This window comes from Paenibacillus sp. J31R98 (assembly GCF_056269245.1).
Map to the genome: position 1 here is coordinate 1 of NZ_JBWDNO010000001.1, position 57,671 is coordinate 57,671.

Below are 57,671 nucleotides of genomic sequence, written 5' to 3' on the forward strand. Positions count from 1 at the left end.
CTGTTTTGCACGTAATAACGTCTCTGTGATCCGTTAGAGTTTGAAAACGTTCGTTTTCGGCCGAATAGCGCCTCTGTGATCCGTTAGAACTGGGCGACGAGGGAGGGAGGGGGCTTCAAGGTGGCTATGAGGAGAAGGTGAGAGGACACCGCACCCAACAGCGCATCCAAGAACGTACACACAACACATCGCCTGCAGCCAACACACTACGCATTCTTCTGCACACTCGTTTCAATCCGCTAACGGATCGTAGCAACCTTATTACTCCAAAAATCGCCCTCTGGGAATTCTAACGGATCCTACAAACGTTATTTGCTTCATTTACTGCCCGAAGCAGCTGTTTTGCACGTAATAACGTCTCTGTGATCCGTTAGAGTTTGAAAACGTTCGTTTTCGGCCGAATAGCGCCTCTGTGATCCGTTAGAACTGGGCGACGAGGGAGGGAGGGAGCTTCAAGGTGGCTATGAGGAGAAGGTGAGAGGACACCGCGCCCAACAGCGCATCCAAGAACGCACACACAACACATCGCACGCGGCCAACATACTACTCATTCTTCTTCACACTCGTTACATCATGCTAACGGATCGTAGAAGCCTTATTACCCCAAAAATCGCCTTCTGGGAATTCTAACGGATCCTACAAACGTTATTTGCTTCATTTACTGCCCGAAGCAGCTGTTTTGCACGTAATAACGTCTCTGTGATCCGTTAGAGTTCGGAAAAGTTCGTTTTCGGCCGAATAGCGCCTCTGTGACCCGTTAGAACTGAGCGACGAGGGAGGGAGGGAGGGGCTTCAAGGTGGCTATGAGGAGAAGGTGAGAGGACATCACAACCAATACGCGCACCCGCACACTTCTTCCATCCTGCTAACGAATCGTATACACCCTATTGGTTAGAATTTTGTCTTCTAGAAATTCTAACGAACTCCACAAACGTTATTGGTCTTATATGCTGCCGGATGAGGCCGTTTTGACCGAAATAACGTTTCTGAGATTCGTTAGATTCTGAAATCGTCAGAATTTAGTCGAATAACGATACTAGGGTTCGTTAGAGCTATATTCAACGAGAGGAGGAGGTTGCTACTGCTAGCAACCGAGGGTGCGGGTCTCCTGGCTGCCACCCTTGCGTGGCTAGAGATGCCAGCAAGAGCAGCAAGGTAATCAAACGAGTGTGAAGTCGAGTGTTAGCCATAAAGCTAGTGTAAAGCCAAACTGACCAAACAGCGGGCTGACCCTGATTTTCGCTGGCTCTATAAGGCAAATATAGCAAATCTATCGAATCGTTTCGAAATCCTCCTTTTTTATCGAAAAAATATTTCTCATTTTATTTATGAAAACAGCCTATTTTCATACGTGTAAGCCTTTTCATTTCCAAAATAGTATGCTACTATGTGTTTGTGAAACGTTTCTATTAACTAGTTTCGACATTGCTAGAATAGTCAACAATTCTGAGCTAAATGATCAGAATTGAAGCGCTAGAGAGTTATGTATGCGCTTTATATGGGGTAAATTTACATCTTAATTACTGAAACGTTTCAATTATCGGATAGAAAGTGGATGGTTCTTTATGGCTGCTACGATAAAAGATGTTGCAAAACTCGCCGGCGTTGCCGTATCGACTGTCTCATATGCGATGAATAACTCGCCGAAGATCAGCGAGGAGACGCGGCGTAAAGTGTTTCGGGCTGCGAAGGAATTGAGCTTCCGGCCAAGCGGTGCCGCCCGCAATTTGAAGAAGAGGAAGACGCAAACGATCGGATTGTTCCTGTACGATCTCGGTGGACCGTTCTACAGCCAAGTCATTGAAGGCGTACAAGAGGTCGTTGCTTCACACGGGTTCAACCTGGTTGTGTGCAGTACATATGGCGGAGAGAACAGCTCCGCGCACCGGTTTATGGTGGAGCAGTTCGTGGATGGCGCGATCATCATGGGTTCCTCGATTAGCGATGAATTAATTCTCCAAGTCGCATCGGAGTCCTTCCCGATTGTCGTGCTGGACCGGGAGCTCAAGGGCGAGTATGTGCACAACGTGCTTATCACGTATGAGCAGGGCGCTTATGACGCTGTCACGCATCTCATTAAGCTTGGCAGGCGGAATATCGAGTTTCTGAGCGGGCCGCTCACTTCTTTTGATAATTCGCTTCGCTATAACGGCTATAAGAGAGCACTTGAAGAGCATGGCTTGCCAGTGCCGAAGAAGATCAGCATGTTCGGACGATGCTTGGAAGTCGGAGGCTATCAAGCGGCGAAGGTTATGCTGGCCGGAAGTCAGCTGCCGGACGCGATATTCTCAGCGAATGATGAGATGGCGATCGGGTCGATTCGCGCGATGTCCGAGATTGGCCTCCGTGTGCCGGAAGACATTGCAGTCGTCGGCTTCGACAATATTAACATCGGGCCTTACGTCAACCCGCCGCTTACCACGATTGGGCACTCCAAATACGAAGTCGGCGCTATAGCGACGCAATTAATGTTCAGCGCGCAGCGCGAAGGCAACTCGATTCTGCTGCCAACGCAGCTTATCGTCCGCGATTCTTGCGGGTATAAAGAAAGCCTCAATGATTAACGATTAGCGAAGCGATTCTAGCAACTTATGCAAGCGATTCTAGCAACTTATGCAGCCATACTCTATGAAGGGAGGCGTTGCTCGAGAGAAGTATTTTCGCAGGGAAGCAAGGTAGTCGATTGTTGATGATTCAAGTTCAAGTGTGCGAAATAATTTCAGACTATGATCTGGGGGAGAACTAAGATGAAAAAGTCACTTTTAATGGTCTTGGCTTTATCGTTTACACTCGCGGGTTGCGGTGGTGGCAACTCGAATTCAAACACAACAAATACAAGTACGGATAATGCTTCGACAAATTCAACAGCAACGAATGCAAATGCAAGCACGAACACAAGCACGGATGCAACAACGAACGCGAATACAAGCAACGATGCTGCAACTAATCAGCCTGCGGCAACGGATGAAGTGGTAACGATCAAGTACGCAACATGGGGCGATAAAGCGGATAACGGCGCAGAGATGAAACGGATCAAAGCGTTTGAAGCGACACACCCGAATATTAAAGTTGAAATTGATAAAGCAATGGATTGGCCATGGGATGAGAAGTTGGCGGCAGCAGCTGCAGCGGACAAGCTTCCTGACGTAACTTGGCTGTTCAATGTACCGCTTGCAGTAGGCAGCGGCTGGCTTGAAGATTTGACACCTTACTTGGAACAAGATCCTGATTTCAGCCCGGACAAGATTTACGGCAGTCTGGCAGACACAGGCAAATATAACGGCAAGCAATACGCCCTGCCACATGGTCTCTACTCATGGGCGATCTACATCAACAAAGATTTGCTGGCAAAAGCGAATATTCCCGAGCCGAAAGCAGATTGGAAACTGTCCGACCTGGAAGACATCTCGAAGAAGCTGACGAACTACAATGAGCATCAATTCGGAATCGACGGCGCTGCGAGCATGGGCGATGTGCTCATTCCAAACTTTAATCCTGCACTCGGCGCATCGACCTGGGATAGCAAGCAATACAACTACACAGATCCGGCTTGGGCGGAAGCGACGAACTGGGCGAACAACTTCGGCTACAAAGACAAATCTTCACTTCAAAGCTACAAGAAAGAAGAAAGAGACAAGTGGTACGGCAAGGATATCAGCGGCTTCAACATCGGTAAAGTCGGCATGGTATTCGACGCTACTTGGAGCCTGACTTGGTACAAGCAGAACTTGAAATTTAACTGGGATATCCTTCCTGTGCCAGGCGTTAACGGTCAAAAAGCTGGCCTTGTTACGGACTATGCAGGTGTAACGAAGAGCTCGAAGCATAAGAAGGAAGCTGTTGAGTTCCTCAAATGGATGACGTATTCCAAAGACGGCTGGCTCGCTCGTATTAAAGACGAATCGCCACTGGCAACAATGCCGCTTGTTAACGATCCGGACGTATGGAATGCATGGCTCAACCAAGACTTCGTAACGCCAGGCATCAAAGAAATCGTGAAATCGATTCCGAATGGCGTACTGGAAACGTTCAAGTATCAACCGGGCTTTGCTGACTTCACTTCCAAAGTAAAAGACAAGTACAACGAGAAGTTCCAGAAGGGTGAAGCAAGACCGGAAGACGTAGCTGCGGAACTCCAAGAGAAATCGATGGAGTACTACAACAACGCAATGAAGAAGATCGACGAAGCTACAAAATAAAGAACGTAATCACAATTTTTCCTCCTCTGCGAAGAGGAGGAAAAATTGTTCTACTGGGGTGAAATCATGAAATTCAAACCATTGTTGGCCATACTGATGCTTCTCTCTCTCGTGACAGCCGCTATTACGCCGGTATCATTCGAGGGTCGTTCGGTTACAGCGGCTGCCGAGGGAACAGCGCCTGATAATAAGAAGAACGATAATGACGACGTACTTGGCAACTTGTTCGGAGGCGATGGAGGCACGAGCGGCAATATTTCGTCTGGTGGAGACACAGAGAAAGATAACGCGAATGCTGATGCTGACGACGAGGAAGAAGATACTCCGGTTAAGAAGGTAACGGAAGATTCTTACCGTGACGTCTTGAAGGCTTGGAATGACAAAGGTATCAAAGACGCTCAGTCCAGCGATATCGTCATTCACCCGAATCAATTCGCCGCAGTAGGCGGTAAAGCGGAACTGGCAACGGATTCGAAAGGCTATGACGAGCCAGCATTCGTATGGAACGATGACCTGCAAGCGATTGATCTGAAGATCAACGTGCCGCAAGACGCTTTGTACCAAATCAAGTTCGATTATTATTCGACGTCGGATAAGATCATTTCGATCGAACGCGCAATAGAAGTAAACGGCATTTATCCTTTTTTTGAAGCAAGACGATTCGTGCTCTCGAAGCTATGGGCTGACGAGAACGACAAGTTCGATCAAGATGCCCTGGGCAATGACTTGCCTGCAAGCCAGAAGCAGATCAGGCAGTGGCAGACGGCCCCGATTACGGATGCAAGTAATTTCAACGCGGAACCGCTGCGGTTCCATCTGAAGCAAGGAATGAACACGATTAGAATCAATAATCTGCGGGAAGCTGCCCTTATCGGCCGCATCGTCATCACCGCGCCTGAAGTTCTGCCGAAGTATGAGCAGTACAAACAGGAGCACAACTTGCCGAAGGTGGGCAAGACGCTGATTACGGTGGAAGCTGAGCATCCAGAGACGAAGTCTCAGCCATCTATTCGCTCGATTGCTAGCGGCGATGCGACGGTTGTACCTCATCGGAACGGGAAAGTAACCCTGAATACCCTCGGCGGCGAGACAGTTGCAACGAGCGGTAACCCGGATGAGAATGAGCAAGCATGGCAAGTGGGCGGTCAACGCGCGACATGGAAAGTGAAAGTCGATAAAGCAGGATCCTACCAATTGGCATTTAAGTATTTGCAAACAGGGAAGACGAGCATGCCTGTTTATCGGTCTTTGATGATAGATGGTAAAGTGCCATTCCAGGAAGTAAACGAATACGCGTTCCAATATACGGAAGACTGGCGCAACGAGGTGCTGTCGGACAAGTCAGGCAAGCCGTACCAGTTCGAGCTTACAGAGGGCGAGCACGAGATTTCGCTCACTGCTGACGCTGCTCCATATGGACCGGTCGTCGAAGAGATTCGCAAGGTAATGTGGGATATCAATACGCTCGCGCTGGAAATCAAGATGGCGACGGGCAACACGATGGACACGAACCGTGACTGGGATATTTCGAAGCAAATGCCAGATGTGGCGACTAGGTTGCAGAGCTTCGCGGCTACGCTGCGCAAGCAATACGATGCGTTGAAGGTTCTCGCGGGCGGCAACCCGGACCAAGCGAGCAATTTGCTCGTTGCTGCGGAAACATTAGAGCGGCTGGCCAAAGACCCAGACAAGATTCCATACCAATTCAACCGACTGTCGGAAGGCTCCGGATCCGTTCTGCAGACGCTCGGCGTCATCAATACGAAGCTGCCGGATCAGCCGCTTCAGCTAGACCGCTTCTATATTTACGAAGACAGCAAGCTGCCAAACGAGAAAGTCGGTTTCTTCAAATCGTTGTGGAATAGCATCTCTGCGTTCTTCAAATCGTTCACGACCGATTATTCGCAAGTGTCGGCTGATGACAAAGGTTCGTTGCAGATCTGGGTGAACCGTTCGCGGCAAAATGTCATGCAGATGCAGCAGCTCGTCAACCAAGAGTTTACGAAGAAGACGGGCATCAAAGTAACCTTGTCGATTATGCCTGATGAAGGCAAGCTCGTTCTGGCAAGTGCTGCTGGCAATGCGCCTGATGCCGCGCTTGGCGTCAGCAACTATATCCCGTTCCGTCTTGCGGCGCGTGGAGCGCTGGCAGACATGAATCAATTCCAAGGCTTCGACGAAGTGAAGAATCGGTTCTCCCAAGGCGCACTCGTGCCGGTGACATTCAACAAGAAGTTGTATGCGTTGCCGGAAACACAGAGCTTCTGGGTGCTGTTCTATCGCAAAGATATTCTCGATGCGCTGAACATCCCGGTTCCCGATACGATGGATGAGGTCAAACAGATATTGCCGGAGCTGCAGCGCTACGGGATGAACTTCTATCTCCCGCTATCGCAAACTGGTGGCTTTAAGCCATACAACAATACGGTTCCGTTCATTTATCAACACGGCGGCACGCTCTATACGGACGATGGCCTCAAGACGGCAATCGACCAGGATGCAGCGCTTGATGGCCTGAAGGAAATGACCGACATGTTTACGGTCTACAGCGTTCCGCTGCAGGTTCCGAGCTTCTATAACCAGTTCCGCGACGGCAGCTTGCCGATCGGTATCGCGGATGCAACGACTTATATCCAATTGACTGCCGCTGCGCCGGAAATCGCCGGCTGGTGGAAGATCGCGCCTTATCCGGGCGTGAAGGGCAAGGATGGCGTCGTGAACCGGACAGCTCCGGGAACAGGTGCTACCGCAATTATGTTCAACAGCAGCAAGAAGAAAGATCAAACTTGGCAGTTCTTGCAATGGTGGACGTCGGAACAGACGCAGGTTCGCTTCGGTAACGATCTCGAGGCGATTTACGGACCGACGTACAAGTGGAATACAGCCAATGTTGAAGCATTCAGCCAGCTATCCTGGCCGAAGGAAGATATTGAAGTCATTCAAGAGCAGTGGAAATGGCTCTATGATATTCCGCGTTACTTCGGCGATTACATGGTCGAGCGGGAGATCAGCGATGCGTGGAATAAAGTCGTCTTCGACGGCTACAATGCGCGGCGGGCGATGGAAGACGCCGTCATTAACGGCAACCGCGAGATTAAGAAGCAGCTGACCGACTTCGGCTATCTGAAGAATGGGAAGTTTGTGAAGTCGCTGCAGGTGCCGATCATGCCGAACATGGAAGAATTGGCCAAAGAAGGTGAGCAGAAATGAAGCCGGCTACGGTAAAAGCGATCAAAAATGAGCTAAGCGCATATGCGTTTATCAGCCCTTTCCTTATTATCTTTACACTGCTTGTCGTCGTGCCGGTTGTATCGGCGATTTACTTGTCCTTTACCGATTTCAACTCGATTCAGACGCCGAAGTTTATCGGGTTAACCAACTTCGTCAATCTCATCACGCAAGATAACGCGTTTATGATGTACGTGCTCCCGAATACGCTGAAATTCGCGCTGCTTGTCGGCCCGGGAGGATACTTGCTATCCTTCTGGCTCGCGTGGCTGCTGGCGCAAATTCCGCGCAAATCGCGTACGGTAATCGCGCTGGCGATCTACTCGCCGTCGCTCACGGCGGCGGTAGCGATGGCGGTTGTGTGGCTTGTTATTTTCAGCGGTAACGCATCGGGCTATTTGAATCATTTTCTCATGAGCCTTGCAATCATTAATGAGCCGATTCAGTGGACGCAATCGCCGCATTATCTCATGCCGATCATGGTCATCGTATCGCTCTGGAACAGTATGGGCGTTGGCTTCCTCGCTATGCTCGCCGGCATTCTGAACATCAACGGCGAGATGTACGAAGCTGGCTATATCGACGGTATTCGCACACGTCTGCAAGAGGTGTGGTATATCACCATTCCGAGCATGAAGCCGCAAATGCTATTCGGCGCTGTTATGGCTGTCGTTGGTACCTTCCAAGCTGGCGCGATCGGCGTACAGCTGTCGGGGGCGAACCCAACACCGCAAAATGCCGGTCAGCTGATGATCAATCACATCGAGGATTACGGCTTCCTGCGTTACGATATGGGATACGCTTCGGCGGTTTCCGTCGTTCTGCTCATTATTGTTTACGGGTTTTCCAAGCTGTGCTGGCGATTGTTCGGCGATTCCGACTAGGCCGGCAGCGGATCAGATGAATGGGAGAAGGTGACCTGCACGAATGGCTTCATTTCATGGCAATAAAATCAATCCGGATCGGTTCAGCTTCGGACAATGGAAGTTTTTCGCATTCTTAATCACGCTCTCGGTATTTATGATTCTGCCGATTATATTTATTTTCTCACAAGCGCTCAAGCCGGTGGACGAGCTGTTCTTGTATCCGCCGAAGCTGTTTGTTCATCACCCGACCTGGGGGAACTTTGCTCAGCTGTTCAGCGTCAGCAACGTGGCGGCTGTGCCGAAGACGAAGTACCTGTTCAACAGCATCATTGTGACAGGTGCGGTTGTCTTCCTGTCGATCGTGCTCTGTTCCATGACAGGCTTTGCGCTCTCGAAGAAAGAGTTCAAGCTCAAGAAAGTTGTGTTCGAAGTCAACATTATTGCGCTCATGTTCGTACCGGCGGCGGTTACGATTCCGCGGTACTTGATTATCGAGAAGCTCGGACTGACTGACAACTTCCTCGGGCACATTCTGCCGATGCTGTCGCTGCCGGTTGGCGTATTCCTCGTCAAGCAGTTCGTCGACCAGATCCCGAATGCGCTCATCGAGGCAGCGCGATTAGACGGTGCGAACGATTACTACGTATTCCGCAAGCTTGTCATTCCGATGATTATGCCTGCGCTCGCGACGGTATCCATTCTGGCCTTCCAGCTGGCATGGAACAACTCGGAAACGTCGACCTTGTTCATGAGCAAGGAGACGCTGAAGACGTTCGCGTTCTACATGAGTACGTTAACGACGACGACCGCGATGGAGAATAACATTGCCGGTCAAGGGATGGCTGCTGCGGCGGCGCTCCTGATGTTTATACCGAACTTGCTCATCTTCATCTTCATGCAAAGCAAAGTGATGGATACGATGGCGCATTCCGGATTGAAGTGAGGGGGAGAACGATGTTTAGATTCAAGCGAATCATCATACTTCTCGCCGCGATTGCGCTGCTTCTTAGCTGTTCAACTGCTTATGCGGACGTTCCGTACAACACGTTCACAATTGATGGCGACAAAGGCATCATGATGCAGAACGCCTACACGCCTGTAGGCGCAATCGATGGATACAGCATCTTTGGCGAGAATGAAGCGGCAAGCAAAGGGAAGGTCGAGCTTAGAAATCCGCAAGACATCTATGTAGATAACGAAGACAACGTCTATATCGCGGATACAGATAATGGACGTATTGTGATGCTGGATTCCTGGGGGAATTTCATCCGTATCATCGGCGATGGTCAGCTGAAGCAGCCGAAGGGCGTATTCGTCACGGAATCGCATGACATCTACGTCGCGGACTATGGCAAGCAAAGCGTTGTTGTCTTCGATAAAGACGGCAAATTGAAATCTACGATCGGCAAGCCGAAATCGAAGCTATACGGCAAGGATACGCCGTTCAAGCCGCAGAAGGTCATTGTCGATAAACGCGGCAGCATCTACATTATCGGCGAAGGTCTCGTTCAAGGTCTTGTCCGGCTAAGTCCGGAAGGCAAGTTCCTTGGCTACTTCGGCGGTAACCGCGCGGGCTTCAACCTGCTCAAGACCTTGCAGCGTATCTTCTATACGAAGCAGCAGTTGAGCAAGATGACGCGCGAGATGCCGATCTCGCCGACGAACATTGCCGTTGATACGGAAGGACTTATCTATACAAGCACGACCGGCATTAACGGCGGCGCGATCAAGAAGCTGAACGTAGCCGGCAAGGACTTGCTTGGCGGGACATGGTCGTTCAATCAAATAGCGGACGTTACGGTCGATGGCATGGGTAATATTTTTGCAGTGGATAACGTGTTAGGCCGCATCCTGGAGTACAATCGGGACGGCAATCTGATGTTCATCTTCAGCGGCAGCGATACGGGCGAACAACGACTCGGTCTGCTGCGTGCGCCAACAGGCATCGCGGTCACATCCGACGGCAGACTGCTCGTATTGAGCGGTGAGCGCGGCAACGTGCAGGTGTTTAAACAAACGGCTTTCACGGCGCTGGTGCATCAAGCCCTCGGACTATATCTGGACGGCAAATACGTGCAGAGCCGCGAGCCGTGGAATGAAGTGCTGCGTCAGAACAGCTTGTTCTCGCTCGCGCATACCGGTATTGGTCTTGCTTATTTCAAGGAAGGCAATTACAAGGAAGCTTTCGCTGAGTTCGAGTTCTCCAAGAACAAAGCGGAATATTCCAATGCGTATTGGGAGCTGCGCCGCATCTGGATTATGAATCATGCGGTCGATGTCGCTCTGGTATTCGCTGGCGTCATCGTGCTGTACGCCGCAGTGCGCTTCTCCAATCGCCGATTCAGCTTCGGCGCGCCGGTCGTTCGCGGCTGGACAGCTGTGAAAGGGCAGAGCTTCGCTGCTCAGCTGCTTCATCCATTCCGTATGCTGCGTCATCCAATTGACGGCTATTACGAGCTGGAGCATAACGGCAAAGCTTCGGTCGCATCTGCAACCTTGCTGCTTGTCCTGATGTACGCTGTACGCTTGTTCAGCTTATACACGACAAACTTCCTGTTTGCCTCGATGGAGCCGCTGCAGATCAATCTCGTCACAGAGCTGATGAAGTTAATAATTCCGCTGTTCGCATGGGTCATCTCCAACTACCTCGTCAGCGTCATCAATGACGGAGAGGGCAGCTTCAAGAACATTTATAAAGGGACGGTCTACGCTCTGTCCCCGTACATCATCTTCGCGATCCCGCTGGCGATTCTGTCACGAGGGCTTACGCTGATGGAAGGCGTTATCTATAACTATTCGTATGATTTCGTCATTATATGGAGCGCAATTCTCATCTTCATTATGGTGAAAGAGATCCATGGCTACGAAATTAAAGAAACCGTTCGGAACATCGTTCTCACACTGATCGGAATGCTCATTATGGCGTTCGTTGCGTTCATTCTGTTCGGCTTGTCGAACCAGGTATGGGAATTTGTTTACTCGTTATTCCAAGAGGTGAATTTGCGTGTCCACTAACAAGAAACGTATTGTATGGGTCGCAGCTAGTGCAGTGGCGGCGTTCGGGTTATATCAATTCGCGTATGGAGCGACAGTTGAGCCGCAGGCTACTCTTGGTCAGAGCAAAATCGTTCTCAATAAGAAGGAAGGCGTATTCCCTTATCGTTCGAACAATTACACGATGCCGGAGCAGGCGACTGCCGCAATTGCGAGCCGCACAATCTCGGCTGACTATAAGAAGATCGGCGAGTCGGATGGGCTGGAGCTCTACATGGCTAGCAAGTCGCTTGCGATTATGGTGAAGAACAAAGCGACCGGGTATGTCTGGTCGTCCATGCCGGCGGATGCCGATTTGGCGAATGCCAATTTGAATGATGAGTGGCAAACGGCGATCAAGTCGCCGCTGCTGCTCGAGTATTATACGGCGGATGAAATGCTGAGCAACGGCAGCTACCTGTCTCTCGGCGGCAAAGTCGACAAGGTCGAGCCGATTGAGCAAGGAATGCGCGTCGATATTTCGTTCGGCGCCATTAACGCAGGCTTGTCGCTTGAGGTGAAGCTGGATAACAATTCGCTCGTCGTCAAGATTCCACAGAGCTCGATGTGGGAGAAGGGAGCAGAGAAGCTGGCTTCTGTCCAGCCGTATCCGTTCATTGGCGCCGTGCATAAGGCGGACATTCCGGGCTACATCTTCATCCCGGACCGGAGCGGAGCACTGATCCGCTTCTCCAAAGCGCATATCCAGTTTGACGAGCCCTATGTAGCGAAGATCTATGGCACGGACTATTCGTCCGACAGCATGGATTCGGCAACAGGCCGATCATCGGTTCCAGTGTTTGGCGTCGTGCATGGCACGAAGCAGAATGGCGTGCTCGGCATTGTCGAGGACGGCCGGTACAATGCGAAGATCGTCGCGTACCCTAGCGGTTTAAGCACCGATTTCTACTGGGTGTCGCCGAAGTTCGAGATCCGTTACGGCTACTTCCAGCCGACGAGCAAATCGATGGGCGGCTACAATACCTTCCAGAAGGATCCGCTGAAGACGGATCGTCAAGTTCGGTACGAGTTCCTCGGCGGCCAAGATGCGGATTATATCGGAATGGCGAAGACGTACCGCAGCTATCTGCAGGACCGAGGCGAGCTGTCGAAGGAGATTAAAGCGAAGAGCAAAGAGGACATCCCTCTGCAGCTCCGTCTGCTCGGCGGGGAAACGGAAGCGAGCACGTTCGGCGCGCAAGTTGTTCCGATGACGACCTTCAAGCAGTCGAAGACGATTGTAGATAAGCTGATGAAGGACGGCATTACGAACATGAAGACCGTTCTGGACGGCTGGAATAAAGGCGGCTGGAATGGCAAGCGACCGGCAGAATTCCCGGTAGAGTCGAGTCTAGGGGGCGCTTCTGGTCTGAAAGAGTTCCAGAAGTATCTGGCTGGCAAAGGCATTCCGCTCTATCTGACTAACAATTACTCGATCGCTTTCGAGAATTCGGATCTGCTTAATTTCCGTTCAGATGCCGTGCGCGCGCTGAACAACGAGATCAATGAATTCCCATACTTCGGCTGGGGTTCGGATAGCTTCTTCGATGATATTGTCGCGAGGAACATTAACCCTGGCAAATCGTTGGAGCTGGCGAAGAAAGATTCGGCTTCGATGAAGAAGCTTGGCGTAGATGGGATAGCGCTTGACTGGACGGGTACCGTGCTTAACTCGGATTACAACAAGAAGCATCCATTTACTCGCGAACAGACGGCGAATGTCTATCGGCAGCTTGCCGAGAACTTCAAGAAAAGCGTGAATGAGCTGGCCATTTATCAAGCGAATGATTACCTGTGGAAGTATGCAGATACCATGTTCGGTGTAGAGAACGGTTCTTCGCAGTACATGTATGAGACTGACACCGTTCCATTCGTGCAGACGGTGCTCCATGGATATATCGATTACTTTGCTAACCCGTCTAATTCATCCTCCAGCCCGCGCGAGGATACGCTGCGCATGATCGACTACGGACAATATCCGTCGTATCTGCTCACGTATGAGCCGTATTGGAAGCTGAGAGACACGCCTTCCGTAGACTTGCTCACAACGCAATATACGGATCTCGAACAGCCGCTGACCGAAATGTACAAAGCGATGAATCAAGCGCTGCGCCATGTGCAGGATGCGACGATTGAAGCTCGCGAAGTGCCGGATTACGGCATCTCGGCGGTCACGTATTCGAACGGCGTGAAGATCGTTGTGAACTATACATCGAATGATTACAGTTATAACGGAGTCAACGTCAAGGCGAAGAGCTTCGTCATCATCGGAGGTGAGTAAGCTTGAAAATGACCAAAAAGATGAGAGAAGCGCTCACTGGTTACGCGCTGGTGTCGCCTTGGATAATCGGCTTCATCTTATTCATGGCATATCCGATTTACTATTCGACTTACCTTAGCTTCCACAGGGTTACGATTAGTGCGGATGGCATTGTGACGGAGTACATCAAGGGCGATAACTACAAATACGCTTTCCTGTCCGACCCGGAGTTTGTCGAGAAGCTGCTGCTCTTCATTAAGACGGCGATCGGCATGATTCCGATCATTATCGTCTTCTCGATGCTTGTCGCGCTGCTTATTAACCAGCCGATCCGGATGAAGGGCTTGTTCCGCGCCATCTTCTTCCTGCCGGTCGTCATTACGAGCGGCGAGGTTGTCAATGAGCTGTTCAGCCAAGGCGCGACAGCGATACCGCTCGTCGAGAAGTACGGCATTATTGAGATTATTAAAGACAATTTGAGCCCGGCATGGTCGTCACCAATCATCAGCCTGATTCAACAGCTCATTCTTATTCTGTGGTTCTCCGGGGTGCAAATTCTAATCTTCCTCGCGGGTCTGCAGAAGGTTAACCGGCAAGTGTATGAGGCTGCTTCCATCGACGGCGCGTCGCCGTGGGTCAGCTTCTGGAAAGTGACGCTGCCGGCAATCAAGCCGTTCATCGCGGTCAACATGATATATACGACAGTGGATCTATTCACGAACTCGTTCAGCGATGTCATTACAATGATTAAGGACAACATGTTCAATCTGACAACAGGCTTCGGTTATGCAACAGCGCTCGCATGGATTTACTTCGGCGTCATCTTCGTCTTCCTGTTGCTCATCTTGCTGTTGTTCCGCAATAACGACGACGTTAATGTGAGACCGAGAAGGAGGCGGGCGTAATGGAACCAACAGCTAAGCTGGAAAAGGTGAAGTTTCAGCAGATGAAGCTGCAGAAGACGGCATTGTTTGCGATCTACAACCGCATTAAGCGGATTGCGTTCGGCAGACAGGGCAATGACGGACTCGTATTCAAGCTATTCGTATACGCGCTGCTCATCAGTGTCGGCTTCGTCTATTTATATCCGATACTCTATCTCGTGTCCCAGAGCTTTAAGAGCTTGAACGACTTGCTCGACCCGACAGTGCTCTGGATTCCGCAGAAGCTGTACTTCGAGAACTTCGTCCAGGCATGGCATGTTCTGAACTATATGGATACGTTCTGGAATTCGGTGCTCAACTCCGTCGTGCCTGCGATCGGACAGACGGTATCTTGCGCGATTGTCGGTTACGGCCTCGCGAAGTTCCGGTTCCCGGGCAAGTCGATCATATTCGGACTGATGATGATTACGTTCATCGTACCGGCGCAAGTCGTTATGATTCCGCTCTATCTGATGTTCAACGACTACCATATGCTCGGCTCGCCGCTGCCTTTCATCATACCGACGATCTTCGGTCAGGGCATCAAAGGGGTATTGTTCATCCTCATCTACATGCAGTTCTTCCGGACGATTCCGACATCGCTGGAGGAAGCGGCGCAGATGGATGGAGCGGGCTTTATCCGTACCTTCTTCACGGTCATTCTGCCGATCTCGACACCGGCGATCGTTGTCGTTATGCTCTTCTCGACGGTATGGCACTGGAATGAGACGTACTTGACTTCCCTGTACTTGGGAGATAGCATGACGACTCTTCCGCTGATGCTCAAAACGTTCAACGATTCGTTCTCGAAGCTGTATGGCGGAGGAGCGGCGGTTGGCGGCAAGCATCAGAACATTAACGAGTCCATTCGTATGGCGGGTACATTGCTTATCGTACTGCCGCTGTTAGTTCTCTACCTGTTCGCTCAGAAGCGATTCGTTGAGGTCGTGGACAAGACCGGTATTACCGGGGAATAAGGAAATTTGGTTGGAGAGTAAATGCGTGGATATGACCCGCAAAAGAAACTATCAAAGAATCCATGCAGCCATGCCGGTGTTTCGGAGTTGTCCTCTTGGGGGCAATTCCGGGCTCTGGCATATGCAGCAAGGGTTCTTTTTTAATATAAGGAGGCATACAACTATGACGTTAACGGATGACCAACTGCTTGACTTAGAGAGCAAGCGTTGCTTCTACTTCTTCTGGGAAGAGGCTAACACGGACAAGGATAGCCCCGGCTATGGACTCATTGTGGACAGGGCTCCGGGCGATTCGGAGATGTGCAGCGTCGCATCTGTCGGCTTCGGCTTGACTGCGATGATGATCGGCGTAGAGAGAGGCTGGGTTTCCCGCGCGGAAGGCTACGAGAGAGCGCTTGGCACACTGAACACGCTGCTTGAGCATGCGGAGCAAGTGAACGGATTCTTCTATCATTTTCTGAACATGAAGACAGCGCGTCGCCATGATAACTGTGAAGTATCCGTCATCGACACCGCCATCGCAGTGTGCGGCGCTATCGCGGCAGGCGAGTATTTTGGCTGCCATGTTAAACAGCAAGCACAGCAACTCTATGAACGGGTCAATTGGGAATGGTATCGCAACCCGGAATACAACCAGTTCTACATGGGATATGCGCCGGAGCGCGGTTTCTTCGCTCGCTGGGATTTGTATGCGGAACAGTTCATGATGTACTTCCTGGCTGCTGCTTCACCCACGCATCCGGTCGATCCGAGCATGTTCTACGATTTCGGCCGCCAGTACGGCACGTTTGGGGACAACCCTCCATTCATCTACACGTGGCTAGGCTCGCTGTTCACGTTCCAATTCTCCCATGCCTGGTTCGATCTGCGAGGGAAAGTAGACCGCGACAATGTGGACTGGTGGCACAATTCGGTCATCGCAACGAAGGCGAATCGGGATTATTGCATGGCACATTCTTCCGAGTTCGGAACCTTCGGTCCGGATGCGTGGGGGTTAACGGCCTGCGATGGTCCGGGCGGCTACAGCGGAAGATATGGCACTGCGCCATCAGGGCTGAACAGCGCTAACGACATGCATTTGCCGGACGGCACGGTTCCGCCGGCGGGCGCGGCAGGCTCGATCGTGTTCATGCCGGAGGAAGTGATGAGCGCGCTTCGCAATTATTACGAGAATTTCCCGCAGCTGTGGGGGCGGTACGGCTTCAAGGACAGCTACAATCTCGACGTGATGCCGCCGTATTTTGCCGAGGATGTTATTGGAATTGACAAGGGTATTACGCTGCTCATGATCGAGAATTACCGAAGCGGGCTCGTTTGGAACTATTTTATGAGGAACCCTGATGTCCAGCGCGGTATGGCATTATGCGAGATTCGCGAGAAAGAGCAGCAACTATAGAACGATAAAACGGGAGGCTATTGTACAATGAAATATTCCATTCCATCTTATTCGTTTCACGGTTTGCACAGCGAAGGCAAGATCGACCTCTTTGGCTATTTCGAAACGGTCAAGTACCGGTATCATCTGGATTCGGCAGATATTTGGAACATGATGTTTAAGAGCTTTGAAGACGACTACTTGCGCAAGCTGCGTGAAGCGCTGGATGAGAGGGAAATGTACGTCGCCAACCTGTGTGTGGATGCAGCCGAAGTGTGGGATGTAGACCCGGAGAAGCGCGAGCAGTTCTATCGGAACGGGCTGGACAACCTGCGTGCAGCGGCCATCCTTGGTGCGCAGACCGTTCGGATTGATATGGGCGGTCGCACGCTGGATATGCCGGACGAGCAGTTCGAATATACGGTGAAGCGTTACAAGGAATATTGCGTTATTGCCGAAGAGCATGGATTCAAGGTTGGGCCGGAGAATCATTGGGGCACATCGCGCGATCCGGAGAACATCCGCAAGCTGGTAGAAGCGGTCGATCATCCGAATTTTGGCATCCTGCTGCACTTCGAGAACTGGGATTCGGACAAGCAGAATGGCGACCGACTCTGTGCGAAGTATGCGTTCCATACGCATCTGGCGGCATGGGTCATTCCGAATTGTGAGGAGAAGATCGCGCTTCTGGAGGAAGTCGGCTACAAAGGCCATCTCGGTATCGAGCATCACTCGTCGAAGAACGAATATTCGCAAGTGGCGTGGCAATACGCGACAGCGCGCAATACGTACAATCTTATGCAAGCAAAAAAGCTGGGGGTGTAGCGGACGATGACGGCGCAAAAAATTAGAATCGGTATTATTGGCGCGGGGATAATCGGCAAGGATCATTTGGAGAAATACGAGCAAATCGAAGGCGCGGAAGTCGTAGCGCTCTGTGATACCAATGAAACGCAGCTGAAGAAGATGGCGGAGCAATTCGGCGTGCCGCATACCTATACTAATTATCGCGAGCTGCTGCAGCGTGACGATCTCGACGCCGTTGACGTCTGCGTGCATAACAATCTGCACGCGCCGATTACGATTGCCGCACTGGAAGCGGGCAAGCATGTGTACTGCGAGAAGCCGATTGCCGGCTCCTATGCAGACGGGAAGGCGATGCTCGATGCTGCGGAGCGATACGGCAAGAAGCTGCACATCCAGCTGGCCTTCATCTATCAGATTGAAACGGTGGCAGCGAAAATGCTGATCGAAGAAGGCAAGCTCGGCAAGCTGTATCACGCGCGTTCCACAGGTCACCGCAGACGCGGCCGTCCATATGTCGATGGCTATGCAACGAAGGAATTTAATCGCAAAGCTACTGCTTCGGGCGGCGCTTTGTTCGATATGGGCGTTTATCGCATCTCGCAATTGCTCTACTTGATGGATTTGCCGAAGGTGAAGACGATCACCGGCAAGACGTATCAGGAAGTAGAGATGGACGAGAAGCGCAGAGAAATCAGCGGCTTCGACGTGGAAGAGCTCGGCGTTGGCTTCGTTCGTTTCGAAGGCGGGCTGACGCTCGATATTATCGAAGCTTGGGCGATTCATTTGAACGGCTTTGAAGGAAGCAGCATCGTTGGGAATGTTGGCGGTGTACGGTTCCCGGGGCATACCAGTCAGGGCAAAGTGCCTTTTAGCTATCATACGCAAGTAGCGGACATGGATATGGATGCGACGTTCGATCTCGGCTATGCGAATTACCGCTGGCATCAATTGCGCGACAATACCGATGCGTACGATTCGTCGCAAGAGCACTGGATTGCGGCTCTTCAAGGCCGCGTCGAGCTTCTGCCAACCGCAGAGATTGCGCTGCAGACGATACTAGTAAGCGAAGGCATCTATCTCTCCGATCGGTTGGAGCGGGAAGTTACAGCAGAAGAAGTCATCGAAGCTTCCGTATCATCAGCAATCAAACTATAGATACAGCTTGAGCCAACTAGCCGGCTAATAGGTTGTCTAAAAAGGAACAGGACGGCTATTGGATTGGCTAGTTGGCTAGCGTCAGTCAGGAGAATATAAACAGATGATAGAAATTCGAGATAAGCAAATTATTATTGACGGAACGCCTACGCTCATCATGTGCGGCGAGGTTCATTATTACCGGCTGCAGCGGAGCGAGTGGCAGGATCGCATTGATAAGCTGATGGATGCGGGCTGTAACGCGGTTGCTTCCTATGTGCCATGGTTGTGCCATGAGCCACTGGAAGGACAGTTCGATCTGGACGGGCATACGCGTCCGGAGCTTGATCTTGGCGGCTTCATTGATCTATGCCGCGAGAACGGACTGTACTTCTTCGTTCGTCCGGGTCCATTCATTATGGCGGAGATGAAGAACGAAGGCATCCCGTTCTGGGTGTACGAGAAGCATCCGGAAGTGATCCCGCATGGCTGGGACGGAGCTGCGGCAACGACGCGCACGCTCGATTATTTGGCGCCGGGCTTCTTGGCAGCCTCGCGCAATTGGTATGCAGCCGTGATGGCGGTTGTGGCGCCGCGCTTGCATGGTTCGGCTGGCGGGAACATTATCGGCGTGCAGCTCGATAATGAGATCGGGATGCTCTCGTGGGTCAGCAACTGTCCTGACTTGACGGAGCATGTTGCTGCCGACTTCGCGGTATGGCTCGGCCGCAAGTATGATAGCTCTGTAATGGAGCAGCGTTATCCGTTCCAGCTGGATGATGATGAGGTGCGGCTTGGCGCATTGCGTTCTCCGCAGGAGAGCTACTCGGCCGAGCTGCTGCTTGATCTCGGCTACTACATGCGAGATCGATTCGCCCGCTATGTCGCTGAGCTTCGCGGTTACGCGGAGGAATTCGGCGTTCGCGACGTGCCATTCTTCGTGAACATTCACGGCACGGGCGGCGGCCGCGGATTCACGTATCCGATCGGCATTAGCCAGCTGTACGAATCGTATACGCAGGCGCCGGGCTATTTGTCAGGGTCTGATATCTATTTTGGCGACTTGACTGTGGGGAACTTCCAGGATCTCTATTTAATTAACGGCTTCATGGACGCCGTTCATTTGCCGGATCAGCCGCTCACTTCGCTAGAATTCGAATGCGGCGACGGCAATTATGGCAACAACTTCGGCGGACGGTACGATGTGTCGGCAGCGGATTTCAAGACCCGGATGTGCATTGCGCAGGGCAACCGGATGATCAACTACTATTTGCTCACTGGCGGCATCAACTACCGGATGGATCAGAAGCTCGGCGACGGCAATGACCGAGTCGCCTTTACGGGGGAGCGCCATGGCTTCGCAGCGCCGATCAGCCCCGAAGGCGAGCTCAATTATACGTATCCTCGCATGAAGCGCGCCATTCATACGATGATGGCGGTGAAGGAGAAGCTCGCAGCCATGAAGGAAGAGCGGGACGCTGTCTCGTTCGCGTTCATCCCGGACTACTACATGACCGAATACCGCTATCCGAAGAGCGAGCGTATGACGGACATTGTGCGGAATATCGAAGCGAATCGCAGCAGCGGCGGCTGGGAGATCATGGCCCGTTCGATGCTGCTCGCCGGCTACCGGTTCGGCTCCGTCGATATTCAGAACAAGCCGCTTCTGCCGGAGCAGACGCCGGTGCTGGCACTGCCATGCGCTCGTTACCTGAGCGCAGACATTCAGCGGAAGCTTGCCGACTATGTGACGGCAGGCGGCGGTTTGCTCTTGTACGGCGAGGTGCCTCAGTATGACATGGAAGGCAAGCCGTGTACGATCTTGAGCGACGCGCTCGGCATTCGCGTGTTCGGGTCAGTAGTGAACGGCCCGCATTCGTGGCCGTCCATCATGGCATGCGGCTGGGCAGCGGGTCGCGCTGAAGTGCATACGCATTTTGCACAGCAGCTGGAGCCGGGAACGCATGAGGTGATCATGCGTTTGTATGATTCCGGCGTGGTTTGCGGCGTAGACGCTCAAGTAGGCAAGGGGCGCGCAATCGTTGTTGCAGCTGCGTATAACAGCTGTGATGTGCAGCTGTTCCGGACTGCGCTTGAGCGATTGGGTGCGGAAGCCGGTCTGACGCATGATCATAAGGATATGGGCTTGTTTACGACATCTACCGTGAACGCTGATGGCGAGCGATTCCTGCATGTGCTGAACCTGGACGGCTTCGACAAGGAGTTTCACTTGTTCGAGCAAGGGGAGAAGCTGCTAGGCGGACAACGGCTGCATATCGCTAGCAAGGACGGCGTCATGCTTCCGCTTCATGTGAGCTACGGCGATGTGCAGATTGCGTACGCCACCGCGGAGATTGCGGAAGTGATGGAGGATGCGATCCGCTTCCGGCTCACGCAGCCGCAGGACGTTATTGCATTCGTGACAGAGCGGGAAATCGCGGCGAGCGACGATTATTCGGTGGAGGAGCAAGGCGGTGTGAAGCTCGTCCGATCGGGTAAGCATGCGAAGGTAGACGACTCTCTGGTCGTCCGATTCGCGGCGGTGAAATAAGAAGGGTAGAAACCGGCCTATGCGGCCGGTTTCTTTGTGTTCTATTCAAGAAATAGACAGTGCAAATGAAGAAGAAGGGTACTGATTATCCCTCTTGCATGAAATATCAGTTCAATCCCACGTTCGATTAATCCGACGAGTTGGTCAACGTAAATGGTTAGTTAGTTTGTTTGTGGAAGAAGAGGAACCTAGCAACGTAACGGTTGTCACTGTGCTTATTTGCTCCTTAATACCTCTTCGGAGAATCTAACGGTTGCCCGAGAGGTTATTTGGCTCAAATCGAGTCAATTCACTGCAGATATGACTGAATAACGTCGCTGACAATCGTTACAATTTCAATAGAGTGATTTGAGGCTGAATAGCGTTCGTGGCAACCGTTAGCGCAGTCGGCAGTTTGAACTTCTCGATTGTAGACAACTTAAAGAAATTAACTCTTGTCAAACGATCACCACAGGGTGTACAAGTAAGGAGATTGTAATTTATGGAAGGTGGTTAGCGATGCAATTTGGGGCGCAAGTGGAGCATTTGAGAACGCCTTACAAATGGGGACAACCGGTGCTTCAAGGCTCCGGAATGCCGGGACAATTCGATTCCTGGGCGGTCGATTGCCCATTCGTATTCTACCATCATGATCAATTTCATATGATGTATATCGGTTTTGACGGCTCGGGCTACCAGACGGGGCTTGCGGTCAGCGACAATTTGCTAGATTGGACGCCGAAGGGGATCATGCTTGAACGCCTTCAAGGCAGTTCGCGCTGGGACCACGTTGGTGCCGCAGGTTCGTGGATCCTGCTAGAGTCGGACGAGCTGGACGCCATTCCGCGGCTGAAGAAGATCGACGACAAGTATTGGATGGTCTATCATTCGTACCCGGATGTCGGCTATGAAGCTGGCGGCGCGGTCATGGGGCTCGCTTGGTGCGAGGATGAGGAGCTATTGCAATGGCACCGGCTCGATGAGCCGATCTTCACCTACGAGAGCGGGGAGTCTTGGGAACGAGGTGGCTTGTATAAGTGCTGCGTTATCGAGCAGAACAATCGGTATTACATGTTCTATAATGCCAAATGCACAGGTGAGCCGTGGTCGGAGGAGACAGGCATTGCGACCTCGACCGATCTGATCCACTGGACTCGTCACGCAAGCAACCCGGTAATCGCAATCCAACCAAACACATATTACAGCCAATTCTTCAGCGATCCATGCGTGAAATTTGACCGGGAGCTGGGCAAATTTATTAACTTCGGGTTTGGTTTTGACAGCCACCATGCGCAAGGAGGGCTTGCCATCTCAGTCTCAGAAGACGATCTGCTGCAGTGGTCCGTCTACCCAGAGCCATGGATCAGCCATGGCTCGCAAGGCGAACTCGACGAGACGCATGCTCACAAATCATCAGTCATTTACTGGCAGGACACGCTATATCACTTCTACTGCGCCTGCAGGCCGGCGCGCGAAGGAGACCGCGCCATTATTCATTATGGCGAGAATAACCGAGAGTTCAGATGTATCACCGTTGCAACGAGCAGGCCGCTTTAATCGAGGCGAACCAATCGCAAAAAGCGCAAAAGGTCCGTTCACAGCTACCCTTCTAGGTAGCGTGATCGGACCTTCTTCACTTAACTGCCGCCGTCGTTGTCGCCGCAAACAACGAACGCAGCACCAGCCCATTCATAATCCGGGTCTTCCTTCGATCCGTCCTTGTATGTCGTGATGAGCGCCCATCGCTCTTTGCCGCTCACATTCGGATAAGAGGCATGGAACAGCAGGTCATGGAAGATAACCGCGTCACCTTGGCGAGCTTCGAAATCAAGAATCCGTTCCTCCGTAATATGCTGCATGTCAATCCGATTAATGAAGCCAATATCATCCGCCACTTCGCCATCATGGGACACCGTACCCTGTTGATGACTGCCAGGAACAAGCCGCAGGCAACCGTTGCTCTTCACCGCATCGTCAAGCGCGATCCAGACAGAGAACTTGTGGCTGCCGTCCCAATATGGATGGTCTTGGTGCCATGGGGAACCAAAGTCAGTCGCTGCATTCTTCAATACGACTTTGTCGCTTAAGAAGATGATATGCTCTCCGATGATTGCACGCAGGGCTTCCACAAGCGCAGGCTGCACAGTCGCTTGCTTGAAGAGCGGACTCCGCAAGGTCATCCCGACGAGGACGCCTGAGGGTCCGGCGTCATGCTCCTTCACGATGCTCATGCACTCTGCTTTAAACGCCTGAACCTCTTCCTCCGTAAACAACTGCCTCATGATGTAATAGCCATCCTGCTCGAACTGCTCCTTAACCGAACGATTCACGCTCACCTGGATTCACTCCTACTCATGGAATGGATAAATGGCAACAAAAAAAGCAGTTCCGTTACGGCTCTGCTTTTCAAAGTTGTTCGAATCCCTATTCAACTGCTTACATATTTGCACGCTGCAATGGCTTTGCTTTGCGCATCGAAGAAGATACACGGTCTGCGCGCGATACGAAGCGGTAGACGATATCTGCAAGCAGAATGCCGCCGATTGCATCGAACAGGACATGCTGCTTCACGAAGAATGTCGATAGAATAATCGTAGTCGACATGCCGTAGATTAGCAACTGGTTGATGCGGCCGCGGAACTTGCTTGTGTACAGAGCCTTCATCACCAAATAACTGGAGAAGCAGTGGATGCTCGGGAAACAGTTGAACGGCAAATCCCGGCCATAGACATAACTGAGCAAGCGCGTGAACGGGTCCGTTCCTGAGATGGCAGGGCGCGGCACTGTCGTCTGGAACACCATATAGATGCCGTAGCAGATCAATGCGCAGACCACATACGTGATAAGCGTACGTCGATAGACCGCGGGATCTTTAAGAAAGAAATAGATGAGACAGAGATAAATATAAAAAATCCATACGGAATATGGAAGCACGAATATTTTGACAAGTGGTATAGCCCGATCGAGATCGGTCACTAAGCTATATACTTGGGTGGTTGGCTTATTCGTCATTGCATACAGCCAGCCCATCACCGGAAATATAAGCATACTGATTAAAGGCACAAAGCGTTTCATTGGCCCCTCCCTCACCTTATACATGATGTTCATACTAGCAAGTCATCTAGCAATCTTGTAATAATAAGATATTGTGATAGAGGTTGCAAGTATAAAAAACAGACAAAATGCGAAGAGGGCGTAAAAAATGGCGAAGATTGCAGTTGTTGATGACGAAGCGCACATTAGAGAGCTGGTTAAGCTTTATTTGAACGACGAAGGCTTCGATATTGCTGAGTTTGCGAATGGTGAAGCAGCATGGAATTATATCTCCACTCATCAGGTTGATATGGTCATTCTCGATATTATGATGCCGCAGATGGACGGCTGGGAGCTGTGCCGCCGAATTCGCGCTTCAAGCGATATGCCGATTCTAATGATTACGGCAAAAGGCGAGTCCGAGGAGAAAATCAAAGGGTTTCAGCTGGGCACCGACGATTATATGACGAAGCCGTTCGATCCGATGGAGCTCGTCGTACGGGTGAAAGCGCTGCTGCGGCGTTTCCGCATTACAGCGACGCAATCCGTAGCGATTGGCAGGCTCGTGCTCGATCGTGCCAGCTATCAGGTTGTTTATAAAGAGTCCGGCGCTGCCGTGACCATTCCGCTCAAGGAATTCGAGCTGCTATACAAACTTGCGAGCCATCCCGGCCAACTGTATACAAGGGCGACCCTTATTGAGCACATATGGGGCTACGAATATGAGGGGGATGAGCGGACAGTTGACGTTCATGTAAAGCGGCTTCGGGAAAGGTTCGCTGAAGAAGAGGTTGCCTTCCGCATCGTAACGCTGCGAGGTCTCGGCTATCGGCTGGAGGTGCTGCATGATTAAGTCGCTTTATGTGCGGACCGTTTTTATTTTTATAATCGCCGTTATTGTCAGCTTGTTTCTATCGTTCATGGTGGCGACGAAGCTGTATAGCGATCAAGTGCAGGATCTTAGCGACAAGCAGATGATCGCGAGCGGGAAGCAGATCATTACAATTATCGAGAAGCTGCCGCCTGGCAGCATAGAAGTGTTCAAGGCTGCTGTCAGGATGCCTGGCTACCGAGTCCAGATCGTAGATACGGACGGTACGACGCTTGCTTATGACGACGACGGCGGAAGCAGCAAGAGGATGCCGATAACAGCCGCGCAAGTACAGCAGGTAATAAGCGGAGGAGTATATCACGGAACGGTGTCAGCAGACGGCAAGCAGCATGGCCCAGTACATTTGTTAACCGGATTACCTTTTCAGTATCGTGAAAAGCCGTACGCGCTCTTCATCTCTCCGGAGTTCGACAAGCTGCTCGGTTTGTTTCGAAGAGTCATGTTTACGATTCTGTTAAGCGTTCTTGCGTTCGGCAGCATCATGATCGTCCTCGCTTCCAGCTATATTGTAAAACCGGTGCAGCGGTTGACGAGTGCGACGAAGCGGATGGCGCAGGGCGACTTCCGGATCGGGCTGCAATCGAAGCGCAAGGATGAGATCGGCTTGCTTACCGCGAGCTTCAACGAGATGGCAGGTTCGCTGCGTCTGCTCGACAAGCTGCGCACGGACTTCGTCAACAACGTCGCGCATGAGTTTCAATCGCCGCTGACGTCAATAACCGGGTTCACGAAAGCGCTGCGGACGAAGAAGATGGAAGAGGAACAGCGTCAGCATTATCTCCAAATTATTGAAGAGGAGAGCCAGCGCCTATCCCGGCTTAGCGCCAATCTGCTTCGGCTGTCCGTGCTTGAACATGACAAGAAGCCCGCGCATCCAAAGTACTTCCGGTTGGATGAGCAAATTCGGCGGATCATTATTGCAAGCGAGCCGCAGTGGCATGCGAACGGGCTTACGCCTGAGCTGACGCTGGACGACGTTACGATATTTGGCGACGAGGATAGTCTCGATCAAGTGTGGCATAATTTGATTAGCAACAGCATCAAGTTTGCGAAGAACGGCGTCCTTGCGATATCGCTTGCTGCGCATGACGGAATGGCCGTTGTAACGGTTCGTGACCACGGCAAAGGCATACCGCAAGAGGAGCTTGCGCATATTTTTACCCCTTTCTACAAGGTCGACAAATCGCGTGATTATGCGGTCAAAGGGAACGGGCTCGGTCTATCCATCGTGAAGCGGATTGTAGAGCTCCATGAAGGAACGATTGAAGTGAGCTGCAAACCGAATGTGGAGACTGTTTTTACAGTGCGTTTGCCGCTTAACAACACTTTTGTGAACACGAGTTCTTAAGGATAGACAAAATTTTGTAACTGCCAGTACATATTGAGTTCAAAATTGTACGGTATAGTTGCCAGTATAAAAAATATTAGAGGAGAGACATAACACCATGGCGTGGCTTAGTCGTTTTAGTTTAAAAAATAGTGTAGCAGTCATTATCTTGTGTTTGCTCGTTCTAGGACTTGGCTTCTATTCGGCAACCAAAATTCAGCAGCAGACGTTCCCGGACGTTGATTTCCCGGCAATTGTCATTTCTGCTGTCAGTCCAGGATCTTCTACGGAGGAGCTTGAAACCGAGATTACGAAGCCAGTCGAGGAAAGCCTGCAAGGGCTTAAAGGCTATGACTCGCTGACAAGTACAACTTCCGAGAATTCGGCGAGCATTATTTTGCAATATCCGTTTGGCACGAATATGGAGGATAAAGTTAAGGACGTCGAGACCGCAATCGCAAAGGTTAACACGTCCGATAAAGTGAAGCTGAATGTTCAGCGTCTATCCTTCGGCGCAGCTCCAATCTATGAGGCTGCTGTATTCTCGTCAAAGAACGATCCTGAAGCTCTTCAGAAAGAGCTTGAGACTGGGGTCGTACCGAAGCTTGAGAAGATCGTTGGCGTAAGCTCAGTGACACTGAAAGGCGCGATCTCACAAGAGCTGCGCATTGAAGTGGATAAAGAGAAAGCAAGCAAGCTAGGCATTTCGCTCAGCACGATTCAACAAGCGATTCAACAGCTCGACTTTGCAATGCCACTCGGCTCTGTGACCGAGGACGACACGTCGATTCCGATTCGACTGGTCGGCAAGCTGTCGAACCTGCAGCAGATCAAAGATCTTGAGCTGACAGCTGGCGGTGGAGCCGGTGGAGCGTTCGGTGGCGGTGCAGGAGCTGGTGCAGGACAAGCTGCTTCTGGCGGCGGTGCGGCTACAGCGGCGAAAGTGAAGCTGTCGGACATCGCGAACGTAACGACAATCTCGAAGCAAGATGAGATTACGCGCTTTGACGGTCAAGAAAGCTTCGTTATCCAGGTCGCGAAGACACAGGATGCGAATACAGCCGATGTATCGGATGACGTTAAAGACGTGCTCGAAACTTACAAAACCAAAGCGAACCTTGATATTCACTTGATCCAGGACCAAGGCGCGGAGATTAAGAAATCGGTGTCCTCGCTTATTCACGAAGGACTTTACGGCTCGCTCTTTTGTGTCATCATTATATTCCTGTTTTTGCGTAATATACGGGCGACATTAATCTCCATCATTTCACTGCCGATCTCGGTATTCGCAACGATCGCGCTTATGAATCAGATGGGCTACACCCTTAACATCATGACGCTTGGCGGTATCGCTGTTTCGATCGGCCGTATCGTCGATGACAGTATCGTCGTAATTGAGAATATCTTCAGATGGCGCCAAGAAAAGGGTCAGGAGATGAACGGCAAGGAGCTTGCTTATAAAGCGACGAAGGAAGTTATCGGCGCTGTAGGCTCCTCGACGATTGCAACTGTTGTTGTATTCTTGCCGCTCGCATTCGTTACGGGCATTATCGGTGAGTTTTTCCGCCCATTCGCCATATCGGTCGTTATCTCCATCGTTACATCGCTCCTCGTAGCGATGATGCTGATTCCGGTCTTGGGCGCGAAGTTCTTCAACCGTATCAAACCGCATAAAGAAGGCGGTCGTTTCATTAACTGGTATGAGAAAGTCATTCGCGGAGCTCTTCGTCGCAAAGGCTTGGTGCTTACGCTCTCAGTTGTCATTCTGCTCTCATCGTTCGGTACGATTCCGCTGCTTGGCGTAACGTTCCTGGACGCAGGCAGCGTGCCTTCAATTGCCGTCGATATGACTTTGCCATCACAGAGTACGCTTGATCAGACGAACAAAACCAGTGAGAAAGTCGAAAGCTATTTGAAGGATTTGAAAGGCGTCGATAATTACACAGCAAGCATCGGCGGCGCAGACAATCCGTTCGTGAAGATCGGCAATACGTCGAATAAAGCTAATTTCATGGTTCAATTCAAGGAAGGTACAGTCATGGACAACATGATTGACAATGTTACCAAGGATCTTCAGGCGATCTTGAAGAAAGAATCACCGGAAGCGGTCGTGAATGTCACCGAAGGTCAACAAGCTGGCCCGCCTTCAGGCAATGGCGTTGATGTAAGCTTGTACTCCGATGATCTGGCGGCACTGTCCAAAGCGGCGGTTCAAGTCGAGAACTTAATGAAAGCAAACAGCGACATGAAAGATATCTCGAACAACTTGAAGGATGTTACTCCGAAATGGGAGATGACGCTGAATAAAGAGGGCAAGGCGCTGAACGTGTCGTCCATGCAGGTTATGGCGGCAGTAAATGAACAGCTTCGCCCGGTCGATGTCGGCACCTTCACGCTGGATAACAAAGCACGTGACATTACGATGTCGTACTTGCAGCAAATTACGAATAAAGAACAGCTGGAGAGTATTGTTATCCCAACGATGGGCGGCATGAAGCAGCTGAAGGATATCGTGGATATTACAGAAGCGAAAGCACCTGTTGCTATCAACCACGAAGACTTGAAGATGTATGCCCAAGTAAAAGGTAACGTGAAGGATGCAAGCAAGACTTCAGCAGTAACGAAGACGATCACAACCGATATTGACAGTCTGTCGCTGCCAAGCAACGTGGAAGTGAAGATCGGCGGCGGTCAAGAAATGATCAACAGCGGCTTCCAAAGCATCGGTATTGCGATGGTTGCAGCGATCGGACTCGTATTCTTGGTCATGAGCATGACATTCGGCGGCTTGCTGACTCCGGTCATCATCCTGTCGTCGCTGCTCTTCGTACCGGTTGGTTCCCTCGGTGCGCTTCTCATTACAGGCAACGCACTGTCCATGAGCTCGATGATCGGTATGTTGATGCTCGTAGGTATCGTCGTTACGAACGCGGTCGTTCTTCTGGACCGTGTCGAGAAGAACCGCAAGGACGGTATGCCGGTGCACGAAGCATTGGTGGAAGCGTCCAAAACACGTCTAAGACCGATTCTAATGACGGCTTGCGCAACCATTCTAGCGTTGCTGCCGCTTGCTTTCTCGGAATCGTCGACAAGCTTAATCTCTGGCGGACTTGCGATTACCGTAATCGGCGGTCTGACTACATCCACACTGCTTACGCTCATTGTCGTACCTGTTATTTATGAACTGACAGGCAAGCGCCGCAAAGTGGAGAAGGAAATTCAATTCTGATTGTTGAAACAATAAGTAGAATAGGCACATGGCAGGAAGCGACCGCTGTACGAAGCGAGTCGCTTTCTTGTCTGAGAAGATTTCATATGGAGGGGAAATAATGAGTAAACAAGTTCAGAATTATCAAAACCATCGCAGGTTTCACCCGCCGTTTCATTTTGTGCTCACACTATTGAACGCAGCGTTTCTAATCTGTGCGATCTGGGAACTGGTCCGTACAATTAATGACGATGCGCCGCTACTGCCGTCTGTAATGTTTGTCCTGCTTGCGTTGATTTCGCTCTTTATCTTCTTGATCATTCGCTCTTATCCGCTTAAGGCACAGGATCGCGCGATACGAGCGGAAGAAAATTTGCGCCATTACGTACTGACAGGGAAGCTCCTCGATTCGCGGCTGAGCCTGAACCAAACTCTCGCGCTGCGTTTCGCTTCCGACGCGGAGTATGCCTCTCTGAGTGAGAGAGCGGCGGCAGAGCAGCTGTCTCCTGATGCGATCAAACGTGCCATTAAGAGCTGGAGAGGCGATAATAATCGAATCTAATTCGGTAGCTGGATGGAAATCCGTTGTCACTCTTTATTGGATATACTAGAATGAATTTAATATTCGTAAGTCGTTAGTCCCATATGACATCAAAGGTGGAGTTACGTAGAATGCGTACAACGATCAAGGATGTCGCGAAGAGGGCGGGAGTTGCTGTATCGACAGTCTCCTACGCCATGAATAACTCGCCGAAGATTAGTGAAGAGACGCGCCGTAAAGTCATTCAAGCCGCGCAGGAGCTTAATTTCAGACCAAGCGTAGCTGCTCGGAATTTAAAGAAACGCAAGACCGACACGATCGGACTGTTCTTATACGATCTGGGCGGACCGTTCTACAGCCAAGTTATTGAGGGGATTCAAGAGGTCGTTACGTCGCATGGATTCAATTTGGTCGTGTGCAGCACATTCGGAGGCGAGAACAGCTCGGCTCATCGGTTTATTAAGGAGCAGTTCGTCGATGGGGCAATTATTATGGGCTCGCAAATTAGCGACAGCCTTATTCTTCAATCGGCCTCGGACTCGTTCCCAATTGTCGTGCTCGACAGAGAGCTCAAGGGCGACTATGTACATAACGTGCTAATTACGTATGAGCAAGGCGCTTACGACGCGGTCTCCCATCTCATTAAGCTCGGTCGCCGCAGAATTGAGTTTCTAAGTGGACCTGTCACGTCCTTCGATAATTCCCTGCGTTATAACGGCTATAAGCGAGCGCTTCAAGAGCATGGCTTGGAAGTACCAAGCCGGATCAGCTTGTTCGGGCGCTGTGTGGAAGTCGGCGGCTATCAAGCGATCAAGGTGATGATGGCTGGCAGTCAGCTGCCGGATGCGATCTTCGCGGCGAACGATGAGATGGCAATCGGCGCCATTCGTGCCCTTGCCGAAGGCGGAGTCCGCGTTCCTGAGGACATTGCAGTTGTCGGCTTTGATAATATTATTCTTGGGCCTTATATTAATCCTCCTCTTACGACGGTTGGTCATTCCCAATATGAACTGGGAGCGATTGCGACACAGCTTATCTTCAGTGCGCAGAAGGAAGGGAACTCGATTCTGCTTCCGACGCAGCTAATTGTCCGGGGATCATGCGGGGCATAACAGCAGTCATGTCATACAAAATAAAGCAGCAGCCCTCGTACGGTTCAGCACCGTACGCGTGACTGCTGCTTTTTTGGGGTTAGCGGTTAGTGAGATTCCACGCCAGCTGCCGCTTCCTTGGCGGTAGCCGATCGCTGCTGCGCGAGTCGCGATGGATGGTTCAAGAATGCGTGGACGCTGAAGGAAATCACAGATATCGCCGCGGTAATGACGGCGAGCCATGCGACTGGCGTCAGCTGTCCGATGTCGTACAGGTGGCCCATCAGATACGGGCCAATGACACGTCCGGCGGAGCCAATGCCGCCGGCAAGACCGAGATAGAACGGGGCATGCTTGCCGCCTCGTTCGCTCAGGAAGGCTGGAATCGCCGGGGCGATTAGCATCTCGCCCAGCGTCGTGAGCACCATGCCGACGATCATGCCTGTGAAGCTGTGCATGTAGAGGATCGCAACATAGCCGCTCAAGTAGAACAAGCTGCTCGCTGTCAGCTGAGCCGTAATCGTACGAGCCGCGAGCCGCTTGATGAAGTTCGTGACCGGCTGGGCGACGAAGATCATGATGCCGTTCAGCGTCCATAGGTAGCCGAACATCTGCTTCGGCAGCCCTTCGCTAATAATGAAGGGAGAGACGCCCGTATTCCAGATGCTGTTGCCGAGGTTGATCAGCATTCCGCCGAGCGCCATGAACAGATAGAGACGGACGTCGAGCAGCAGCGACCAGGCGCTCGCATTCTCGGGCGACAGCTTCTTCAGCTTGACGCCTCCTGCCGATGAGCTGGTTGTGCCCACTCGCTGCAGATAGATCATGAAGAAGAACGCGAATAGGCCGGAGGAGACACCGTTCAGCGTAAAGCTGAGCGAGTACGAGAAGTCCGCGAGAAATCCGCTAAGCGCCGTACCGACCGCCACGCCGATGTTGTTGGCGACGTAGATGACGTTAAACAGTTCTCCGCGCCGGTCTGCGAACCGGAAGCCGATGAACGCTTGGATCGCTGGCATCGACGATGAATTGAACAGTCCGATCAGACCCATGGCAGCGATGAAGATCGGCCAGGATTCGCTCAACATCGGCAGCAAGAGCAAGCAGACAGCATTCAGCGCCAGCGCGCCGATAATGAGGCGTTTCACGCCGACCTTATGGTAGAGCGAGCCGCCAAGCAGCTGTCCGGCGATGCCGCCGAGCGATTGTACCAGAATGACAAGCCCCGCATCGGACATGCTTCTGCCGAGCTGGTCGAAGACGAACATCGTCACGAGAGGCCACATCAGCGCGCTGCCGATCGCATTAATGAGGCTCGCGAGCAGGAACACTTTAATTTCTTTCGGATAATGGCTGAAGAATCGCATAGCTTAAGTTCTCCTGTTGTCGGGTAGAATAGAATTGCATTGCATTGGTAAAAAGTTAAAAATTTAAACAATGTGCAATCTATTATACCTGATATGGGCAACTCTTGCTTAAGTCGTTTTCTTCCACTGCGATGGAGATACCCCGATATATTTCTTGAACACGGTGGCAAAATGCTGGCTCGTCTTGTAGCCGAGATCCATCGCAACGTCCGTCACATTCGATCTCGGCTCGCGAAGCAGCTCGCATGCGCGATTCATGCGCAGCCGGTCAATGTAGTTCGCTGGCGATTGGCCGTGCAGCGCATGGAAGAGCCGGTAGAAATGCGATTCGCTGACGCCGGCTATATCAGCGAGCTCCTTGTTCGCCCAGCGGCGCTCGGGCTCCGCTTCGATGCGGCGAGTTAACGCGAGCATCGCCTCGCGCAGCTCGCTATGGATCTGGCGTTCCGCTTGGGGATACAGCAGCTGCAGCATTATATCGGCGAGATGATGGCGCACGCGGAAGAGCGGAGCGGGCTTCTCATCCGATAGCAAGCTGCGCAGCGCATCGAACTGGTCCCGCATGCGGCTGTCGACGGTCACGATGCGCGGCAGCTGGCGCAGACTTTCAGCAAGCTGCCGTCGCTCCTCGTCGTCAAACGACAGCCAGCCCGGCTGCTCGGCGGGATCGACGATAATCGCCCACCAGATGCTGCAGGGCTCGATATAGTTCAGCCGCGCCCGATGCCATTCGCCGGGGCGGGTATGAAAGCATTGTCCGGTGTAGGAAGGGTAGAGATCCTCATCGACTTCCCAGGTTACTTTGCCTTTCTCGACGAAGACGAACTCATAGCACCGCTCATGGTTATGGTCAGAGAGAGGAGAGGCTTCATGGAAGCGGTCATACCCGAGCATGACTAGCTCAGGTAGATTGAGGTAAGGCTCTTTCCCTTCGGAATTCCAGTTATATTCCCATCGATCAGCATGAGTCTTGCTTTTGGCCATGACGGACAGCTCCATTCGTGTCTATTCGTCTCTTTATGTTTCTAATCCTATTTGATAGGTATTCGGAAGTCAACGCTTGCAGAGGTGCACTACAATGAGATGGAAGCAGTTAATCCATAAGATTTTTTTCGGGAGAGGTGTCCACGATATTATGGCAGTTATTTCGTATCAAGTGACCGATGAAGATAAGAAGCAGTTCAATGAAACAGGCTATTGGATCAGCCCGAAGCTGATCGATGATGATACAATCGAGCGTCTGCGTCACGCTCATGAGCGAGTATGGAACAGAAAATATGACGGCTTCGGACTTCCGATGCACCACTTGCATCCGTCCGATAATCCGCTGGCGATTCGTAAATTCGATAACGGCTGGTGGATTAACGATGAGGTGCGCGATGTTGTAACCGCCCCTAATCTCGGTCACATGGCTGCTGACCTTCTGAATGAAGATGAGATTCGTCTCTGGCATGACCAAGTTATCTACAAGCCGGGTACGAATGGCCAAGAGACCAATGCAGGCAATGTCGGCTGGCATCAAGACTATGGCTACTGGCGCTGCAGCAGCACGCCGAACATGGTGACGGTCTGGATCGCGCTGCAGGATACCGATTTGAACAATGGCGGCATGATGACGATTCTCGGTTCCCATAAGTGGGGAGCCGTTGAAGGCAGCGATACATTCTTCGAGCAGGACATGAGCAAGCTCAAAGCGAAATTCGCAACAAGAGACTGGGTAGAGGAGCCGTGCATCCTGAAAGCGGGTCAAGCAAGCTTCCATCACGCACTCACTTTCCACGGTTCGGGTCCGAACCTGACGAATGATCCGCGTCTCTCCGTCGTTGCGCATCTGATGCCGGGCCACACGTACTACCGCGAGAGCAGACAGCGCCACGATAATCTGCGCTTCCTCGGCGCTCGCCCTGAGCCAGGTATGCCATTCAATAACGACGCTTACTTCCCTAAGCTGTATTCAAGAACTTAATTGGTCTGTGAAGAGCCGAGGCGCCCTTAATGAGGGTGCTTCGGCTCTTTGTTATTGCCGTGTTTCTTGACGAAACGGTTGCAAAGGACTACTGTTTAATTATATATTTAGCCAAATGTCTAAATAAGGGAGGGCGAGAAACTTGAATGAAGCCTTTAAAGCATTAGCGGACCCGACGCGAAGGCATATCCTTCAAATTTTACGGGACAAGAACATGACTGCAGGCGAGATTGCAAATCACTTCCATATTAGCAAGCCAAGCATCTCCCATCATTTGAATCTGCTCAAGCAGGCAGGGCTTGTCCTTGACGAGCGTCAGGGCCAGTCCATCATCTATTCGCTGCATACGACGGTTGTGGAAGATGTGATCGGATGGATGTTCGGGATCATGAACAAAGAAGAAAAGAGGGATTGAACGATGAAAGCTTGGAAAGATATCCTGTATACGTTGATCGGCATCTCGCCGGCAGCCGGTGCATTAATTACATATCATAAGCTGCCGCAGACGGTTGCGTCACATTTTTCAGTGAACAATGAAGTGAATGGCACGATGAGCAAAGGCATGTTCGTGCTGGTACTGCTTCTGTTAGGGCTTGTTCCGTTATTCATGCGGGTCGTGCGAGCGGTTGATCCGAAGCGAGAGAATTATGCGAAGTTTAGTACCGCGTTCGAAGTCCAGAGGCTTGGCATTACGGTTGTGCTGGCTGTTGCGGGCTGGGCGGCGCTTCTATATAATCTCGGACATACGATCGACATTCGTCGTCTGATTATGATCGCCATTGGCGCATTGTTCATGGTGATGGGGAACTATTTGACCCAAGTGAAGCCCAACTACACGTTCGGAATCCGTACGCCATGGACGCTGGCAAGTGAAGAGAATTGGCGCAGAACCCATCGTATAGGCGGACCGTTCATGATGCTAGGAGGCTTAATTGCACTCGTCTGTGCTTTTGTGGAGGGACAGGCGGCCATGATTAGCTTCGTAGGGAGTATCGTCATTGCTTCGCTCATTCCAACTGTATATTCCTATTTGCTGTTCGCTCGTACCAAGAGGTAAAATGGAAATCTATATTTATTTTCCATAATGGGTTAATATTCCGTTCATATTTCCCCGATATTATGTGATGAGCAAAGGAGGCTGCATCATTGAAACAGAACAACAAAACATTAATCTTGGTTGGACTTATGATCGGCGTTGTTTTCTCAGAGCTGGATGAGACTGTAGTATCCACTGCAATGCCGACGATTCTCCGTGATTTGGGCGGACTTGCGCTGTATGGATGGGTCGGCGGCGTCTATATGCTTGCGATGACGTCTTTCATGGCGGTGCTTGGCAAGCTGGCCGATCTGTATGGAAGGAAGAAGATTTATTTGATCAGCATGGCTCTGTTCATTGGCGGTTCCATTATTAGCGGATTTGCTCCGTCAATGGAAGTCCTGCTGGTTGGACGGGGCATTCAAGGAATCGGTGCGGGCGGATTGATGCCGCTTGCGATGGTGATCTTCGGCGATACGTTCCCGGTTGAACAAAGGGCGAAGATACAAGGGTTATTCGGCGCGGTTATGTTTATTCCGCAGCTGCTTGGCCCGTTGATTGGCGGATTCTTCGTCGAGCACATCTCGTGGCACTGGATCTTCCTTGTGAATATTCCTGTCGGTATCCTTGCCGCGATTATTCTATCGATTGGCTTGCAGGAAACGAAAGTCGACCGAAAAGTCAGCGTCGACTGGGCTGGCGCAATCCTGCTCGTTGCCGCACTTATCAGCTTGCTGCTTACACCGGTGCTGCATCAGACAGAAGGCTACGCTTGGACGGATCCCGTTATCCTTGCTTTGATGGCGCTCGGCGTCGTGCTGCTTGTCATCTTCACGTTCGTGGAGTCGAAAGCGAAGGAACCGATTCTGCCGCTGCATTTGTTTAAGAATCGCAACTTTGTCGTGCTTTCGGCGCTCATGTTTGTATTCATCCTTGGCCTGATGGGTGCATTCGCATCATTCCCGTTCTTCGCGCAGAACGTGCTTGGCTTGTCACCTATCGTTGCGGGCTACTTATCGCTTCCACTCATGATTGGCGCAATCGGCGCGAGCGTCATCGCGGGTCGTTTCATGACGAAGGTGCCGTACCGCAATATCTACATCGTGTCGTTTATCTTGCCGATCATCGCGTTCTACCTGCTGACGACAACGAATGCGCACACGCCAATCATTACGTTCGTACTGTACTTTACTATTCTTGGCCTTGGCTTCGGAACGATGTTCAGCAACCAGCTTATCGTTCAAGAGTCGGTTGAGAAAGAGCATAGCGGTATCGCTCAATCGTCGATTACGCTGTTCCAATCCATCGGGATGACGATCGGCTTCAGCGTATTCGGTTCGGTGCTGGCAGCGCATATTACATCAGGACTCACGAAGCTGGCTGCTAAAGTGCCGGATGAGGCTGCAGCAATTGTAGGCATGGCAACGGGTACGATTCCGAAGGGGACCGATCCATCGCTCGTTGATCAAGTGAAGGATGTCTTTGCAAGTGCCTTCACTCATCTGTACTGGATTGCATTCATCCTGGTTGTATTGGCGTTCTTCATCACATGGGGACTGAAGAAAGAAGTGCTGAAGACGACTTCAACCGAGGATAAGCAAGAAGAAGGCCCGGTAAGCGCCGTATGATAAGGGCTATTGATCTGAACAATGATTCTCAAGTGAGAGAGCTGCTCAATGTGCAGCTTCTCTCTTATAGCGTCGAAGCGCGGCTGATCGGGTTTCATGATATTCCCGGCCTGCATGATACCGTGGAAACGCTGCAAGCATGCGGGGAACAATTCTTCGGCTGCTGGCAGGGCGATGCTCTGGCGGGAGCGATATCGTTCAAGGAAGAGAACGGCTGCATCGACATCCATCGGCTTGTCGTGCATCCCGACTTCTTCCGCCAAGGAATTGGCGAGCGGCTTGTGCGCCATGTACTGGATACGTTCGAGCAACGCGTCGACAGGTTCATCGTTTCGACAGGTGCTGCCAACTATCCGGCGAAACGGCTGTATACGAAGCTCGGCTTAGTGGAGCAGAGAGAGGTGGAGGCTGCTCCGGGGTTCTTTATGTCGGAGTTTGAGAAAGTGGTGCAACGATAGTAAGAATGTAGCGGAACAGGTATCATTCCTGAGCCGCTATCGCATAGTGTCCGAGAGCGAGGTCATTGGGACTTTCCTCTCGGGCTCTTTTCTTTGATTACACTCCTTTCACTCGCGAATGCTTCCTTCCGGAGGGCTAACGAACTCCACAAGCCTTCGCTATTCTTATATGATCAGCCTCATCCGGCTCCCAAAAGTGTGAATAACTCTACTGGAGTTCGTTACACTTTTTTGAGTGCGAAATTGGCTTTAATAAGGTGTGTAGGATTCGTTAGCCGGGCTATTCTGGGTGTCATTGGTGTGACAGGTTGTTCTCTCGCCTCCAATAGATGTAGAATAAGGACATCATCAGGAGCACTTACACTTAAGCAGTATAAGTTGTAATGTAAGCGGTCTTATATTGTCCGTTCATCTCCTTGTCCACAAAGCCGACGCTTTGCGGGCAAGGAGTTTTTTAATACGCGCGAATCGGGAAAGGTTGGGCTCAAGTGAAGAAGTCTTATCGCAAAGCACGCAATATCCACGTCCTGCCCTATCAGCTGAAGCATCGGTTGTTCGCCATGCTGGCATTGTCCGTATTCATCCCGCTGTCGCTGATCGGGGTCATCTCGTATTACGGGATATATAATGTGCTGCAGAACAAGGTGGAGAAGGGTGTCGTCAAAAGCTTGGAGCAGGAGCGCAAGGGGATGGAATCCGTGCTGAGCAACCTGGACTACTCATCGCGCCAGCTCGCCTTCGAGGGGAAGGTCGGCAAAGACTTGAAGTCTTATCTGGCTACGAGCGATCCGCTCGATAAGAAGATGCTCGGCACCGAAATCGAGAATTACATCTCTCTCATTAACTATACCAACCCGCTGCTTGGTCTGACCGCTTATTACTTGCCGGGATCGAAGCAGTTTTTGTTTGAGAATTTGTACATCAATCCGCAGCTGGATGTGGATACTTTTACTAAAATCAATCAGGACAACAGCAATTATACGATTCACGGCCCTCATCGGACTTTATATACGAACAGCAAGAACACAGTGTTCTCGATTATGCGCGAAACCGAATCCGAAGATGCCAGCTCGGCGAGCGGACCGATCTATGTCTATATCGAGACGAATTTAACGGCGATTACGAGCTTGTTCAATGACGAGCCCTATGGCATGCCGGTTACGCATCTGCTGCTTGATGCGAAGGATCATATCATCTACAACAGCAATGGAGAGAGCCAGTTCATATCGGGCTCAGACTTCGGGAACGTGAAGGTTAAGAGCGGCAAGGACTACGTCTTCTTCACGACCAAGAGCAGCTACGGCATTCAGCTTGCCGTTGCCATCGACAAGACGGCGTATCACAAGGAAGTAAATGCGTGGCTGCTGAAGTTTGCTGCCGTCGGGGTAATCTCCTTGTTGATCGGGCTATTGATCGGCTGGATCATATGGGGCATGATCTACCGCCCGTTGCAGCGCATTCGCATGCAATTCAAGCTGCTTGGCGAGAACCGGTTTAATGAGCCGCCGCTATCGCTGCATATTAAGGAATTTGATGAGCTGCTTATGCATTTCTACGAGATGCGGCAGCGCATTCGCGGGCTGATGCATGAGATTGAGCTGAAGGAAGCGCGCAAGAGGCATCTCGAAGTCGAGAAGCTGATGTATCAGATGAATCCGCATTTTATCCATAACACGCTCAACACGGCGCAGTGGCTTGCCAAGATTAACGGGCAGGACGAGATCGTGCGGCTGCTGATGATCTTCTCCCGGGTACTCAATTACAACATGGGCAAGGAAGGCAAAATCGTTACGGTCGGCGACGAAATTCAGACGGTGAAGGACTACGTGGAGCTGCAGCAGATTCGTTACAATCATCAGTTCCATGTCGACATCGAGGTGGATGAGCGAGCAATCGCCATTCAGATGCCAAGATTTCTGCTGCAGCCCATCGTGGAGAATGCGCTTTACCATGGATTTAAGCAAAAGGATGGCAAGATCGAGGTACGGGTGACGCTGGAGCGGGACAATTACTTCTGCATTACGGTCAAAGATAATGGCGAAGGGATGTCGCAGGAGATCGTGCAGTCGCTGCTCGTATCGGACAATGCCGAGCGGCGCAAGGTCGGGCTTGGCATCGGCCTTAACTTCGTGAACAATATTGTGAAAATGTACTATGGGGAGCAATACGGACTGAAGGCGGAGAGCGAGATCGGTGTAGGCACGGTCATGACTTTGCGGCTTCCGACGGTCATTACGGAGGTATGGGATGATTAGGACGTTGATCGTGGATGACGAGCATTTGGTACGCAAAGGATTAATCTATACGGTCCCGTGGAAGGATTGCGGCTTCGAGATCGTGGCGGAGGCAGACAATGGCGAGAGCGCGCTTGAGATTATGGAGCAAATGCCGATCGATCTGCTGATGACAGATCTCACGATGCCGGTCATGAACGGATTCGAGCTGATGAAGACGGTGAAGGAGAGGTATCCGTCGATTCGCATGGTCGTGCTAACCTGTCATCAGGACTTTCATTTCCTGCAGGATGCGGTGAGGCTCGGCGCGATTGATTACGTCGTGAAGACCGATATTGCGGACAATGTGCTGGAGGAGATGCTGCGCCGGATTCAAGGGCGCATTGAATCGGAGAGTGAGCAGCGTGGAGGAGCGTTGGCGGAAGAGGAGGCGGAGAAGGCCGCTCCTCGTCAAGCGCTCGTCATTATGCGTCCAGTGCGAAGCAGGCAGCAAGTAGAGCCTGCGCTGCTTGAAGGCGCGGTGCAGGTGCAGGAAGCGTTGTGGCTGCTTGCAAACAAGACGAGTGCGGATATTGATGAGCGTCTTGTGCAACTTAGAGAAACAGGCGATGTTGGCGAGCTTTGCTTGATTCGCGTGACGGAGTGGAATGAGAAGACGAGAGCTTCCGATTGGGTGCCGGCGCTAAGAGACCGGTATTTCTATACGCTGCATATGGGCAGCGATGAAGCGTGGACCGTTTCGCATGGCGAACTCATTGCTGCGGCAGATGGTCGCCCTGCGGGAGCTGCCGAAATTCCTGCGGATTTCCGTAGCCACTGGCTTAAGCTGCGCTGGCTGTTCGAGAAGAAAGAGCTCAGCGAGCTGATGCAGCGTTTGCGCGAGCTCGAACTGCCCAGCGCGAGGGTCGTCGCGATGTTCGAGGATATGGCGGCGGCATGGGAGCTGTTGTCTGAGACGAATCAGCTGTGGGCGGATTGGCGCGAGCAGGCGGCGGGCTTCGCCACACTTGCGCAGTGGCAGCATTGGTTCGAGCAGTGCTGCACTCGGCTGGTGCAGTATGCGCGCAGTCGCGGATGCTCGAACGATGTGTTCATCGCCATCATGCGTGCGCTTGAGATGCTGCATGCCGATTCCGGCGAGAGCGCGAACCGGACCGAGCTGTCTGCGAAGGTGAATCTGAGCCAGAGCTACTTCAGCACGGTGTTCAAGGAGATTGTCGGCAAGTCGTTCCACGAAGCGCTGAAAGAAGCGCGACTGGAGAAAGCGAAGCTGATGCTGACGCAATATGCGGACATGCCGATCTATTGGATCGCGGAGAAGACAGGCTTCCAGGACGAGAAGTATTTCAGCAAAATCTTCCGCATGCAGACGGGCATGGTGCCGTCAGAGTACCGCGAGAAGCAGCTGCAATCGAGCCTGCGTTAGATGGTGCAACGAGCAGCGGTCGGTGGGTTAGAGTGGCTCAGAGAAAAGGGAATGCGCCGGCGGTTTTGCGTGCTAACAGCAGCTTCAGGCGCCTCCCTTGTTCATGCAGCGCTTTTTTGAAACTATTTTCACAATTATGGTGCGAAAAATATAAGTCGCAGGGTAGAAAAATGTCGGATGCCGCTCGAGAGAGCGTTTTCACAGGGAACAATCTTCGCCCGCCCAGCGGTTAGGATTCTCTCACGATCGTTCAATCGGCGGAGGTATGATGGACATGTACCAAATAGACAAAGAGCCGAAAGAAGGGGTAGCAATGAAAAAGACAGCATTGATCTCGGCAGTTGCACTAATGCTTGTTGTATCCGCTTGCTCGAAGACAGATAACACAAACAATGGCGCAAACGCTGGGACAAATAATGGCGCGACTCAGAACCAGACGACTGATGGCGCGGCACCAGCCGAGAAGCAGGATCCGTTTGGCCCTTACGCTGAAACGGTTAGCTTCACAACAATTGTGAACAATAACCCGGAAGCAGCGAAGAAGTTCCCTGAAGGCGAATCCTACGAGAACAATAAATACAAGTCTTACCTGGAGAAGGCGCTCAACATTAAGTCGACGCCGCTATGGGAAGCGAACGGCCCGGCATATTCCAATAAATTCAACCTGATGATTGCATCGAACGATATCCCTGATATTTTCGTTTTGGAGAACATCGACAAGACTCCAGCGAAGACATTGCTTAAGCGTCTATACGATGCAGGCATGATTGAAGATCTGACAACTGCTTACGATCAATACGCTAGCGACGCGGTTAAAGAAGTGAACCAGTCCGTGAACAACAAAGCACTTGATAACGCTTCGTTCGACGGCAAGTTGTACGGTCTGCCAAGCGTGAACGATACGAACAATGTCAACATGGTATGGGTTCGCCAAGACTGGCTGGACAAGCTGAAGCTGAAAGCTCCGACAACAACGGACGAGCTGATGGCAGTGGCAAAAGCATTCAAGGAACAAGATCCGAACGGCAACGGCAAGAAAGACGAAATCGGTCTTGCCGCGCAAGGCGCACAGCTGTTCAACGGCGAGCCATTCACATTCACAGGCTTCATGTGGGCAGAGAACGCTTTCCCGAACATGTGGGTGAAGGACGATTCCGGCAAGCTGGTATACGGTTCCACTCAACCTGCCATGAAGACTGCGCTTGGCAAGCTGGCGCAAATGTACAAAGACGGTTCGCTCGACAGCGAGTTCGCGCTTCGTGACGGTAACAAAACAGCTGAATTCCTTGCAAGCGATCGTGCAGGTCTCATGATGGGCATGTGGTGGAATCCATACTGGCCAATCGGCGGCGGCATCGACAACAATCCGAAGGCAGAGTGGAAAGCTTACCCGATCATGACTGGTGACCACGTTAACGTAGGCAACGAGTTCTACTCCAACTCCTTCATCGTTGTGAAGAAAGGCTATGAGCATCCAGAGCTTGCCGTGAAAATCATGAACATCATGAAGGCGAATTCATCGAAGAAGATTCCTGAGTTGCTCGAACTCGAGACGACTGGCATCTACAAAGCAAGTGATTCGACTCGTAACCAGTGGGGACTTAATACACAAGTCGTGCCGGTATTCCCGGATACAACTGCTCGTACCGTTAAGAAGTTCGACGAGATCTTCGCTGGCACAGCGAAAGAAGATATTCTCGACGTAGCGGAGAAGCCGATCTTCGATCAAGTGAAATCGGAGAAAGACAATCCGAAGAAAGACCTGAACAACTACAAGACTTACCTGGCTTGGATGGAAGGCAATGGCGTTGTATCCCGCAACAAGCTGAACAACGTGTTCAACGAGTTCACAGGCACGACACCGACAATGGAACAAAGCTTCACAACGCTTAGCGACTTGCAAACGAAGACGTTCCTCGAGATCATCATGGGCAAGAAGCCGGTCTCTGATTTCGACAGCTTCGTATCGACCTGGAACAAAATGGGCGGCGAGCAAATGACGAAAGAAGTCAACGACGCCTACTCGAAACAGCAATAAACCGTGTAACAACTGCAGGACATGGAGGGCGTTAACGCTTGTGGTTAACGCCTTCTGCATTCTTAGAGCACGGATAGGAGGAGCTAAAGAGATGGCAAAGCTTTTGCAGAAGGAATCGACACATTTTCATTTGATGCTGTTGCCCGCTCTCGTATTGGTACTGATTTTTCAAATCTATCCGATGACGGGTATTGTGCTAGCGTTTAAAGATTTTGTGCCGACTAAGGGTATTATGGGCGTATGGCAGATGCCATGGGCAGGTTTTAAGTATTTCCGCTTTGTACTGGATAACCCTGAAAGTAAGACAATCCTGCGCAACACGCTTCTGATTTCGTTCGGCAAGATCATTACGATGATTATTTTCCCGGTTGTATTCGCGCTCATGCTGAACGAGATTCGGCTGCGCTGGTTCAAACGCACGGTGCAGACCGTCGTTTATTTGCCCCATTTTCTATCGTGGGTCGTCGTTGCAGGTATTCTGAAAGATGTACTCTCGCTGGAAGGTCCGGTGAACTGGGTACTTCATCACTGGTTCGGTCTTGAGCCGCAAATGTTCCTTGGCAGCAACGATTGGTTCCGCTCGATTGTGATCTCGACGAACGTGTGGAAGGAATTCGGCTTCTCCACCATTATCTATTTGGCAGCCTTGACGAATATCAACCCTTCACTCTACGAAGCGGCTGAAATAGACGGGGCAGGACGTTTCCAAAAACTTATGCATATTACATTGCCGGGTATTGCGATGACGATTGCGCTGCTTGCGACGCTTAGCTTGAATGGCGTTCTGAATGCAGGGTTCGATCAGATTTTCAACCTGTATAACGTGCTCGTGTACGATACCGGCGATATTATTGATACTTACGTTTACCGCTCCGGTCTGATGTCAGCTCAATATTCAATGGCAACAGCAATCGGTTTGTTGAACTCCGTCGTAAGCTTCATCTTGGTTGTATTTACCTACAGCATGGCTTACAGGTTTGCGAATTATCGGATTTTCTAGGTCTTGAATAATGAGGTGATAGCTATGGTTCAAAATAAATCGTTTGGTTCGCGTTCCTTCGACGCGGTGCTGTTCATCATTCTGGTTCTGATATCGCTGCTCTCGGTCGCGCCGATCATTCATACGCTTGCACTGTCGCTAAGTAAGGCTTCGCTGGCTATGGCGGGTCAAGTATTCCTCTGGCCGAAGGGGCTCACTTGGGGCTCTTATGAGAAAGTGTTTGCGGACAAGCAGTTCTTCCTATCGTTCTGGGTGACGATCAAGCGGACATTCATCTATACGTTGTTTAGCGTCATCGCAACAGTCATGATGGCGTACCCGCTGTCCCGCGAGACAAAACAGTTCAAGTCACGGAACGTGTACATGTGGATTTTCGTATTCGTCATGATGTTCAACGGCGGACTTGTTCCGACCTACTTGACAATTAAGTCATTAAACCTTATGAATAATTTCTGGGTACTTATTCTTCCAGGTCTTATCAATGTATACAATGCAATCCTTGTCATGAACTTCTTCCGCAACCTGCCTCGTGAGCTTGATGAGTCGGCGGGAATGGATGGAGCGGGTGCGTGGCGGAAGCTGATTCAAATTTACTTGCCGCTGTCGCTGCCTGTTCTGGCGACGATTACGCTGTTCAACATTGTCGGCACATGGAACGAGTATTTCAGTGCGATGATCTATGTCACGAAGAGCAACTTGATTCCGCTGCAGACGTATTTGCAGCAAGTCGTCGTGACGATTGACCCGACCAAAATAACGACCGATAATGTTAGCCAGCTTACGAGCGTGTCTGATCAGACGCTAAGCTCTGCGAAGATCGCAGTGACGATGCTGCCGATTCTGATTATCTATCCGCTGCTTCAGCGCTATTTTATTACGGGGATTACGCTTGGTTCGGTGAAGGAGTAGAATTAGATTCGTTGGACGAACTACAAACGATGGGGGAGCGTTCGAAATGGCTGTTATTCACATGACTTTCTTCTCAAGCGTACTTGGCATGACGTCGCCGCTGACGGTCATTATGCCGCAAGATGTGCAGCCGGGGGAGAAGCTGCCGGTGCTGTACATGCTGCACGGCCTGAGCGATGATGATACGACATGGCTTCGCCAAACGACGATCGAGTATCAATTGGCAAGCCGCCGCATGGCTGTTGTGATGCCGAATGTGCATCGCAGCTTCTACTCCGACATGGAGCATGGGCGCAAGTATTGGACGTATGTCAGCGAGGAGCTGCCGAAGATCGTGAAAGCGATGTTCCCGATCTCGGACCGGCGCGAAGACACGTTCGTGGCGGGGTTGTCGATGGGCGGCTACGGCGCCTTTAAGCTTGCGCTTGCGCATCCTGACCGTTACGCGGCTGCAGCAAGCTTCTCCGGTGCGCTCGATGTTCGCGCGCTGCCGCATTTGTTCGAAGGCAATGAGTTCGCGGATATCTTCGGCGATATTGCGAGCACGAAAGAGCACAAGGATGACCTGTTCTATCTCGCTGAACGCGCGGTGCAGTCTGGCGCGAAGCTGCCTGCGCTCTATCAGTGCTGCGGCACGGGAGATTTCCTGTACGAGGACAACATTCGCTTCCTGAACTATGTGAAGGAACTCGGTGTGGAGCTGACGTACGAGGAAGAGCCAGACCACGAGCACGAGTGGGGCTACTGGAATATGAAGCTGCCTCGCGTGTTGAATTGGATGGCGGAAGTGACGAAGTAGGGATGGACCGGGGTGAAACCGGGGAGAACCGAAGCAAAACCGAAGCAGGGGATGCTTCGGTTTTTTTGTTTTGAGCCAGAATGCAGCTCTTAGAGAAGGACAGAAGGTTGAGTATTTGATATTCTATGTTAGGAGTAGTCCAATTTGGACGGGAGGTAGTTGGGCTTGACAGACGTATTTATTTTCGGTTCCGGCGGCCATGCTAAAGTAGTCATAGATATCCTTGAGAAAGCAGAAGGCTTTCACATAATCGGATTAATAGATGGCTTTAAGCCACCGCAAACTTCTGTTTATGGTTACGAAATTGTCGGGAATGAAGAGTACATTGCCAAATATGCAGGAAACGCCATGGGAATTGTCGCGATAGGCGATAATTGGGTGAGAAGCAAAGTCGTAGCTCGAATATTGGAAATTGATCATCAGTTTAAGTTTATTACAGCTATTCATCCATCTGCATCAGTTGCCAGAGGAGCAATAATTGGTGATGGATCAGTCATAATGGCTGGCGCTATTATTAACAGCGATGCAACCATTGGCGAACATTGTATTCTGAATACGAAATCCGCAATTGACCATGATTGTTCGATTGGCGATTTTGTAACAATAGCTCCGAATGCCACTACAGGCGGCAATGTGACAATAGGAAGCTATTCCGTACTGTCTTTAAGTGGAAGCATCATTCATTCCAAATCTATTGGAGAACATACGGTTATTGGCGCCGGCTCCACTGTCTTGACTGATTTGGATTCGTATGTTGTTGCGTATGGAACGCCTGCTAAAGTGATTCGCAATCGAGAGATAGGCGAGAAGTATTTATAAGCTTTAACTTGAAGAGAAAATCCCCGCCAACACGCACAAATTTCGTACGTGAGGCGGGGATTTCTTTATCAATTAGAACACGATCTCAACAAGTACTTCCGTTCCTACCGCAGCTCCACAATACACGCTGTAGAAGCCAACCTCCTCCTTCGCTTCCACCAGCTGCCCATTCACATACGCGCTCACTGGAACTGAAGCGGACGCGAAGCCGAGTGTTCCGCCTTCGTACAGCGTCACAACTGCACGACCTGTGCTCGCGTGGACCGATTGGATTGCTGCCGTTGATACGTACTTATCAATCAACCCGAAGCAAGCGAAGCCGTTCACCACCGGCACGGCGGTGAAGAACTTCGGCTTATGCCGATCCACTGTGAAACGATGTGCATCAGCCTTGCGCGACATGACGAAGGCGCAACGTGCAAAATAATCATAGACGACATAAGCCACCGCAGCATTCAATCCCGGAATATCCGCAAGCCGGAACTCTCCTTCAACGGCATCAGCATCTTGATGGATGTGGAAAGCAGCCAGCAATCCAGTCTCGCCTGAGCGGCTCCAGATCTTCAGAGGTACCGCTGTTTCCACTGGATTCACAAACAGCACATCCGCTGTCGGCACGCCAGGCTGATCGGCACGCAGCAGGCGTCCGTCGGACATCACAAGCGGCAGAAGGGCAGCCGCATCAGTCTCGCCGACTTTGTCGCTGACATAGACTGGTCCGCCGCTGATCGCGCGCAGAACCGCTTGGTCGATGCTGTCCTCGTGCGTCGTCCACCAAATATCCCAATCGCCCCAGTACAGCGTGCTGTGATAGAACGAATTGTACGCGTTCTGCAAGGCATGCTCGCGGAACCATGCCGGCTTAGCCGGATAGAAGTCGTCGCTATTGCGGGAGATCGCGGAGTTCGTGCGATTCCAAACATTTTCGCCAGCCATGCCCATGCAGTTGATTAGACGTCCGTCGAAATACAAGGACGCCGAAGCTTCAAGCGCCTCATGTAAGCCGGCAGCAGCCTGTCCAAGCGGCAGCTGGCCTCTCACGAATTCGATCAGCGAGCTTTGGCTGTCGACCTTCAGCATGTCAATGCCTTGCGCCGAGAGCCAGCTGTGCCATGCCTTCCAGAAGCCGAAGCCAAGCTTCGCATCTGTGCTCGGCAGCAGACGGCCTGCTTGATCGTACTGCAGCACATCGCGCAGCTGCTTCGCGATATCGCCCTCCGGATCAATCCCATGCCAATAGCCGGTGAACGCATGCCAGACGCCGACCCACTCCACGCCGTACTGCTCCTTTAGCTTCCGTACCGTGCTTGCCAGTCCGCCTGGGAACTTCTCGCGGTCCTCCTCCAGGGAGACGAGCATTTTGTCACGAACCTGCGACCAGCCGTCGTCAATCATGACCCATTTGACAGGAACCTGTTTATCCCGCAGTTCAATCGCTTTCGCTTCAATACCCTGCTCCGTGACATCGTGGTAGAACGCATCCCATGTGCACCAGCCCAAATAATTGAACGCGTCCGGATATCGCTTTGATTCTCTTAACCGAGCTCGCTCGCCTCGCGCGATAAACATCAGTTCAGCCGCTCCTCGAACAACCTCATACGGATTGCTTCCTTCTTGAAGCGCGAACAGTAGCTCTCGTCCGCTGCGGAAGCCGTGCACCAGCGGGGATACAACGAATTCAAGCCCTTCGCCATTGCCGTGAAGTGTCGTCTTGAACACATTCGTGCATGCCGGGAACAATTGCGTGAAGCTCGCTCCGCCTGCCGTTCGCCACATCAGCGATTGCGTCTTCTCGGGCAACCCCGCCGTAGCCGCGGCAAAATAAGGCCTCGTCCACCACCACTTGTACCCGTTGTAATGTGCCAGTACGCCGTCAACGCCTGGAGGCTCGCCGACATAGAGTCGAATGCCTGCATCTGGCGCAAGTCCATGTGTAATGCCGAATATATCCTGCTTCAGCAAGACGGAAATATGTGCAATGACCGACTGCTCATAGCAAGTCAGCTCAAGTGTAATAACGCTCGTCTCTTCCGTATCTCGAAACGGAAGCCGATATCTTTTGAAGCTGCCGTGCTTATCCTGGCCGTGCTCGCCTTGCTCCCAGCCTGCTGCAGTAAAGGTTGGCGTTTCGCCAGTTTCATAGGTGACGCTAAGCCGCCACTCTTCGAATCGTTGTATCGGTTTCATGTGCAATCGTTCCCCTTTTGGCAGAGTTCATCAGTGTCCCTATCATAACGAAAAACCCTCCAGGGGCAGGAGGGAATAAGGTTCGGTTCGAGTATGAAAATTGTTCATTATCGGATGAAAGAGCAAAGAAATTGCCCTAGTGAGTCCGATGAACTAATTAAGTAAGTCTTTCGGTTCAGTTAGTTCTCCTAACGACCAAGGAAATAAAGTTTAAATCCCTCTTAATAACTAGATTGGATTATACTTAATCTTACTGCATGTGTAAAAAGATCCATAATTGTGATGTGGAAGAGAGGAGCAATCGTGTCATTGGCGGAGTTAAAGAAAAGTAAGTATAAGCGGCTTGATATGCAGGCTGCAATCCGGCGTCTTGGCAACAAAGAAGAGCTGTACGATACGATTCTGCAGCTCTTCGTGAACAACCACCAGAGCGTGAGCGAAGAGATACAGAATGAGTTCGCTTCAGGTAACAAAGAGAGTGCCATTATGGTTGCGCATTCGTTTAAAGGCGCGGCATTGAACGTCGGCGTGTCGGAGCTTGCCGAGCAAGCGGAGTCGATCATTAGGCATATTCCAGCGGGACAGATGGATTCCGTTCAGCAGCTGTTAAATGAGCTGGATCATCAAATGCAGGAGCTAATTGCCTTAATAACGATCGCAAGTAAACATTCAACTTAGAGGAGTCAGCTATGTTTAAGAATCGGTTTAAATTGTCCAGCATTGCGAACACACTAGCTTTACTTGTTACCATTATTAGCTTAATTACATTCTCGGTGCTCGGCTCCATTATGTATTCGTATTCGAAACGGCTCATCGTGCAGCAGCAAGAGGATCTCATCTTATCGAAGACGCAAGCGATCGTCCAGCAGATAGACGCATTGTTCAAGGAAAAAGGGACACTCGTTAATCAGATGGCAACCAACAAGCTGTTCCAAAAGTATATCGAATCGACCAAGACTTCGGCGGAGATCAAGACTTCCCCATACGCGGCAGAGACGTTAGCGACGCTCGCGGCCATCAAAGATACCGACAAGAACCTATTAGATACCTGGGTTGCCAGCGATACAGCCAATGGCGGCAAAGGCTTATGGTACGAGCATGACAATGTTGGTTCCAAGTCGGATTTCGATATTAAAGTCCGTCCGTACTATAAGCCGGCATTGGATGCGGAGGGCGTATACTATTCCGATCCGTATGTGGATTCGTCGACAGGCAACCTCAATATCGGTATTTTTCATAAAGTAAATGATGATCAAGGCAAGTTTATCGGTTTCGTAGCGGCTGATTTAGGCATGAAGGATATGCCTGCGATTATGCAGAGCTACACGCTCGGAGAAACGGGCTATTCGATGCTGGTATCGAAATCCGGCGATCTCTTGTACCATCCGGAGAAGGATAAAGTACTGAAGGAGAAGCTGACGGACAATAAAGGCGAGCTTGGCGAAGTAGCGAAGAAAATGGTTGCCGGCGAGAGCGGTCTTGCGCTCATCGATGATAACGGCGTGAAACGGTATATCGGTTACGCGACGAGCAAAGAAACAGGCTGGTCCGTCGGATTGACGGTGACGCAGAAGGAAGTCATGAGCGGGATCAACAAATTTACGATCCTGACGGTTAGCGGTTTTGCGATCAGCCTTATTTTTCTCGTTGCGATCACTTACTGGGCACTTCGTTATATATTGAGAAGCATCCCAATCGTGCTAGCAAAGCTGAAGCAAATTGAGAATGGCGACTTGACAGTTCAATTCGATGTGAAGTCCCAGAATGAGATCGGCCAAATTGCGTCAGGCGTGCAAAGCATGGTGCAGCAGGTGTATCAGATGATCCGAACGATTGCCCAGACGTCGCACAGCTTGACGGCTTCGACGAATGAGATTTCCGTTACAACCGAGGAAGTGGCGCGAGGCAGCATGCTGCAAGCAGAGTCCGCGCAGACTGCGACCGAGCTTGTGAAGAAGCTGACGGATGCGGCCAGCCAAGTTTCGATGCGGGCGGAAGAAGCAGTGGAGCTGACGGTCAAGACGAACAGCGGTGCGGAAGCAGGCGGCGAAGCCGTGCGCATGACGATCGAGAGCATGGACAATCTGATGGGTCGCATGGCGAAGCTGGAGATGGATTCCAAGCAGATTGGCATGATCATCCAAGTCATCAATGAAATTTCGGAGCAGACGAATTTGCTTGCCTTGAATGCGGCTATTGAAGCGGCACGGGCAGGAGAGCAAGGACGAGGGTTCGCGGTCGTTGCGGATGAAGTCCGTAAGCTAGCGGAACGCAGCGGCGATTCAACGAAGCAAATTGTGTCCATCATTGCAGGCATGCAGAACAGCACACAGGAGAGCGTCAACGCGGTCCGCGAAACAGCGGATCTGTCCAGACAGACCGGGCAGGAGCTGGAGCGGATCATCGCGATGGTCGGTGAAGTGGCTAGACAATCCGAGGGGATCGCATCGGAGAGTCAGAAGCAAGTGAGTGGGGCGCAGGAAGCGATGCGCGAGATCGAATCCATTGCCGCGGTGAGTGAGGAAGCTGCAGCGGCAGCCGAGGAGACAGCGAGTTCTTCGCAGACGCTGTCGTCCTTGTCGGTGAGTTTGAACGAGGTTGTGAAGCAGTTTAAAGTATAGCTTCCAGAATGAAGAAGATAGACGAAAGACGCCATCTCTAGAATCTCTAGGATGGCGTCTTTTTACGTTCATATCTCTTAACAATTCCATTTAGACAGATCATTCTCGAGCAGTTCCAGAAACAGCTGTGCCGACTCCGATAACGGCTTGTCCTTTAAATAAACGCAGCCAATGAGGAGATCATCCCAGCCAGGATGCTCAATATCGATGCAGACGTAGTTGTCATTATAGAGCGAGAACCCGCGAATGGCGAGTTCCGTAGCGATTGTTGCGACATAATTGCGCGTGACCATGCTCCGCATCGCGTCTATATTATCTGTGTATACGGCAATGTTGAGCGGGCGATGATGTCTCGCTACGTCCTCTGCGAAAGCACGGGTGACATGATCCTCTTGATGCAGCACGAGCGACACATCCAGAAGTTGTTCCATTGAGATCGACGTAAAGTCGGCGAGCGGTGATGTTCTGCTAACGATGAGCATGAGCTTTGTTCGTACGAGCGGCGATGTCTTCAGATGCGGTTTGTCGCACAGAAGCGAGTCGAGCAGAACGGCAAGTCCGAGATCAACGCGGTCATGTTCGATATCTTCAATGATTCGCAGAGCTGAGTTCTCCATGAACGATAGATGAAACTGAGGATGTTCCTTTTTGAAGCTGAAATAGGTATCCGTAATGAGCGGCAGCTGTGCTGGCGTGCCTGAAATTCTCAATTCGTGGATGCTCGAGGCAGCTCTCTTCGCTGCTTCCGCTTTAATGCTTTGAATTTCTTTCAGAATAACGGTCGCTTTATGAATAATAATCTCGCCGTCTGCCGTGGGTACTGCGCCTGAATGGCTGCGAATGAATAACCTCATGCCAAGCTCTGTCTCTAAATTTGTGATGGACTGGCTGACTGCCGAACGCGTTACATTCATCTGGTTTGCTGCTTTGGATAACGATCCGGTCTTGGCGATTTCAATGATGCATTCCATTTGCTCCAGATTCATAATTGACCCCATTGTCTTTGTATATAGTGCGAAGCCCGTCTATTATACCGCGATTGCCGCAGAAGTTGGACGTGAAAAATTGGAAATTCTCATAAAACAGACACTCATTTATCTGTATTTGTTTTTGTTTGAATTTCTGTATTCAAAAACAAACAAACATGTTAAACTGAGTTCAACAAGCAATTATCAAACTTATTCGGAGGTAAACAGATGGTACAATCGTTGTGGGATCACACAAAAGCAGCAGAGCTGAAAGAGGGGCTTACGCAGCTTGTCTACCGTTCCAATATTATCGGTACAGACCGCAGTGTATGCAATTGGGGCGGCGGCAATACGTCGAGCAAGACGACGGTGACCGATTTCCGCGGTCGCGAAGTTGAAGTGATGTACGTGAAGGGCAGCGGCTCGGACCTTGCGACGATGAAAGCGGGCAATTTCACAGGTCTTCGCATGGAAGACATCCGTCCATTGTTCGAGCGCGATGAAATGTCCGATGAGGAAATGGTCGGCTACCTCGCTCACTGCATGATTGACAGCAAGCACCCGCGCGCATCGATCGAGACGCTGCTGCATGCTTTTCTCCCGTTCAAGCACGTTGACCATACGCACCCGGATTCCATTATTAGCCTGTGCTGCGCAGATAACGGCAAACAGCTGGCGGAAGAGATTTTCGGCGACCGTTTCGTGTGGGTTCCTTATGTGCGCCCTGGCTTTACACTTTCCAAGATGATCGCGCAAGGCGTGCTCTCTAACCCGAAAGCAGAGCTTGTTCTGATGGAGAAGCATGGTCTGGTGACTTGGGGCGAGACGAGCGAAGAGGCATATGCGCAGACGATCAAGATCATCACAGAAGCGGAGAATTTCATTGAAGCGCGTGTCAATGAAGAGAAGCTGTTCGGCGGCGTGAAGCATGAGGCGCTCCCTGCAGAAGTTCGCAGAAGCATCGCTGCAGCTGTTATGCCAACGATTCGCGGTGCGGTTAGCGACGCTAAGAAGATGATCCTGACATTCGACGATGCGGACGATGTGCTTGCTTTTGTAGGCGGCGCTAGCGCTCCAGAGCTATCCCAAGTCGGCGCAGCTTGCCCGGATCATCTTGTTCATACGAAGGTTGTTCCGCTCTTCATCGACTGGACTCCGAATGCGGACGATATCGAAGGACTGCAAGCCAATCTGCAAGAAAGCATCGCAGCGTATAAGAAGCAGTACCAAGCTTACTTCGAGCGCAACAAGAACGAAGGCGATGTCATGTTCGAAGCGGCTCCGCGCGTTATCTTGATCCCAGGAATCGGCATGATCAATACGGGCAAGAGCTGGTCGAACTCCAAAGTAAGCGGCGCGTTGTACCATCGTGCAATTGCCGTTATGCGCGGCGCTACAGCGCTTGGCGAATTCGTATCGCTCTCCGAGAACGAATCGTACAACGTGGAATACTGGCCGCTTGAGCTGTACAAATTGTCGCTCGCTCCGGCTGAAGCGGAATTCTCCCGCAAAGTCGCGTTCATCACTGGCGGCGCAGGCGGCATCGGCAGCGAGACGGCACGCAGACTCGTATCCGAAGGCGCACATGTTGTGCTGGCCGACCTGAATTTGGAAGGTGCTGAGCGTGTCGCTGGCGAAATTAATGAGAAGTACGGCGAAGGCCGCGCCATTGCGGTGAAGATGGACGTAACGAGCGAAGATGCGGTAATCGCAGCAATGAATGAGACAGCGCTCGCTTATGGCGGTCTTGATATCGTCGTCAATAACGCAGGTCTTGCAACGTCGAGTCCGTTCGACCAAACTTCGCTCAAAGAGTGGAACCTCAATATGAGCGTGCTTGGCACAGGCTACTTCCTCGTTGCTCGCGAAGCGTTTAAGCAGATGAAACAGCAGGCAATCGGCGGCAACATGGTCTTCATCGGTTCCAAAAACTCGGTGTATGCCGGCAAGGCTGCATCGGCGTACAGCGCGGCGAAAGCGTTGGAAGCTCACCTCGCACGCTGCATTGCAGCAGAAGGCGGCGAGTTCGGCATCCGCGTCAACACGATCCTTCCGGATGCGATTCTTCAAGGCTCGACGATTTGGAACGGCAGCTGGCGCAACGAGCGGGCAGCCGCTTATGGCATTGAGCCGGATCAGCTGGAAGAGTACTACCGTAAACGGACGACGCTGCTTGTTAACATCTACCCGCGCGATATTGCGGAAGGCGTTGCGTTCTTCGCATCGTCCAAAGCGGACAAAACGACGGGCTGTATGCTCACGATTGACGGCGGCGTACCGGCAGCATTCACACGATAAGAGAGAGGATGTGCGTCAAGCATGTATGAAGCAAGAGGCGAGAAGCATTGGATCATTCCAGACGGATATATTCCGCCAACTAGCGCAGCAGGTTCTTATGAAAGTCATGAGTCGGTATGTGTGCTCAACTGTTCCTCCGAGGAGGCGCAAATTTCGCTTACGATCTTCTTCGAGGATCGTGAGCCGCTCGAGAACATCATTGTCACCGTGCCAGGCAGAAGAACCAAACATATACGCACATCCACCCTTTCGGCAGAAGGAGCGACGATTCCGGTCGGCGTTCCTTATGCGATTGAGGTGCTAAGCAGTATCCCAATCATTGTCCAGTACAGCCGATTGGATGCAACGCAAGCCGAGAACGCCCTCATGTCCGTTATCGCTCATCCGATAAAATAAGGTGCAAAGGAGCATGTATAAGATGGAGCAAAGAATTGTAGCGAATTACGAAGCGGCTAAGGAGCTGTATGCCCGACACGGCATCGATGTTGATGCGGTGCTGGAGACGCTGGCAGAAGTGAAAGTATCGATGCATTGCTGGCAAGGCGACGACGTTCGCGGATTCTTGAATAAAGACCAGGCGCTGACTGGAGGCATCTCCGTAACAGGCAACTACCCGGGGGCGGCAAGCACGCCGGAGGAGCTTCGCTCCGATCTTGAGAAAGCGTTTTCCCTCATTCCGGGCAAACATAAACTGAACCTGCATGCCATCTATGTCGACACGGACGAGAAGGTCGAGCTGGACAAAATCGAACCGAAGCATTTCCAGAAATGGGTCGACTGGGCGAAAGAGCAAGGTCTCGGTCTTGACTTCAACCCGACCTGCTTCTCGCATGAGAAGTCGAAGGACGGCTTCACGCTGAGCCATTCGGATCCGGCGATTCGTCAGTTCTGGATTGATCACTGCAAGGCATCCCGCCGCATCGGCGCTTATTTCGGCGAACAGCTTGGCCAAACTTGCGTAACGAACGTCTGGATTCCGGACGGCTTCAAGGATGTGCCGGCGGATCGTCTTGCCCCGCGCAAACGATTGAAGGATGCGCTTGATCAAGTGTTTGAAGAAGAGTTGAACCCGGCGCATAACCTCGATGCAGTCGAGAGCAAGCTGTTCGGACTTGGCTCAGAGGCTTATGTTGTTGGTTCGCATGAATTCTATATGGGCTATGGCATGCAGAACAATAAGCTGATCTGCCTTGATGCAGGCCACTTCCATCCGACGGAAGTGATCTCCAATAAGTTATCTGCAATCTCTTTGTTCACGGATGGCATTCTGCTTCACGTCAGCCGTCCGATGCGTTGGGACAGTGACCATGTTGTGACGATGGATGACGAGCTGATCGACATTGGACGCGAGCTTGTACGCGGCGACCTGCTTGGCATTACGCACATCGGCCTCGATTTCTTCGATGCCAGCATCAACCGTGTAGCCGCTTGGGTAATCGGTACGCGCAACACGATCAAGGCGCTGATGCGCGCGATGCTCGATCCGATTGAAGCGCTGCGACAAGCAGAGCTTGAAGGCGACTACACGACTCGCCTCGCGCTGACAGAAGAGTTCAAATCGTATCCGTTTGGTGCGGTATGGGATTACTATTGCGCGAAGAACGGTGTTCCTGTACGCGAAGAATGGCTTGCAGAAGTGAAATCGTATGAGAATGATGTGCTTCTGAAGCGAGGACAAGTGCAAATAGGGGCGAACTAAAATATGCCGAGCATATTAGCGTATGACCTGGGGGCCAGCAGCGGAAGGGCGCTGCTTGGCCGTTTGAAGAACGGGAAGATCGAGGTCGAGGAGCTGCACCGTTTCAGTAACGACCCTGTCGGAGTCGGCGATCGGCTGCAATGGGATATATTGCGACTGTTCCATGAGATGAAGCAGGGTCTGCTGAAGGCGAAGCATGCCGGCGAGACGCCGGCGAGTCTCGCAATCGACTCGTGGGCGGTTGACTTCGGTTTGATCGGCAGAAGCGGCGAGCTGCTCGGCAATCCGTATCATTACCGGGACCATCACACGGACGGTGTGATGGAACGGACGATGGAGCGGCTGACGGCGAGCAAGATATTCGGAAGGACCGGCATACAGTTTCTGCCGTTCAATACGATTTACCAGCTGGCCGCATTGAAGGAAGCGGACTCGCCGTTCCTGCAAAGGGCGGATCGGTTTCTGATGATTCCGGATTTGCTCCGTTATTTCTTGACCGGCGAAATGCACAACGAGTTCACGAATGCGACGACAACGCAGCTGTATAATCCGCTTGAAGGGCGCTGGGATACGGAGCTTCTAGCTGATATTGGCATCTCGCCTTCCTTGTTCGGCGAAGTCGTGCAGCCTGGAACGCGCGTTGGCTCTCTGCGGGCTTCTTTATGCGAGGAGCTTGGCATCGGTTCTATTCCAGTACTTGCGACGGCGGAGCATGATACAGGCTCGGCGGTAGCTGCCGTGCCGGCGCTCGAGCGGGATTTTGCCTACTTGAGCTGTGGAACTTGGTCCTTAAT

Annotated in this window: 43 protein-coding genes (1 of these 43 running past the window's edge); 37 read left to right on the plus strand and 6 right to left on the minus strand. The window is 51.5% G+C overall.

What is annotated here, in order from left to right; translation table 11 throughout:
• Positions 1–1,565: 1,565 nt before the first annotated feature.
• The 14 genes from AC0YNX_RS00005 to AC0YNX_RS00070 all read left to right on the plus strand — a co-directional run bounded on the left by AC0YNX_RS00005 (position 1,566) and on the right by AC0YNX_RS00070 (position 22,889).
• Positions 1,566–2,564: a LacI family DNA-binding transcriptional regulator gene (locus AC0YNX_RS00005; RefSeq protein WP_475813608.1), complete on the plus strand. Its 999-nt coding sequence runs from the start codon at positions 1,566–1,568 to the stop codon at positions 2,562–2,564.
• A gap of 183 nt (positions 2,565–2,747) precedes the next feature.
• A complete protein-coding gene (locus tag AC0YNX_RS00010) occupies positions 2,748–4,199 on the plus strand; it encodes an extracellular solute-binding protein (RefSeq protein ID WP_475813609.1) in 1,452 nt (483 codons plus the stop codon).
• Positions 4,200–4,265: 66 nt separating this feature from the next.
• Positions 4,266–7,409 carry an extracellular solute-binding protein gene (locus AC0YNX_RS00015; RefSeq protein WP_475813610.1) on the plus strand — a complete coding sequence of 1,048 codons (3,144 nt, stop codon included), beginning with the start codon at positions 4,266–4,268 and terminating at the stop codon, positions 7,407–7,409.
• Positions 7,406–8,311, plus strand: coding sequence for a carbohydrate ABC transporter permease (locus AC0YNX_RS00020; RefSeq protein WP_475813611.1), 906 nt, complete (start codon positions 7,406–7,408; stop codon positions 8,309–8,311). The genes AC0YNX_RS00015 and AC0YNX_RS00020 overlap by 4 nt, the downstream gene beginning before the upstream one ends.
• 43 nt (positions 8,312–8,354) lie before the next feature.
• Positions 8,355–9,236, plus strand: a complete 882-nt coding sequence (locus AC0YNX_RS00025; RefSeq protein ID WP_475813612.1) for a carbohydrate ABC transporter permease — start codon at positions 8,355–8,357, stop codon at positions 9,234–9,236.
• Between the two features lie 11 nt (positions 9,237–9,247).
• Entirely contained in the window at positions 9,248–11,308 is a 2,061-nt protein-coding gene (locus AC0YNX_RS00030; protein ID WP_475813613.1) for a YIP1 family protein, read from the plus strand.
• Positions 11,298–13,607 (plus strand): DUF5696 domain-containing protein, encoded by a 2,310-nt coding sequence (locus AC0YNX_RS00035; RefSeq protein WP_475813614.1) that lies wholly within the window; start codon positions 11,298–11,300, stop codon positions 13,605–13,607. Before AC0YNX_RS00030 ends, AC0YNX_RS00035 begins: the two co-directional genes overlap by 11 nt.
• Before the next feature lie 8 nt (positions 13,608–13,615).
• Positions 13,616–14,491: a carbohydrate ABC transporter permease gene (locus tag AC0YNX_RS00040; protein ID WP_475815139.1), complete on the plus strand. Its 876-nt coding sequence runs from the start codon at positions 13,616–13,618 to the stop codon at positions 14,489–14,491.
• Positions 14,491–15,486 carry a carbohydrate ABC transporter permease gene (locus tag AC0YNX_RS00045; RefSeq protein WP_475813615.1) on the plus strand — a complete coding sequence of 332 codons (996 nt, stop codon included), beginning with the start codon at positions 14,491–14,493 and terminating at the stop codon, positions 15,484–15,486. Before AC0YNX_RS00040 ends, AC0YNX_RS00045 begins: the two co-directional genes overlap by 1 nt.
• A 163-nt stretch (positions 15,487–15,649) precedes the next feature.
• Positions 15,650–16,882: a glucoamylase family protein gene (locus tag AC0YNX_RS00050; protein ID WP_475813616.1), complete on the plus strand. Its 1,233-nt coding sequence runs from the start codon at positions 15,650–15,652 to the stop codon at positions 16,880–16,882.
• Between the two features lie 27 nt (positions 16,883–16,909).
• The gene (locus AC0YNX_RS00055) at positions 16,910–17,686 is read left to right on the plus strand and encodes a sugar phosphate isomerase/epimerase family protein (protein WP_475813617.1); all 777 of its coding nucleotides are present in this window, start codon (positions 16,910–16,912) and stop codon (positions 17,684–17,686) included.
• A gap of 6 nt (positions 17,687–17,692) precedes the next feature.
• A complete protein-coding gene (locus AC0YNX_RS00060) occupies positions 17,693–18,823 on the plus strand; it encodes a Gfo/Idh/MocA family protein (RefSeq protein ID WP_475813618.1) in 1,131 nt (376 codons plus the stop codon).
• Positions 18,824–18,926: 103 nt separating this feature from the next.
• Positions 18,927–21,353, plus strand: a complete 2,427-nt coding sequence (locus AC0YNX_RS00065; RefSeq protein ID WP_475813619.1) for a beta-galactosidase — start codon at positions 18,927–18,929, stop codon at positions 21,351–21,353.
• A 498-nt stretch (positions 21,354–21,851) separates the two neighbouring features.
• Positions 21,852–22,889 carry a hypothetical protein gene (locus AC0YNX_RS00070; RefSeq protein ID WP_475813620.1) on the plus strand — a complete coding sequence of 346 codons (1,038 nt, stop codon included), beginning with the start codon at positions 21,852–21,854 and terminating at the stop codon, positions 22,887–22,889.
• 80 nt (positions 22,890–22,969) lie between these two features.
• On the opposite strand, the gene AC0YNX_RS00075 is transcribed toward AC0YNX_RS00070, so the two are convergent.
• A complete protein-coding gene (locus AC0YNX_RS00075) occupies positions 22,970–23,668 on the minus strand; it encodes a phytanoyl-CoA dioxygenase family protein (RefSeq protein WP_475813621.1) in 699 nt (232 codons plus the stop codon).
• 100 nt (positions 23,669–23,768) lie between these two features.
• On the minus strand, positions 23,769–24,407 hold the full coding sequence (locus AC0YNX_RS00080) for a phosphatase PAP2 family protein (RefSeq protein ID WP_475813622.1): 639 nt from the start codon (positions 24,405–24,407) through the stop codon (positions 23,769–23,771).
• A gap of 127 nt (positions 24,408–24,534) precedes the next feature.
• Between AC0YNX_RS00080 and AC0YNX_RS00085 the strand changes: the two genes are divergently transcribed.
• The 5 genes from AC0YNX_RS00085 to AC0YNX_RS00105 all read left to right on the plus strand — a co-directional run bounded on the left by AC0YNX_RS00085 (position 24,535) and on the right by AC0YNX_RS00105 (position 31,445).
• Positions 24,535–25,218 (plus strand): response regulator transcription factor, encoded by a 684-nt coding sequence (locus tag AC0YNX_RS00085; RefSeq protein WP_475813623.1) that lies wholly within the window; start codon positions 24,535–24,537, stop codon positions 25,216–25,218.
• A complete protein-coding gene (locus AC0YNX_RS00090; RefSeq protein ID WP_475813624.1) occupies positions 25,211–26,605 on the plus strand; it encodes a sensor histidine kinase in 1,395 nt (464 codons plus the stop codon). Before AC0YNX_RS00085 ends, AC0YNX_RS00090 begins: the two co-directional genes overlap by 8 nt.
• 97 nt (positions 26,606–26,702) lie before the next feature.
• A complete protein-coding gene (locus AC0YNX_RS00095; protein ID WP_475813625.1) occupies positions 26,703–29,813 on the plus strand; it encodes an efflux RND transporter permease subunit in 3,111 nt (1,036 codons plus the stop codon).
• A gap of 100 nt (positions 29,814–29,913) precedes the next feature.
• On the plus strand, positions 29,914–30,354 hold the full coding sequence (locus AC0YNX_RS00100; RefSeq protein ID WP_475813626.1) for a DUF6526 family protein: 441 nt from the start codon (positions 29,914–29,916) through the stop codon (positions 30,352–30,354).
• A 110-nt stretch (positions 30,355–30,464) separates the two neighbouring features.
• A complete protein-coding gene (locus tag AC0YNX_RS00105; RefSeq protein ID WP_475813627.1) occupies positions 30,465–31,445 on the plus strand; it encodes a LacI family DNA-binding transcriptional regulator in 981 nt (326 codons plus the stop codon).
• Between the two features lie 86 nt (positions 31,446–31,531).
• Here AC0YNX_RS00105 and AC0YNX_RS00110 read toward each other — a convergent pair whose 3' ends face one another.
• A complete protein-coding gene (locus tag AC0YNX_RS00110) occupies positions 31,532–32,791 on the minus strand; it encodes an MFS transporter (RefSeq protein WP_475813628.1) in 1,260 nt (419 codons plus the stop codon).
• 108 nt (positions 32,792–32,899) lie between these two features.
• Entirely contained in the window at positions 32,900–33,775 is an 876-nt protein-coding gene (locus AC0YNX_RS00115; protein WP_475813629.1) for a helix-turn-helix domain-containing protein, read from the minus strand.
• 151 nt (positions 33,776–33,926) lie between these two features.
• Between AC0YNX_RS00115 and AC0YNX_RS00120 the strand changes: the two genes are divergently transcribed.
• From AC0YNX_RS00120 to AC0YNX_RS00175, 12 genes are all read left to right on the plus strand, one after another.
• Complete coding sequence (locus tag AC0YNX_RS00120) at positions 33,927–34,757, plus strand: phytanoyl-CoA dioxygenase family protein (protein WP_475813630.1); 831 nt, start codon at positions 33,927–33,929, stop codon at positions 34,755–34,757.
• Positions 34,758–34,899: 142 nt separating this feature from the next.
• Positions 34,900–35,172 (plus strand): autorepressor SdpR family transcription factor, encoded by a 273-nt coding sequence (locus AC0YNX_RS00125; RefSeq protein ID WP_475813631.1) that lies wholly within the window; start codon positions 34,900–34,902, stop codon positions 35,170–35,172.
• A 3-nt stretch (positions 35,173–35,175) separates the two neighbouring features.
• A complete protein-coding gene (locus tag AC0YNX_RS00130; RefSeq protein WP_475813632.1) occupies positions 35,176–35,814 on the plus strand; it encodes an SdpI family protein in 639 nt (212 codons plus the stop codon).
• 89 nt (positions 35,815–35,903) lie between these two features.
• Complete coding sequence (locus AC0YNX_RS00135) at positions 35,904–37,421, plus strand: MDR family MFS transporter (protein ID WP_475813633.1); 1,518 nt, start codon at positions 35,904–35,906, stop codon at positions 37,419–37,421.
• Complete coding sequence (locus AC0YNX_RS00140) at positions 37,418–37,879, plus strand: GNAT family N-acetyltransferase (protein ID WP_475813634.1); 462 nt, start codon at positions 37,418–37,420, stop codon at positions 37,877–37,879. Before AC0YNX_RS00135 ends, AC0YNX_RS00140 begins: the two co-directional genes overlap by 4 nt.
• 488 nt (positions 37,880–38,367) lie before the next feature.
• On the plus strand, positions 38,368–40,134 hold the full coding sequence (locus tag AC0YNX_RS00145) for a sensor histidine kinase (RefSeq protein ID WP_475813635.1): 1,767 nt from the start codon (positions 38,368–38,370) through the stop codon (positions 40,132–40,134).
• Positions 40,127–41,539: a response regulator gene (locus AC0YNX_RS00150; RefSeq protein WP_475813636.1), complete on the plus strand. Its 1,413-nt coding sequence runs from the start codon at positions 40,127–40,129 to the stop codon at positions 41,537–41,539. Before AC0YNX_RS00145 ends, AC0YNX_RS00150 begins: the two co-directional genes overlap by 8 nt.
• A gap of 313 nt (positions 41,540–41,852) precedes the next feature.
• The gene (locus AC0YNX_RS00155) at positions 41,853–43,577 is read left to right on the plus strand and encodes an extracellular solute-binding protein (protein WP_475813637.1); all 1,725 of its coding nucleotides are present in this window, start codon (positions 41,853–41,855) and stop codon (positions 43,575–43,577) included.
• Positions 43,578–43,668: 91 nt separating this feature from the next.
• Entirely contained in the window at positions 43,669–44,577 is a 909-nt protein-coding gene (locus AC0YNX_RS00160; RefSeq protein ID WP_475813638.1) for an ABC transporter permease, read from the plus strand.
• A gap of 24 nt (positions 44,578–44,601) precedes the next feature.
• Positions 44,602–45,486: a carbohydrate ABC transporter permease gene (locus tag AC0YNX_RS00165; protein WP_475813639.1), complete on the plus strand. Its 885-nt coding sequence runs from the start codon at positions 44,602–44,604 to the stop codon at positions 45,484–45,486.
• Positions 45,487–45,532: 46 nt separating this feature from the next.
• Positions 45,533–46,285, plus strand: coding sequence for an alpha/beta hydrolase (locus tag AC0YNX_RS00170; protein ID WP_475813640.1), 753 nt, complete (start codon positions 45,533–45,535; stop codon positions 46,283–46,285).
• 165 nt (positions 46,286–46,450) lie between these two features.
• Positions 46,451–47,104: an acetyltransferase gene (locus AC0YNX_RS00175; protein WP_475813641.1), complete on the plus strand. Its 654-nt coding sequence runs from the start codon at positions 46,451–46,453 to the stop codon at positions 47,102–47,104.
• A 72-nt stretch (positions 47,105–47,176) separates the two neighbouring features.
• On the opposite strand, the gene AC0YNX_RS00180 is transcribed toward AC0YNX_RS00175, so the two are convergent.
• Entirely contained in the window at positions 47,177–49,291 is a 2,115-nt protein-coding gene (locus tag AC0YNX_RS00180) for a Sip1-related alpha-galactosidase (protein WP_475813642.1), read from the minus strand.
• A gap of 309 nt (positions 49,292–49,600) precedes the next feature.
• Here AC0YNX_RS00180 and AC0YNX_RS00185 point away from each other — a divergent pair, with 309 nt between their 5' ends.
• A complete protein-coding gene (locus AC0YNX_RS00185; RefSeq protein ID WP_475813643.1) occupies positions 49,601–49,969 on the plus strand; it encodes an Hpt domain-containing protein in 369 nt (122 codons plus the stop codon).
• Between the two features lie 11 nt (positions 49,970–49,980).
• Entirely contained in the window at positions 49,981–51,912 is a 1,932-nt protein-coding gene (locus tag AC0YNX_RS00190) for a methyl-accepting chemotaxis protein (protein ID WP_475813644.1), read from the plus strand.
• A 77-nt stretch (positions 51,913–51,989) separates the two neighbouring features.
• Here AC0YNX_RS00190 and AC0YNX_RS00195 read toward each other — a convergent pair whose 3' ends face one another.
• A complete protein-coding gene (locus tag AC0YNX_RS00195; RefSeq protein WP_475813645.1) occupies positions 51,990–52,898 on the minus strand; it encodes a LysR family transcriptional regulator in 909 nt (302 codons plus the stop codon).
• Between the two features lie 210 nt (positions 52,899–53,108).
• Between AC0YNX_RS00195 and AC0YNX_RS00200 the strand changes: the two genes are divergently transcribed.
• The 4 genes in view from AC0YNX_RS00200 to AC0YNX_RS00215 are tightly spaced (at most 22 nt apart) and all read left to right on the plus strand, a layout consistent with a single transcriptional unit that may run on beyond the window.
• Complete coding sequence (locus AC0YNX_RS00200; RefSeq protein WP_475813646.1) at positions 53,109–55,178, plus strand: bifunctional aldolase/short-chain dehydrogenase; 2,070 nt, start codon at positions 53,109–53,111, stop codon at positions 55,176–55,178.
• 21 nt (positions 55,179–55,199) lie between these two features.
• Positions 55,200–55,574, plus strand: coding sequence for a sensory rhodopsin transducer (locus AC0YNX_RS00205; protein WP_475813647.1), 375 nt, complete (start codon positions 55,200–55,202; stop codon positions 55,572–55,574).
• Positions 55,575–55,596: 22 nt separating this feature from the next.
• Positions 55,597–56,877: an L-rhamnose isomerase gene (gene rhaA / locus AC0YNX_RS00210; RefSeq protein ID WP_475813648.1), complete on the plus strand. Its 1,281-nt coding sequence runs from the start codon at positions 55,597–55,599 to the stop codon at positions 56,875–56,877.
• Positions 56,878–56,880: 3 nt separating this feature from the next.
• On the plus strand, positions 56,881–57,671 hold the 5' portion of the coding sequence (locus AC0YNX_RS00215; RefSeq protein ID WP_475813649.1) for a rhamnulokinase. 682 nt of this gene lie beyond the right edge of the window; 791 of the gene's 1,473 nt are visible here — the first part of the coding sequence; the start codon lies at positions 56,881–56,883; the stop codon falls past the right edge of the window.

What these genes read in the sequence shown, in the direction of transcription:
- AC0YNX_RS00005 (WP_475813608.1), top strand. Translation starts at nt 1,566, where the DNA reads ATGGCTGCTACGATAAAAGATGTTGCAAAACTCGCCGGCGTTGCCGTA.
- AC0YNX_RS00010 (WP_475813609.1), top strand. Translation starts at nt 2,748, where the DNA reads ATGAAAAAGTCACTTTTAATGGTCTTGGCTTTATCGTTTACACTCGCG.
- AC0YNX_RS00015 (WP_475813610.1), top strand. Translation starts at nt 4,266, where the DNA reads ATGAAATTCAAACCATTGTTGGCCATACTGATGCTTCTCTCTCTCGTG.
- AC0YNX_RS00020 (WP_475813611.1), top strand. Translation starts at nt 7,406, where the DNA reads ATGAAGCCGGCTACGGTAAAAGCGATCAAAAATGAGCTAAGCGCATAT.
- AC0YNX_RS00025 (WP_475813612.1), top strand. Translation starts at nt 8,355, where the DNA reads ATGGCTTCATTTCATGGCAATAAAATCAATCCGGATCGGTTCAGCTTC.
- AC0YNX_RS00030 (WP_475813613.1), top strand. Translation starts at nt 9,248, where the DNA reads ATGTTTAGATTCAAGCGAATCATCATACTTCTCGCCGCGATTGCGCTG.
- AC0YNX_RS00040 (WP_475815139.1), top strand. Translation starts at nt 13,616, where the DNA reads ATGACCAAAAAGATGAGAGAAGCGCTCACTGGTTACGCGCTGGTGTCG.
- AC0YNX_RS00045 (WP_475813615.1), top strand. Translation starts at nt 14,491, where the DNA reads ATGGAACCAACAGCTAAGCTGGAAAAGGTGAAGTTTCAGCAGATGAAG.
- AC0YNX_RS00050 (WP_475813616.1), top strand. Translation starts at nt 15,650, where the DNA reads ATGACGTTAACGGATGACCAACTGCTTGACTTAGAGAGCAAGCGTTGC.
- AC0YNX_RS00055 (WP_475813617.1), top strand. Translation starts at nt 16,910, where the DNA reads ATGAAATATTCCATTCCATCTTATTCGTTTCACGGTTTGCACAGCGAA.
- AC0YNX_RS00060 (WP_475813618.1), top strand. Translation starts at nt 17,693, where the DNA reads ATGACGGCGCAAAAAATTAGAATCGGTATTATTGGCGCGGGGATAATC.
- AC0YNX_RS00065 (WP_475813619.1), top strand. Translation starts at nt 18,927, where the DNA reads ATGATAGAAATTCGAGATAAGCAAATTATTATTGACGGAACGCCTACG.
- AC0YNX_RS00070 (WP_475813620.1), top strand. Translation starts at nt 21,852, where the DNA reads ATGCAATTTGGGGCGCAAGTGGAGCATTTGAGAACGCCTTACAAATGG.
- AC0YNX_RS00080 (WP_475813622.1), bottom strand. Translation starts at nt 24,407, where the DNA reads ATGAAACGCTTTGTGCCTTTAATCAGTATGCTTATATTTCCGGTGATG.
- AC0YNX_RS00085 (WP_475813623.1), top strand. Translation starts at nt 24,535, where the DNA reads ATGGCGAAGATTGCAGTTGTTGATGACGAAGCGCACATTAGAGAGCTG.
- AC0YNX_RS00090 (WP_475813624.1), top strand. Translation starts at nt 25,211, where the DNA reads ATGATTAAGTCGCTTTATGTGCGGACCGTTTTTATTTTTATAATCGCC.
- AC0YNX_RS00095 (WP_475813625.1), top strand. Translation starts at nt 26,703, where the DNA reads ATGGCGTGGCTTAGTCGTTTTAGTTTAAAAAATAGTGTAGCAGTCATT.
- AC0YNX_RS00100 (WP_475813626.1), top strand. Translation starts at nt 29,914, where the DNA reads ATGAGTAAACAAGTTCAGAATTATCAAAACCATCGCAGGTTTCACCCG.
- AC0YNX_RS00105 (WP_475813627.1), top strand. Translation starts at nt 30,465, where the DNA reads ATGCGTACAACGATCAAGGATGTCGCGAAGAGGGCGGGAGTTGCTGTA.
- AC0YNX_RS00110 (WP_475813628.1), bottom strand. Translation starts at nt 32,791, where the DNA reads ATGCGATTCTTCAGCCATTATCCGAAAGAAATTAAAGTGTTCCTGCTC.
- AC0YNX_RS00115 (WP_475813629.1), bottom strand. Translation starts at nt 33,775, where the DNA reads ATGGCCAAAAGCAAGACTCATGCTGATCGATGGGAATATAACTGGAAT.
- AC0YNX_RS00120 (WP_475813630.1), top strand. Translation starts at nt 33,927, where the DNA reads ATGGCAGTTATTTCGTATCAAGTGACCGATGAAGATAAGAAGCAGTTC.
- AC0YNX_RS00130 (WP_475813632.1), top strand. Translation starts at nt 35,176, where the DNA reads ATGAAAGCTTGGAAAGATATCCTGTATACGTTGATCGGCATCTCGCCG.
- AC0YNX_RS00140 (WP_475813634.1), top strand. Translation starts at nt 37,418, where the DNA reads ATGATAAGGGCTATTGATCTGAACAATGATTCTCAAGTGAGAGAGCTG.
- AC0YNX_RS00150 (WP_475813636.1), top strand. Translation starts at nt 40,127, where the DNA reads ATGATTAGGACGTTGATCGTGGATGACGAGCATTTGGTACGCAAAGGA.
- AC0YNX_RS00155 (WP_475813637.1), top strand. Translation starts at nt 41,853, where the DNA reads ATGAAAAAGACAGCATTGATCTCGGCAGTTGCACTAATGCTTGTTGTA.
- AC0YNX_RS00160 (WP_475813638.1), top strand. Translation starts at nt 43,669, where the DNA reads ATGGCAAAGCTTTTGCAGAAGGAATCGACACATTTTCATTTGATGCTG.
- AC0YNX_RS00165 (WP_475813639.1), top strand. Translation starts at nt 44,602, where the DNA reads ATGGTTCAAAATAAATCGTTTGGTTCGCGTTCCTTCGACGCGGTGCTG.
- AC0YNX_RS00170 (WP_475813640.1), top strand. Translation starts at nt 45,533, where the DNA reads ATGGCTGTTATTCACATGACTTTCTTCTCAAGCGTACTTGGCATGACG.
- AC0YNX_RS00180 (WP_475813642.1), bottom strand. Translation starts at nt 49,291, where the DNA reads ATGAAACCGATACAACGATTCGAAGAGTGGCGGCTTAGCGTCACCTAT.
- AC0YNX_RS00190 (WP_475813644.1), top strand. Translation starts at nt 49,981, where the DNA reads ATGTTTAAGAATCGGTTTAAATTGTCCAGCATTGCGAACACACTAGCT.
- AC0YNX_RS00195 (WP_475813645.1), bottom strand. Translation starts at nt 52,898, where the DNA reads ATGAATCTGGAGCAAATGGAATGCATCATTGAAATCGCCAAGACCGGA.
- AC0YNX_RS00200 (WP_475813646.1), top strand. Translation starts at nt 53,109, where the DNA reads ATGGTACAATCGTTGTGGGATCACACAAAAGCAGCAGAGCTGAAAGAG.
- AC0YNX_RS00205 (WP_475813647.1), top strand. Translation starts at nt 55,200, where the DNA reads ATGTATGAAGCAAGAGGCGAGAAGCATTGGATCATTCCAGACGGATAT.
- rhaA (WP_475813648.1), top strand. Translation starts at nt 55,597, where the DNA reads ATGGAGCAAAGAATTGTAGCGAATTACGAAGCGGCTAAGGAGCTGTAT.